General features: G+C 68.8%; 24 protein-coding genes and 2 pseudogenes. 8 read left to right on the forward strand and 18 right to left on the reverse strand.

All coding sequences use genetic code 11. The annotated features are described in order from the left end of the window. Positions 1-467, reverse strand: a 467-nt coding sequence (locus AC07CM_RS43845) for a winged helix-turn-helix domain-containing protein (protein WP_478882154.1), incomplete at its 3' end; no start/stop codon positions are given. Between the two features lie 350 nt (positions 468-817). Between AC07CM_RS43845 and AC07CM_RS43850 the strand changes: the two genes are divergently transcribed. Beyond that, positions 818-1,540, forward strand: a complete 723-nt coding sequence (locus tag AC07CM_RS43850) for a transposase (protein WP_478882155.1) — start codon at positions 818-820, stop codon at positions 1,538-1,540. A gap of 93 nt (positions 1,541-1,633) precedes the next feature. On the opposite strand, the gene AC07CM_RS43855 is transcribed toward AC07CM_RS43850, so the two are convergent. The 10 genes from AC07CM_RS43855 to AC07CM_RS43900 form a co-directional block, all read right to left on the reverse strand. Continuing rightward, on the reverse strand, positions 1,634-3,316 hold the full coding sequence (locus tag AC07CM_RS43855) for an SWIM zinc finger family protein (protein WP_478882156.1): 1,683 nt from the start codon (positions 3,314-3,316) through the stop codon (positions 1,634-1,636). Positions 3,317-3,601: 285 nt separating this feature from the next. Further along, complete coding sequence (locus tag AC07CM_RS43860) at positions 3,602-4,306, reverse strand: transposase family protein (protein ID WP_478882157.1); 705 nt, start codon at positions 4,304-4,306, stop codon at positions 3,602-3,604. Between the two features lie 309 nt (positions 4,307-4,615). Continuing rightward, positions 4,616-5,545: an AAA family ATPase gene (locus tag AC07CM_RS43865; RefSeq protein WP_478882158.1), complete on the reverse strand. Its 930-nt coding sequence runs from the start codon at positions 5,543-5,545 to the stop codon at positions 4,616-4,618. A 544-nt stretch (positions 5,546-6,089) separates the two neighbouring features. Further along, a complete protein-coding gene (locus tag AC07CM_RS43870) occupies positions 6,090-8,231 on the reverse strand; it encodes a UvrD-helicase domain-containing protein (RefSeq protein ID WP_478882159.1) in 2,142 nt (713 codons plus the stop codon). Then, positions 8,231-14,989, reverse strand: a complete 6,759-nt coding sequence (locus tag AC07CM_RS43875; protein ID WP_478882160.1) for a DEAD/DEAH box helicase — start codon at positions 14,987-14,989, stop codon at positions 8,231-8,233. The genes AC07CM_RS43870 and AC07CM_RS43875 overlap by 1 nt, the downstream gene beginning before the upstream one ends. Positions 14,990-14,998: 9 nt before the next feature. Further along, complete coding sequence (locus tag AC07CM_RS43880) at positions 14,999-19,960, reverse strand: type II restriction endonuclease subunit M (protein ID WP_478882161.1); 4,962 nt, start codon at positions 19,958-19,960, stop codon at positions 14,999-15,001. Positions 19,961-19,964: 4 nt separating this feature from the next. Continuing rightward, positions 19,965-22,946: a helicase-related protein gene (locus AC07CM_RS43885; protein WP_478882162.1), complete on the reverse strand. Its 2,982-nt coding sequence runs from the start codon at positions 22,944-22,946 to the stop codon at positions 19,965-19,967. A 91-nt stretch (positions 22,947-23,037) separates the two neighbouring features. Next, positions 23,038-24,141, reverse strand: a complete 1,104-nt coding sequence (locus AC07CM_RS43890) for a protein kinase domain-containing protein (protein ID WP_478882163.1) — start codon at positions 24,139-24,141, stop codon at positions 23,038-23,040. Positions 24,142-24,200: 59 nt separating this feature from the next. Further along, on the reverse strand, positions 24,201-25,931 hold the full coding sequence (locus AC07CM_RS43895) for an N-6 DNA methylase (protein WP_478882164.1): 1,731 nt from the start codon (positions 25,929-25,931) through the stop codon (positions 24,201-24,203). A gap of 148 nt (positions 25,932-26,079) precedes the next feature. Continuing rightward, on the reverse strand, positions 26,080-26,298 hold the full coding sequence (locus AC07CM_RS43900; RefSeq protein WP_478882165.1) for a DUF397 domain-containing protein: 219 nt from the start codon (positions 26,296-26,298) through the stop codon (positions 26,080-26,082). Between the two features lie 14 nt (positions 26,299-26,312). Between AC07CM_RS43900 and AC07CM_RS43905 the strand changes: the two are divergent. The 6 genes and pseudogenes from AC07CM_RS43905 (at position 26,313) to AC07CM_RS43930 (ending at position 33,756) form a co-directional block, all read left to right on the forward strand. Continuing rightward, a pseudogene (locus tag AC07CM_RS43905) lies at positions 26,313-26,776 on the forward strand (ATP-binding protein). Between the two features lie 157 nt (positions 26,777-26,933). Continuing rightward, entirely contained in the window at positions 26,934-28,298 is a 1,365-nt protein-coding gene (locus AC07CM_RS43910) for a hypothetical protein (protein WP_478882166.1), read from the forward strand. A gap of 239 nt (positions 28,299-28,537) precedes the next feature. Further along, positions 28,538-30,226, forward strand: coding sequence for a hypothetical protein (locus tag AC07CM_RS43915; RefSeq protein WP_478882167.1), 1,689 nt, complete (start codon positions 28,538-28,540; stop codon positions 30,224-30,226). A 56-nt stretch (positions 30,227-30,282) separates the two neighbouring features. Further along, on the forward strand, positions 30,283-30,924 hold the full coding sequence (locus tag AC07CM_RS43920) for a hypothetical protein (protein WP_478882168.1): 642 nt from the start codon (positions 30,283-30,285) through the stop codon (positions 30,922-30,924). Next, positions 30,921-33,002: an Hsp70 family protein gene (locus AC07CM_RS43925; RefSeq protein ID WP_478882169.1), complete on the forward strand. Its 2,082-nt coding sequence runs from the start codon at positions 30,921-30,923 to the stop codon at positions 33,000-33,002. The genes AC07CM_RS43920 and AC07CM_RS43925 overlap by 4 nt, the downstream gene beginning before the upstream one ends. A gap of 85 nt (positions 33,003-33,087) precedes the next feature. Continuing rightward, positions 33,088-33,756 carry a DUF429 domain-containing protein gene (locus AC07CM_RS43930; protein ID WP_478882170.1) on the forward strand — a complete coding sequence of 223 codons (669 nt, stop codon included), beginning with the start codon at positions 33,088-33,090 and terminating at the stop codon, positions 33,754-33,756. Between the two features lie 21 nt (positions 33,757-33,777). Here the strand turns inward: AC07CM_RS43930 and AC07CM_RS43935 are convergent, their stop codons facing one another. The 3 genes from AC07CM_RS43935 to AC07CM_RS43945 all read right to left on the reverse strand — a co-directional run bounded on the left by AC07CM_RS43935 (position 33,778) and on the right by AC07CM_RS43945 (position 39,658). Further along, positions 33,778-35,025, reverse strand: coding sequence for an IS110 family RNA-guided transposase (locus AC07CM_RS43935; RefSeq protein WP_478882171.1), 1,248 nt, complete (start codon positions 35,023-35,025; stop codon positions 33,778-33,780). A gap of 491 nt (positions 35,026-35,516) precedes the next feature. Next, positions 35,517-38,171 (reverse strand): phospholipase D-like domain-containing protein, encoded by a 2,655-nt coding sequence (locus AC07CM_RS43940; RefSeq protein ID WP_478882172.1) that lies wholly within the window; start codon positions 38,169-38,171, stop codon positions 35,517-35,519. Further along, on the reverse strand, positions 38,168-39,658 hold the full coding sequence (locus tag AC07CM_RS43945) for a hypothetical protein (protein ID WP_478882173.1): 1,491 nt from the start codon (positions 39,656-39,658) through the stop codon (positions 38,168-38,170). Before AC07CM_RS43945 ends, AC07CM_RS43940 begins: the two co-directional genes overlap by 4 nt. A 480-nt stretch (positions 39,659-40,138) precedes the next feature. Here AC07CM_RS43945 and AC07CM_RS43950 point away from each other — a divergent pair, with 480 nt between their 5' ends. Then, positions 40,139-41,446, forward strand: coding sequence for a hypothetical protein (locus AC07CM_RS43950; RefSeq protein ID WP_478882177.1), 1,308 nt, complete (start codon positions 40,139-40,141; stop codon positions 41,444-41,446). Between the two features lie 253 nt (positions 41,447-41,699). Here AC07CM_RS43950 and AC07CM_RS43955 read toward each other — a convergent pair whose 3' ends face one another. The 4 genes and pseudogenes from AC07CM_RS43955 to AC07CM_RS43970 all read right to left on the reverse strand — a co-directional run. Then, entirely contained in the window at positions 41,700-41,966 is a 267-nt protein-coding gene (locus AC07CM_RS43955; RefSeq protein ID WP_478882174.1) for a hypothetical protein, read from the reverse strand. 354 nt (positions 41,967-42,320) lie between these two features. After that, entirely contained in the window at positions 42,321-42,551 is a 231-nt protein-coding gene (locus tag AC07CM_RS43960; RefSeq protein WP_478882175.1) for a hypothetical protein, read from the reverse strand. A gap of 319 nt (positions 42,552-42,870) precedes the next feature. Then, positions 42,871-43,686 carry a helix-turn-helix domain-containing protein gene (locus AC07CM_RS43965; RefSeq protein ID WP_478882176.1) on the reverse strand — a complete coding sequence of 272 codons (816 nt, stop codon included), beginning with the start codon at positions 43,684-43,686 and terminating at the stop codon, positions 42,871-42,873. After that, positions 43,661-43,804: pseudogene (locus AC07CM_RS43970) on the reverse strand (4-hydroxy-tetrahydrodipicolinate synthase); the annotation flags it as partial. The pseudogene AC07CM_RS43970 and the gene AC07CM_RS43965, both read right to left, overlap by 26 nt.

The raw sequence follows: 43,804 nt of genomic DNA on the forward strand, positions 1-43,804 counted from the left end.
TCCCGCACCCAGGTGACGACCGCCTCGTCGTCGCGCTCGGCTGCCCGGTGCTGCGGCACCTGCACGCTGAACCCCATCTGGTGCAGGATCCGCGAGACCTGCTTGATGCTGAACCGCACGTGGAACCGGCGCGCGATCAGCGTCGCGACCCTCGCCAAGGTCCAGCGCTGGTCCTCCACCCAGCCGTGCGCGGCCGGTCCCTCCTCCAGCGCTTTGGCGAGCCAGTCCCGCCAGGCCGGCTTCATCCTCGAGGGCGGACCGCTGTGTCCCTTCGACCGCAGCACCTCCACCCCGCCCCCGCGCCACACCGCGTGCCATGCGTACGCGCTCTTGCGCGACACCCGCAACCGCTCGGCCACCACCGGCGGCGCCACCCCTTGCTCAAACAGTCCAGCAGCCTCGAACCGCACCCGCTCCCGGGCATCACGCTCCACCGCGGTCAGGCCACCCCCATCGGAGTACCGCATATCCACGGCATAGCACCAAACTGACTACCCGTCACCCCCACGCGACAACCTCAGTTGTTCTTTTTCTTGCCACGAAACCGGTGGGCGGCAGGCGGTGCGTCGTCGGAGGTGGGCACGGGTTCGGACAGCTCTGCGTTCATTGACGGCCCACCCCCTTTTGACGTAGCAACAACCGCAACCTGTCCGTGACTTCGTCAGGGCGGCAACCAACACCAAAGCTACAAGACCCCACTGACAACGCCCCGGCGAAACAACAGCACTTCGGTCTCCACGATGGCCTTCACGCGCCTGCGTCTTGCCCGTTGTCCCGCGGTCGACCTCGTGCCTGGACCGGTCTGACCGGGCCGCACATGCAGCACCTCGTCGGGCGGCTGTGGGAGTCCACGAAGGTGTCGGTGCGGGAACTCGCACCGGACTTGGGCCGGGACCGGCCCTGGGCACTGCCGTACACCGACCGGGTGCTACTCGTCGTCCTCGCCTACCGGACCAACCTCACCATGCAACAACTCGGATCCCTGTTCGGCATATCCCACGCGGCTGCCCACCGAGTCATGATCCGGCTCGCAGGACCGCTCGCCGAACTCCTCGGACCACCGCCCACCGACCGGCGAGAATTGCGGGTCGTCGACGGCACCCTCACCCCCGTCCACGACCAGCAGCACACTGCGAAGAGCAAAAATTACCGGCGGAGTGTGAATGTGCAGATCGTCTGCCGGGCACGGGACCGCCCCATCGTCGCCGTCGGGAAGGCCTGGCCGGGCAACCGCAACGATGTAGTCGCCTTCCGTGAAACCCTCCAAAAGACGCTGCCGAGCGACCATCGCCGCCTGTCCGGTGACAGCGGCTACCGCGGATGCGACCGTGTCCGGACACCTCGCCGCGGGCCCGACGGCCGCATCATCAAAGACCGCAACTACCGCCGATTCCGTAGGCGCCGTGCCGTCGCAGAACACACCATCGCCCGGCTCAAAGACCACCAGATCCTCCGCCAAAGCAGGCGCCGCGGCGAGGCCATCAACCACACCCTCACCGGCGTCCCCGCACTCCACAACCTCAAGCTCGACAACCGGTAAACCAAGTATCCCTCGCGGGAAGCACGTCCCGGTCCGCATTACGTGATAGCTCTTAGGTGCGCGCAGTCGGGCGCCACCGATCTCTCGGCAGGGTCATAGGCCGTGCTGGTCTAGGAGCCGCATCAGGTTCCGTTTGCGCTTCTGACCGGTCCGCAGAGCCGCGAGGTAGGCGGTGAACTCGTCTTCGGTGCCCAGACGGCGATGGCAGTCGCCCATGCTCATCAGCAGACCGACCAGTTGCTCGTAGACGGCGTTGCCTGTCTGTTTCATGAGCGGTTCGGCCAGCCGCAGGTAGATCCCGAGCGCGTCGGCAGGACGGCGGGCGCAGGCCTGGTCGGCGAGGGTGAGCCACTGCCGGTCGTGCGCACGCGTTTCGGCCGCGGCCCGCCAGGCGGCGTCGACGTCCCCGTCGTCGAGCAGGGCATCGACCAGAACGGGGCCGCGATACCAGGACGGCTGCTGCTGCCTGGCATCGGCGCGCAGCAGGCCGAGCGCCAGCTCCCGCTCGGCCGGCCAGCAGCCGGCCGTCTGTGCTGCCGTACGCAAGTGCTGGTACGCGGCCAGGCAGCGTCGTGCGGTGAGCTGGCCGCGACGTAGAGCGACGGCGTCAAAGAGCCTGTCAGCGCGGGTGTAGCGGTCACAGAGGTAGTCTATCAGGGAGATGTCGGGGGTGACGTCGTCGGGCGTTTCCTCAATGCCGCGTTCCGCCCACCGCAGGGCCTCGTCCGGCCGACCCGCGGTGTCCAGTTCGCGGGCGATCGTCAGGTGGGTGCTGCCGTCCGGGGCGAGGTCGGCCGCGTGCACGGTGACCCATCCGTCGACGTCCCCTTCCGCCTTGGCCAGCCGTTCCATCAGGTATTTCTCCGCCCAGCCGGTGCGGTTTCGGCGCCATGCGGTAGCCGCCAACTCCCGCACCCGGCCCATCCCATGCGCACCAAGGACGTTCTCGTAGTCGAGCGGATCTATGCCGGTGAGATCGTCCACGTCACTGAGCAGATGGCCGACCAGCCACAACGCGGTCTCGTCCGAGTCAGGACATGCGGCGCGGCATGCGTCCAGGTGGGCTTCGGCGAGCGCAGCCCCGATTCGGCCCAGGTGACCGTCGGAGTCGTCGATCGCATCCTGCGCCTCACTCAGCAACCGCATCGCCTCCCGGGACAGCAAGATCGCGTCCGCGGCCCGCCCGGTGGCGGTCAGCGCGGTGATCGCGGACACAGCCTGCGAGGCCTGTTCGCCGTATGCGTGGGCATCGGCGTACTCCACGTAGCCGTACCGGGCGAAGGGGGCAGTGTCGAAGAGTTCCCGGATCCGGGCGCGGACCTCGACCAGGTCTCCACGGGCGCTCGCCGCCCGCAGCTCCAGCCGACGCGCCAACTGACGGTCTTCGAGGACATGTTCCCGTACCAGGGCGAGCAGCTCGTCCCTGGAGCGCGCAGCCAGCCAGGCATCCAGCTCCTGGGTACGAGCCCTGGCGCGGCCACGCTGCCGCGGCACCGCCTCCGGCTCGGCGAGCACAGTCAGGCCCAGGGCGACCAGGTGCTTGCAGAAGTTGCCATCCATGCCGTACGGGCAGTCGCACTTCCCGGCAAGGCCGTCAGGTCCGTCGAGGGTCAGTTCCGTCTGGTAGGTGTCCGTCCCGTGGACGACGGCCGTGATCCAGCCGTCGCCGACCTCCACGGCGGTCACCGCGGCCAGATACCCTCTGCCCCGCTCGAAGGAGCGTGGCCCCGCCAGCTCCCGCAGGTCGTCCTCGTCGAAGTCCAAGTCCTGTGCCACGAAGACATTCAACCGGAGGAGCGGCGACGGCCTCAGCAGTACCCGCACCGCTGTGTGGGTTTCGAGCGTACGCCCACATCTGTGCCAGGTGACTGAGGCTCACGACCGGAGGATCAAGCCGCCGATGTGCCAGACCCCGGACCTGCGCATTGAGCTGCGAGACCTGACGGAGACCCCGGCCGGAAGGCGGATCTGAACGCCGTCCGCACCGTCGCGTCTCCTCTCGCACGGCTCGATGGCCATGGTCAGTGACAGGCGGCAGCCCTGGAGGCCTATTCACGGGGTTCACCAGCCCTTCTTGTAGAAGACGAGGGCGGTGACGGCTTTGGCGACGAGGGCGAAGCGGGTGAGGGGGCCGCGGTAGCGGGTGGCGAAGATCTTCCAGTCCTTCAGGTGCGCGATGGCCCGTTCGACCGCGGCGCGGAGCGTGTTGATGGAGCGGTTGGCCACCTTGTCCCCGGTGGATCGTTCCTGGCCGGGTGGCTTGCGCCTCGGTGTGAGCAGTCCGGAGCCGACGTAGCCCAGATCACCTATGCCCTCCCGTTCCGCGAAGACGTCGGGGAAGCCGGACTGGCGCCAGGCGTGCATGTCGTGGCGGGAGCCCGGGACGGGCGCGGAGACCGCGAGGATGTCCCCGGCCAGGGTGGCCGCGACCTGCAGGTTGAAGCCGGTGTCGCGGTGCTTGCCGGAAAACATCGCGGTGCCCTCGCTGGCCCAGTCCCACGTGGTGACCAGGGTGCCGTCGACCAGCACGATCCGCCCGGCCGAGGCCTCGGCCGGGCCGGGAACGTGAGTGGCCAGGACCTTCTCCACCACCGGCAGCAGGACCGTCCACCGCCTGGAGACGGTGGCCTGGGAGATCCCGAACAACTCAGCGGCAGCCTCCTGCACCGGATTCTGCCGCAGCAGGAACAGCACGAGCACGACGGACTTGTACAGGCCCAGAGCCCACATCCGCCCCGGCACCACCGGCGGGTGCGGATCCTCCATGAGCACCCGATGGACCCGCGCCACCAACCCGTCCAGTTGATCCGCCTCAAGCCCTGTCGTAACGTTCCAGCTCAACGGCCCTGCCCCGGTAGCTTTCTGACGTCTTCGCAACCGTCACGCTACCGAGCAGGGCCGCCCTCATGATCACGGCCGGCCAGACCCCAACCCCCGTGAATAGGCCTCCTGCTGCCCGCGCTCCCTCCCGGTGACATCGGGCAGGCCGCTGCACCCAAGAAGCGAGCCAGGCAGTTATGGAAGCAGACGTCCGTCCGCAGGCACATACCGGGAGTGGCACCCTCGTCACTCGGATCATGAATCGTGCCATGGACGACGGGAGTGGAGTCGGGCTGCGATTTCGTCGACGCGGGTTGCCGGTGAACTGGCCAGCTTGCGTTTCAGGTGACGGTACCGGTCCTTTTCCTCTTCGCTGGCGCGGCCTCGCACGACGTCCAGTTCCAAGGCGAGGAGTTCCTCCCGCTGCTGTTCGGCCTGGTCCGAGTATGGGGTGTCGAGCCCGAACAGGTCCGAGAGTACGGCGTCGTCGCCGCTGCCGAAGATGATGCGGTCGTAGAGGTGCTGGGGCACGACCTCCACAGGGCTCTCCTCGTCGGGGCCCGGCAGCCGGATGAGTCCGCCCGGGTCCGCTGCCTGGCAGATGTAGGGGCTGTGTGTGGTGACGATGAACTGGATGTTCGGGAAGTGCGCCTTCAGCCAGCCGCCGATGCGCTTCTGCCGGGAGACATGCAGATGGGCGTCGATCTCGTCGATGATGACGACCCCGGGACTCGGAACGTTCGGCGTGCCGTCCGTCGTGTCCGGGACGAGTTCGCCGTAGGCGTCATGGATCTGCTTGAGGATGTCCACGACCAGGGCCGACACCGTGCGGTAGCCGTCGCTCATCTCCCGCAGCGGGAACCGGTGGTTGCGGTTGACGACCCACGGGCCCTCGGAATCGACGTTGTCGATCCGGTAGTCGTCGGGCAGCAGGTCGTCGCCCAGGATGGCCAGGGCGGCTGCCTTGAGGTCCCGGCGCCGTCGCGGTCCTCGAATGCGCGCAGGTGCTGCTCGATGAGCCAGCTCACGCCTTCCGCCAGCGACGCGTCCTCGTGGAAGAGGCTCGTCAGCCGGGCGACCGCGCCTGAGCTGGACATCAGCCGCTGGATGTCGCTCGAGCCCCCGGCGAGCCTGCGGAAGGGACCGTACCCGGCGCAGAACCAGCCCACCGGATTGTCCGCCCATGGGCCGCGCTGGGCGACGGGGCGTTCCTTCTGGTAGCCGATGGCGTTCAGCGCCGGCTGCCCGGCCCTGCTGGAACCCGGCTTGCCGGAGAGTGACGTCTGCTCCGCCGCCGTCCAGCGGAGTCCTGCTCAGATGGGTCGGACCGGACGCCGCCCCGTGGTGAATTGGTCCTGCTCCGGGTCATGGACCAGGCACACTTCGGCTTTCGCCACCGTCTCGTCCCGCGAGACCCAGGTGTCGAAGCCGGGGACGAGACTGCGGGCCACGGCGGGTCCGCTGATCGTCAGGGCGACCGCGCGCAGCAGGGTCGTCTTCCCCGAGCCGTTGCGGCCCGCCAGGACCGTCCAGCAGGCGTATGAGCCGTCGGGGCCTGGTCAGGTCCAGGTCGACGTCGCGTGCACCGTGGAACGACCTGATGTTCCGTAGGCGAAGGTTTTTCAGGTACATGTCTCGTCCGCCCGGATCCCGTTCTGAGGTCAGAGCCGGACGACGGCCGGCTCCGTGGTGACTCTAACGCGGCGGCGTTGTGTCGCGTCACCGCAGGTCAGTGGCTGCCCTCCAGGAACGGGCTGCGTGCTCCGGCCCAGGTGATGGAGAGCTGTTCGCGGGCCCTGGTGGCCGCGACGAACAGCAGCGAGCGCTCCCGCTGCAGGTCACGGTCGTGCTGGGTACGGTCCTCGGAGGCCGGGGTGACGGCGCCGGGCTGCGGCACGTGATCCGCGCCCACTCCGATGATCGCGACCGCCCGGTACTCCAGGCCCTTGATCCGGTGCATCGTCATCACGTGCACCCCGGAACCGATCGCCGGAGTCTGCCGCGGTTTCACCCTGACGGCCTTGATCCCCGCGTCGTGCAACGCTTCCACCGCCGCGTCCGCGAGCTTGTTGGTCCGGGCGGTGACGACGATCTCGTCCTCCTTCAGCCCTTCGCCCAGCCATTCCCCGACCCGTCCGGCCAGGCCCGCGAGTTCGGCGGCCGTGCTCGGGTACTCGGTCAACTCGGGCTTCGCCCCGCCGAGAACGGACCGGTAGCCCCCCAGGTCCTCGGTCGCGTCGTCGAGGTCGTCGAAGCTCGCGTCGCCCAGCAGGCTCAGCGACGTTCCGAGGATCTGACGGGTCGTGCGGTAGTTCAGGGTCAGCCGCCTGGAGCGTCTCCCCCGCACGTTGATGCCGTGGGCGCTCAGCGCGGTCCGGTTGTCGTAGATCCGCTGGTGGGCGTCGCCGACGATGAAGAGGTCGTCCTCGCCGACCGGGACGAGCGCCCGCAGCAGCTTCCAGTGCGCGGCGTGCAGGTCCTGGGCCTCGTCCACGACGACGTGCCGGTACGGGCGGGTCTCATCGCTCCAGCCCGAGGCAATCCGGGCGGCCTGCGCCGCGAGTTGGGTGACGCCGACCTCACCGGCCGCATCCAGCCGGTGCTCGAAGGCCTCGATCAGTCCCCACACCTGCGCCCGTTCCGGGCGGTTGAGGCGCCGACCGCGACCGGCCCGGCTGGCGACGAGGTACTCGTCGCGGCTGCGCACGTCCTGGGCGAGCACGACCTGCTTCCACTCGGCCTCCAGGAAACGCGCGTCCCAGCGGTGCGGCTGCTGTTCCTCGGCCAGGTCCTCCCAGCGCCTGCGGATCTCGTCGTCCCCGAGGGATTTGGGGGTCTTCGCGCCGAAGACCTCCTTGGCGATGCCGTAGGCGACCTTGTCGATGTTGCGGACGTCCACCTTCGCGGTGAGCTGGGTGCCGCCGAGGTCCTCCAGCAGCGAGCGCAGCAGTTCGGCGAGCGTGGTGGTGTAGGTGGTGAGCAGGATCGCCTGGCCGGGCGGCAGCCGTTCGGCCAGGGCCTTGACCCGGTGCAGGGCGACGACGGTCTTGCCCGTGCCGGGGCCACCGGTGACCCGCACCGAGCCCTTGTTGGGAATCTTGCGCTCGGCCAGGGCGCGCTGGGCCGGGTGCAGGAAGATTCGCCAGGCCGACAGCGGCTCGGACATGATCCGGCCGAACTCGGCGACGTCGCCGGTGACGACGAAGGACTCCTTGGTCGCGGGGCGCTCGTTGGCGGCCTCGTAGTCGTCCGGGTCGATGGTGTCACTGGTCGCGGCGACCGAACTGACGTGCTCCCAGACGTCCTCGACGGTCATGCCGTCGGCGAGGCAGAGGATCACGTCCCTGGCGAGCTTGGGCAGGTGCTCGACGAAGCCGAGTATCGCGTCGATGCTGCGGATCTCACGCAACGCCGGTACGACGGAGGGGTGCACGCCGAGCCGGTCGAAGTCGGCGTCCGAGACGTGGGCGAAGACGGACGGTTGCTCGGTGGCGGGCGCCTGGGCGGGCTGCCCGCTCAGGGTGCCGTGGAGGCTCGCGAGGTTGATCAGCTCGACGCCGCCGGTGACCTTGTTGATGTCGAAGATGATGTGGGAAGCGAGGGTGTAGGCGTCGTCGTGCGGCAGAACCGCGACCAGGTAGTAGATGCGGTCGGCGTAGTGCATCAGCACCGCGCGGAAGTTGTCGTTGATCCTGGCCGTGCGCACCCGCTTGTCCTCGGCGCCCTTCGGCGGCTTGAGGTTGAGGCCGTTGGCGTCCGGGTCGCGCTGCATCTTCATGATGAACTGCAGGACCTGTGCCTGGACCGACCCGTCGAGCTTGTCGTAGTACTTGCCGAAGACGTCCGCCATGACGACCTGGGCCTTGGACATCACACATTCTCCAAACGCTCGGCCAACTCGGCCACATCAACTGTCCCGGCGTGTACGACATGCCAGCCGGCCTCCGCGAACGCTGCGTCGCGGTGTTCGTCCACTTCGAGGAACACCGCCACCCTGGCGTCCGGCCAGGCGAGTTCCGCCTGCTGCGCGACCCGGTCGTCGAGCTCGAAGCCGACCTCCGGGGCGCCGAAGTGACGGGTGCGGGCTTCCCGGCACAGGGCGAACAACAGTTCCTCGGCTTGCGAGGAGGCCCACTCGACCGCCTCCGCCCACGGTTCCGGCAGTTCGTCGGGCAGGCCCGTGGTGGTGGGTAGCGCGCCCGCGAGGAGGGCCACCGTGTGCGGGTCGAGCTGCCCGGCCGTGGACATCGCGATCTGGTGGAACGAACGCGGCAGTGCCGAACCGCGGTCGCCCGTCAGCAGCTGTAGCAGATTGGACCACCGCAGCCAGTCGGCCCACCGTGCCCGGTGGCCCGGCTCGGCGACCGCCTCGTCGCGGTCGTCCAGCACGGTGAAGGCCGACCAGGCGGACATCCCGGGCTGCCCGGTCGCGGGCTCGGCCCGCCGGTCGAGCAGTCCGATGACGCGCAGCCCGCCCAGGGTGCGGACGTCCATCGCGATGGCGTCGGCGGCGGCCGGGTTGCCGGCGACCGGCAGGGGGCCGCCCGCGAGCACGTCCGGCAGCCGCTCGCCCACCGAACGCCGGTCGATCGGCTGCCGCGCCGCTCCGCCCCCGGCGAAACCGCTGATCAGCGCCGCCGCCCTGCGGGACCACTTCTCCGCGTCAGGATCGGCGAGCACGGCGAGGAGCGTCTCGATCGGGTTGCGCAGTGCCGGGTCCAGGGTGTCGTCGGGGCGTGCGCCGCCCGTCAGCATCTGGTGGATCTGCCGGGCGGTCCGCAGCGCGCCCTCGCCGAGGAGCGGTTCGGCGGGGGTGCGCACCTCGCGGTCGTCCGCGGTCCCCTCCACCGCCGCCTTCCAGGCCATGACGTCCGCGTGCGTGAACTGCCACACCTGCATGCCCTCGGCCCGCAGTGCCTCGCGCTTGGCGGCGTCGTCGGCGATCCGGTTGATGCCGGTGCTGGCGTGGAAGGCGTAGCCGTCGAGGAAGACCGCGATGCGCGTCGACGGGCCGTCGATCCGGGTCAGCAGATAGTCGGGTTCGCTGGGCGCGGACGTCAGCTGCCGCACATGGTCCTGGAAGAGCCAGCGGGTGCCGCTGCCGTCCGGTCGGGTGAACCGCAGCTCGTACTCCATGCCGCGTTCCCCGGCGCGGGGCGTCACCGAGCCGGACTCCGGGCGGCGGCTGCCCCAGTCGACGAGGGTGCGGACGAACTGCTTCTCCAGCTCGCTCTCGGCGAGTTGGTCGATGCGCACCCCGGACAGGGTGTCGACCTGTTCCGTGTCCCAGCCCGTGAGGATCTCGTCCAGGAGCTCCCTGGCGACCCGCAGCGACGCGAAGGGGTGTTCGTTGCTGCTGACGTGCGGCAGCAGGCAGCGGTGGCAGGGGGTGCGCAGGTTCTCCTTGCCACAGGGGCAGTCCCGCAGGGCGGTCTGGGCGAGGGTGAGCACCCTGTGCAGCACGGTTGCGTCGGCGAGGTGTTCCAGGTAGCCGGTGCCGCCCGGCATGGAGTCGTGCAGCACCAGGAAGCGGCGGCGCAGTTCCTGGGTGCCGCCCGGCATGGTCGCGGGTACGACGCGCAGGTGGTCGGGAGCGCCGCCGAAGTGCATGGTTATGCCCAGCAGGAGCGCGGCCTTGAACGACACGAGCCGGGTCTGCAGTTCCATCGTGGAGACGGGCAGCAGGATCCGCAGCGCCTGCGTGGTCAGCTCGTGCGCGAGGACGAGCCGCTGCATCGACGCCGTCTCGGCGTCGATCCCGTCGTCCTTGTGGCCGCACCAGTACGCGTGCCGGGTACCGATCCGCTGGGCGGCCCGGTCCCATGCCTGGGGGTGCACGCCGCGTACGGCCCCGCACTCCAGACAGGTCTCGAAGCCGGGCACCTGGACGTCATCACCGGCGATCTGGTGCTCGGGACCCGCGGCGGCGGCCGGGCCGAGGTTGAGGGTGCGGATGGTGGCCACCCGGGCGAACTCCACACCGAACGGCAGCTCCCCGACCCGCTTCCAGGCGCGCAGTCCCTGGGGCTGATCCGGGTCGATGTCCACCAGCGTGACGTCGTTGAACCGGCGCCGCTCCCGCTCGTCGCGCTCGTCGGTGAGCCGTGCGTCCTCGCGCCGCTCGCGAGCGGTGACCCGCTCGGGCACGAGCACGGTGTGGAGCGCGCCGGGATCGGCGATCTGCGGCGTCAGGCAGCGCGGGCAGGCCGTCAGGTCCAGGCCGGCCTCGGCGGTGGCGACGTAGCCGCACTCGGGGCACAGCCGCCACTTGGCGTAGGCGGTGTCGCCCTCACCGGCGCCCAGGTCCAGGCCGTTGACGATGTACCTGTAGCCGTCGGTGTGGAAGGTGTTGCCGGGCGCCAGTTCCAGCAGGCCCATCCGTGAGCCCCGCCCGTACTCGGTCAACTGGTCCTGGAACTCGCCGTCGGCGTCCTTCCACCACAGCGTCGCGTCGAGCAGCGTGGCGTCGTCGTGGAGGGTGTAGTTGGGCAGCAGGCCCAGACGGACCATGGCGTTGACCGAGTTCTCGCCGACCAGGGCGTCCCTGCGCCGGTTGACCGACCTGCGCTCGGCGTAGAGCTGGCGGCGCTGCTCGTCGCGTTCCCGGTCCCCGGATGCGGTGGACAGGGCGTCGAAGGCCCGGCCGATCTGCCGGGACCGGGAGCGCAGTGCCTCCAGGCGTTTGCGCCACGCGGTGGCGGCCTGGCCGACGGTCTGCTCCAGCTCCAGCTGAGCGAACTGCCGCAGGCCCTGCTCGGCCTCGGCCGACATGCCGGGGAAGAGCTGGACGAAGGAGGACGCGAGTTCGGCGTGGCGGGCGTGGGCGACGTCCAGGAAGCGGCGGAACCAGCCGTCCTCGGCCAGCCCTCGGGTGAAGAGCGCGCCGATGCGGTGCGGCATGGGCTCCTCGGGCATCATCGTCCCCCGCCACAGGCTGCGGTCGGCGGCCCGGTCCAGCAGGTACGCCAGGTACTGGCGGCGCAGGATCTCGGAGGCGTCGAGGTAGCAGTCCGGCGGGATGATCCGGCCCGCGAGCATCTGCTCGGGCGCGTGCAGATAGTACTGGTTGCGGGCGCCGCGCGGTACGAAGGTGACGGTGAGCGAGTTGCCGGTGCGGCGGCCGGCACGGCCGATGCGCTGCGCGTAGTTGGCGGGCGCGGGAGGCAGGGAGGCAAGCAGCACGGCGGACAGGTCGCCGATGTCGATGCCGAGTTCGAGAGTGGGCGTGCAGGTCAGCACGTTCGGGTCGAACGGCGAGGGGCGGTTCTTGAACGCCTGCTCGACCTCCTCGCGGCGCGCCCGGCTGAGCGCGCCCGTGTGCTCGGCGGTGAGGACGTCACCAGGCCGGTCGACCGTGTAGAGACGGCGGTAGTAATCGTCGCTGTAGTCACGGTCGTCGGTGGTGAACGTGCCGCCGCACTGGAAGCGCAGGCAGGGCGTGCCGAGCCAGTCCTCGCGCCGGCCGGGCGGGACGGTCTGCCGCCAGGTGCAGCTGTCGCAACGGACGCCGTGGTCGTTGACGCCAGCTCCGTCAGCCCCTGCCCCGTCCGCCCCGTTGCCGTCGTCAGGAGACGACGGGCCGGTGGCGAGGCTGTGCACCATGATGGTGCGCGGCCTGAGAGCGAAGACGGTCGAGCCGCCCTCGGCCGGATAGGTCGCCAGTACCTCACGCTGCGCGAGCAGCTTCATGGCCTGTTCGGCGAGGGCGCGGGCCTCGCGTCGCTCGCAGCCGAGGGTGCGGTGCCCCCAGTCGGCGAACCAGGTGTTGTCGCGGGCCAGCGAGTCGAACTCAGATGTGCCGAGGCGCCCGAGGACCGGGAAGGTCGGTGCGGCCAGGCCGCGCGGGAAGGCGGGCATGCCCGTGGGCCGCCCGCCCCAGATCGGCCAGCGCCGGGCGCCGGCCTGGGCGATGTACTCCTTCAGCCAGGGGTGGAACAGCGCCCCACGCAGGCGCATGCGCTCCAGCAGGCCGCGCAGGTAGACGATGTAGTCGGCGTCGTCGGTGGGAAGGGTGATCTGCCCCGGGATCCGCTGGTGGGCTTCCCGCAGCAGAGCCGCGACGGCGGCGACGTCGGGGAGATGTACCTCGGCGGCGGCGGTCCGGGTCAGTTCGAGGGTACGGCCCAGGCGTGAGCGCAGGCCGAACTCCAGCAGCGTCTGGAAGACCATGCGGTCCTGCAGCATGTACGCGCCCGCGTCGCTGAACCCGTCACCGCTGAGAAGCGTCCGGATCTCCGGGTTGTCGCGCAGGTCGGGCGGCACGATCGAGGCGAGCTTGCTCATCTCGCCCTTCTCCGCCGCCGTCACCACGGCTTCGGCGGCATCGGTGGCCAGATCGTGTACGGCGACGGGGGCACCCGGCTTGAGCTGCTCGGCGAGCAGCCCGCGGAAGGTGAAGCCGAAGCTGCGGTTGGCGATGAACGCGGCCCGGTGGGTGGCGTCCTGGACGGAGTCGGTGAAGACCAGCAGTTTGCGCTCGTCGTCGCTCAGGCCGCGGTCCGAAAACAGCTGGGTGGTGGTGACGGAGGCGAGGGTGGCGGTGCCCGCACCGAGGAAGCGCATGCCGTCGGTCAGGTCGCAGGAGGGGCACTTGTCGCCCGCGTTGGTGGGGATGGGCCCGGCGACGGTGATGACGGGCACGGTGTCGTTGCTCGGCACCGTGCGCAGTTCGGCTTCCTCGGCGTGCAGGAAGACGGGAGTGTGCTCGCCGGGCCTGGCGCGGATCATCCAACGGACGGCCCGGTTGCCCTGCGCGGAGGCCCGGTAGATCTCCAGCGGCTTGGTCTTGAGCTGCTGCCACTCCAGATCCGTGGAGAGCGCCGCCCAGCCGGAGCGTCCGCAGTGACGGCAGTACACGGCGGGGAGATGGGCGCGGTAGGCCGGGCCGACGGGGCGGACGAACGGGACGGGGCTGTCCGGGGTGAGGGCGGAGGCGCTGTCGCCGGAGGCATACGGGTCCGTGTCGGCGTCGGCGGTGCTGTCCACCTCGGCGGAGGGGTAGACGGCGAGGTTGGCCGGGTTGGGGCGGGTGTCCCCGGTGGGGCCGTCGTCGTCGAACCAGCGGAAGTGGGGCGTGGGCGTCGCGGCGCGGATCACGCGGCGCACCTCACGGACCCAGAGCTGGGCCTCGACGCGGAGGAAGGGGATGGTGCGGTCGGCGACCGGGTCGTAGGCGCGAGCGGTCGAGACCAGCGCGAGGAGCCGCGCGAGGCCGGTCGCGACCAGGTCGATGTGGGTCCGGGCCGCCTCGTCCCAGGCCGCGCCGCCGCCGCGCTTCGCGAACTCGCGGGCGATCTCCGGGACGGTGACGGGAGTGTCGCCCGCGACATCGAGGAGGGCACGGATCAGGTTGTGCTGGCGCAGCTTCTCGCCGAGTTGGATCGGGTCCGCGAAGTCCATGCCGACGACGAGCTCGGCGAGTCGGTGGAGGGCGGACGGGTCGTCGAGGGGATCGGGGACGCCGGCGAGGGCGGCCGGGGAGGGCACGGGGAGAAGGAAGTCTGGCTCGGCGACGAACTCGCCGGGCGTCTGGCGGTCCTCGCCGATGAGGGCGGCGTCCGGGAAGGGGGTGCCGAAGACCTTCTCGGCGAATTCGAGGAGGAGTTCGCGGTCGGATTTCTGGGGGCCGTCAGGGGCGGGAGCCGCTTCGGCGGAGGGGGTGCCGCTGTTGGCTGTGGTGCGGCTGACGGCGCTAGTTCCATTGGTTGCGTCCGCTCCGCCTGTTCCGCCGCCGAGGGTGGCGGAGGTGGCGACGGGGGTGATCGTGCCGAGGGGGCGGCCCGGCTCGGCCTTGCCGGTGGCCGCGCCCAGGCGGCGCAGCAGCATCGCCACATCGGTGCCTTGGGCGCCGTCGTAGGTGTGGAACTCGTCCAGGACGACGTACGTCAGCCCGCCGTCCTGCCAGAGCGGGACGTCCGGGATGCGCTGGAGGAGGAGGTCCAGCATCTTGTAGTTGGTGAGCAGCAGGTCCGGCGGGTTGGCGCGGATGGCCTCACGGTCGGTGATCAGGCGGCTGTTGGGGGACAGTTTTGCGGGGGTGATGGTGCTTGCGCCGGACTCTCGGGCGTAGGAGCCGGGGGCGTTCTCGTCCTCGTCGTCCGGGGGGCGGTTGCCGGAGGCGCCGCCGATGTAGATGCCGGCGGTGACGGAGGAGAGGGCGGCGTTCTTGGCGAGAAGGTCGTCGATACGACGGGCCTGGTCGTCGGCCAGCGCGTTCATCGGGTAGAGCAGCAGCGCCTTGACGCCCTTCACCCCGGCGGCGCGGGCGCGGGCACAGTGGTCGAGGATCGGGACGAGGAAGGACTCGGTCTTTCCGGAGCCGGTGCCGGTGGTGACGATCGTCGGCTCGGGGGTGTGGCCTGACTTGCTGGACAGCCGCTGCCAGGCGTTCGCCTGGTGGGTGTAGGGGCGGAGGCTGGGCGACCAGTCCAGGGCCTTCTCCCAGCCGGGGGGCGCGTACCGGAAGGGCGTACGTACGCGGAGGTACGGGCCCCGGAAGAGTCGGCTCTCCGGCCGCTCAAGGAATGCCTCGAGCTCCTCGCGGACGTCATCGTCGGCGAGCGCGAAGCTCGTCGTCAGGTACGCGGCGAGGGCACGGCGCAGATCCTCGGCGGCCAGGGAGGGAAGCATGGCTGTGTGCTACCTGCTTTCCGGGGCGGGGGTGGGCGTGGCGGTGGACTCGGCGGGCGCGGGCGTGGGCGTGGTGAGGGGGTGCTCGGCGAGGTAGGCGGCGTAGTCGCCGTACTCGCCGTACTCGCCGGCGTGGAGACGGGCAGTGAAGTCGGCGTGGGCGCGGGTCATTTCGGCCTCACGGTTCGGCTTGACCCAGCCGTCGGGGATGGCGGGGGTGGGGTCGCCTGCGCGGGCGGCCTTCGCCCAGGCCTTGACGAAGGCGGTCTCTTCGGGGGGCTGGCGGATGCCGACGTTGTGGGTGGCCGCGCCGATCTTGTGCCCGTCGGGCGCGAAGAACATCTCCCACTCGTACTTGCGGAGTACGGCGAACTGAGAGCGGTACATGGCGCAGAGCTGCTCGGCGGTGAGGCCGAGCATTACGGCTACGAGTGCGTCGATCTCGACTAGGGCCATGCGGCGGTCGTACTCCGTACGGAGTGGCGTCGCCATGGACCAGGTGGGTTCGACGGCCTGGATTGGTGGCCGGAGGGATTCGGGGTCGGTCCAGCGGTCGGTGAGCCAGCCTGGCTCGAAGAGTTCGTCCCAGAGGGGGGCGTAGTCGCGGGTCAGGCAGTTCAGGCGAAGGGTGCGGAGGAGAAGAGGGGTAGTGAGGGGGTGCGTCAGCGGGGTGGGGAAGTTGCGGGCAAACTCGATGTTTACCTTTGATGTTCCAGAGACCTTCACCAAATAGTCAAAAGGAAGGGCTGCCCACAAGCCACATACAGTCGCGGTCTCACGATTTCCGTCAAGTATCATCGTGTGAACTGCGTTAACGTGGGTGGGACCAGGGGGGAGAAGTGCAGCATGGAGCCCACGCTCAAGCGGAGGAGCGGTCATATTGCGCCACGCAATTCGAAAATATTCACCTGCACGCTTCTCATTCCAGAACGGTTGGGTCGCCTTGAAGTCAGGTTCGCTGCATGCGCGCCTGTAGTTAGTGCGAGGAATTAGACTTTCTGGAAGTTGCTCCAGGTTCCATGCGGTGTAGTCGCCATTCCCGCGCACAACTTCATTCGCCTGCTTGGCAAATGGGTTGGCGACCGTAAAATGTGGACCTTGGATCACAGCTTCGGGCCATGACTCCGGGACGCCCGTCTTCCACTCAATGATCCCCCCTTCCTTCGCGCCCTTTTCATGGAGCCCCGATGTCCATCGAAAATTGGCTTGGCTGAGCCGCCGAGGGAATCTTGAGAGGGTTTGCAGCGCTTGGTTATCGGCATTGGTTAGCGGGCGAAGCATACGCGCCTGATGCGGAGGCGCTCCTTCGTCGTCAACAAGAGCAGCCCAGTCCGCAAGAACCGACTCTGTCACCACCACGACCCGATCTGGGTGTGGGCGCATATCCCAGCCACCTGACTCATATTGAAGCCCGGGAGGCTCCTCGGAACTGGAAGTTGATAGGGATCCATCAATCATGTCAGGGTGGAACAGTGAGCTAAAATTTATGAAACGCGGAACCCCTGGAAGGCTATAGATGTGAATCCCGTAGACATTGATATGGTCAATCTCGGAGAATAGTTGAGCTTCGTTTCGAAAATGGAAATGGCGACGAAGTCTGCGATATGTGCTCTGGCGAAAAATACCCCCCTTGGGGTCCGTGAAATGTGATTCGGGATGGATCATGCCGACTACGCCGTCGCCTGCAATGTTTCGCCAGGTCCGATCCATAAAGTTCCGATATGTGTTTGTCTGCATTCCTGCGAGGATTGGATGCTCGATTAGTGATCCCAAATATGCGGCGACCCCTGCCTGAGAATCGAGGTCTGCCAAGTAGCCTTGCAGGGCAGTTGTGTCAGCTAGGACTACAGTGCGCCGTGCGGTCTTGACTCTTTCCGGAGCTTTTTCGAGAAGTCCGAACCAAGGATCGTGCTCGGCTAGCGCAAGGTCGTCATCCCAAATTGGCCGATGCCATGGCGGATTCCCTACCTGCAGGTCGAATCCGCCTCGCTCAAAGGCATGCGCAAATTCCAGCTCCCAGTGGAAAAGTCCCTCTCGTCGGGAGATTGTGTCTACCTCACTCAGCCACTGGAAGCGCACCATCACCGCTGGAAGGTCCACGCACTGGCTCATCACCCGGTCGAACTCGTCATCCATCGCGAGCTTCTCGAACTCGCCGGTGTCGGCGAACAGCCCGAACTCGTCATCCAGCCCGGCCGCGCCGCCACCGACCCGGCCGGAGGGCCTCGCCTTCGCCTTGGCGGCCGGGACGCCCAGCACCGCCTCACACAAAGCCAGCCACTCGTCGAAGGTGGGCGGCGCCGGGGTGTCAGGCTGTCCCACCGGCCAGAACCACAGGGCACACCAGACGTCCATGACCAGCTTCAGCCGACCGCGCGGGGAGCCCGGTTCGTTCAGCGCGCTCTCGATCTGCTCGCGGGTCACGTCTCCCGACGCCTTCTCCAGCGGCTGGTCGGGATCGACCGCCCACACGTCGATCTGGCGGCGGACCTCCCGCTCGCTCACGATCAGGCGGCGCCGGGTCAGCTCCCACAGCCGCTCGACTCGGGTCGCCAGCGCCAGCAGCCGCTTACCTTGCGCTACCGACGGCGTCGCCATGACAGCGGTTCGCCACTTCGCCAGTGCGTCGCGCTCGTCCTTTGCCAGCTCCTTGGCCTGCTTGGCATCAGCGACGGCACCCCAGCCCTTAGCCGGGAGCAGGAAGTGGTGGATCTCTTTGCCCGCCTGGAACTGTCCCTCCTCGGCTCCTGCCTGCAGTGGCCGGTCCGTCGGGACCGTCGTCAGCCATGCCTTCCGCTTCAGCGCCTCCGCCGGATACACGGCCCGCCGCGCCCCGATCAGCGAGTTGCCGCGCCGCAGATGCAGGCCGAACCAGGGAGCCTTCAGGCCCTCGTGCATCGAGTTGAGCCACAGTGAAACCTCCGCCAGCTCCACCGCCGTCTGGTTGAGGTCGACGCCGTAGCAGTTGTGCAGGGCGAGGTACGCCTTGACCTTCTGCAACTCCGCCTCGTACCGGTCCGGAGGCAGTTGTTCACCACCCAGCTCCGCCATCCTGCGCTTCAGGTACTCCGCGGCCAGCTGATTGATGGCCTCATTGAGGAACGCGCCCGAGCCCAGAGCGGGCTCACACACCGTCAGGTCCAGGATCGCCCGCGCAGGCGTCGTCTCACCGTCCTGGTCCAGCAGCTCCGCCAGCGCGTGCTTGACCGTGCTCCGTGTCAACACTTCCGGCGTGTAGTACGACGCCGACCGCTGCCGCTCCCGACCGGACAGGCGGTAGACGAAGCTGCCCTTCTTGTGCAGGACACGCTTCTTTACTCCGGTCAGCTCGTCCGTCCGTTTGACGAAGACGTCCTCGTCGTAGTTGTCGGCGTCCTTCAACGGCACGACCCATGTGCCGCTCAGCCCGTCCGAGTCCGGCTTGGCAACCTCGTACAGGTCATCCCAAGCGAAGAAACCGGTGTACGACATCAGGCCCTCGTACACCGCGCCGAGCTGGTTGATGCCGAGCTGCGCGTACGAGATGAAACCTTTTCCGGTGCCACCGCCGGCCTTGCCGCGTCCGCTGCGCCGCCCCTGTGTGAGCATCAGCAGGTTGAGCACGCGCCACAGCACCTTGTTCCGCAGCCGCATGTCGATCCGCTCGCCCTCGACCGACACCGAGCCAATCAGCGGGGTCGCGTCGGCCTTGAACAGGTCGCTGCGCAGGGCCTCGAAGCGCAGGCCGTCCGCGTCGAGGACCGTCACTTCGTCCTCGGTCGGCGCCGCATCCGTGCCCAGAGGGCGGTGGCCTTGGTCGACCAGCCGGAAGAGTAGATTCAGCGAATCGGCGAAGTGGGTGCCGTCCTGGGCCTCCTCCGGAAGGTCGTAGGAGACCAACTCGCCGAGTCGAGCGAGCCCGTAGCCGTCCTGGTAGGCGTCATCCTTGCTGGGCAGGATGCCGAGTTCGGGCCGGGCTTCCGCGTAGAGCAGGAACAGGATCCGGTACAGGTACCGCAGCGACTCGCGGGTGAGCCGACTCGCGAGGTCGGCGGGGTCGCCCAGCTCCGCCGGATCGGCGCCGCCCTCCTTGAGCCGGTCCAGGATCTCCTGGGCGAGGAGCTCGACGGACTGTCGCAGCCCCTCCCGCAGTTCCTTCGAGACGCCCACCGCGTGCTTGCGGCCCTTGTCGACCAGGTTGTCCAGGCACCCGGCGACACCACCTTCCGTCAGCAGCGACTCCGCGCCGAACAGCGCTGCCACCGCCTCCAGTTCCTCGCCGTCCGCGCTGAGATTGCGGTCCAGGGCCTCGTCCACGCTCACCGCGAGGAACCGGCCCTCGTGCCAGGCCGTGCGGTCGGCGAGCAGTACCACTCCGCCCGCGAGGAGCAGGACGTATCGCGGGGCGTAGCCGTCCTCGCAGCCGAAGAGGAAGGTGACGGCGTCGGCGGCGCCGGTGATGAGCTGCTTGCCGTCGAGCTGGATCGGGTCGAGAAGTTGTGCGCCGCCGTCCTCGACGTCCGCGACGACGAGTTCGCCGTCCACCTGCCAGGTGACGTCCAGGGCGACGAGTTCCAGGCCGCCAGGACCCGTGACGGCGAGCGCCACCGGCACCGACCGTTCCTTGTCGCCCTGCATGACACCGAAGTCGCCCCGGCGGAGTCGGGTGTGGGTGGAACCCGCGGGCTCCGGAGCGGTTGTCTCGGCGTCCTTGCCCTCGGCCTCCGGTTCGACATACGCCAGTGCCGCCAACAGGCGGTCGTTGAGCTCCCGTACCTCGGGACCGTCGAAGGCCTTGTTCTCGGTGATGCGGACCTTGGCCTTGAAGTACTCGCGGCGCAGGCCCTTCACGCCCGACCGAGACGACGGAGCGCCTGCCCGGTCGGCGGAGGTCCAGCGCTTGCGCAGCTCGGTGAGGTCCTTGGCGAACAGCTCGGCGAGGTAGTGGGCGGAGATGTACTCACCGCGGTTGGTGATCGCTTCGAATGCCACGGTGTCACGCGCCCCTCTGCTGCTGAATCACGTTGCCGCCGGCGGCCGCGGGTGGCGCCAGGACTCCGATCACCCGGACCATCGCCCCGCCCTGTGTGGCCAACTGCTCGATGAGCTGCTCGACCTCCACCGCGGTCTTCTGCACGCGCGTCTCCTCGTGCTTCCGCCGGATGCCGCTGAAGCTCAGTTGCTCGAACGTCGACAGGCTGGCCTTTCGCCATGCCTCCAACCGCTTTTCGTACTCGACGAGTTGCTCCACCAGCGGGGTCTCCTGCTCGTTGCGCAGCTCGCCGATGTGGTAGCGGCTTGCTCGAACCGCCGCCGGGACCAGTGCCTGGAGGGCAGTCCTGTCGCCGGTGAAGGGCCGGTTGAGCATCCCCGGCTTGACCCCGGCCCGTTCGAGTACGCCCACCAAGTCGTCGTCGAAGACGGGTGTGCCGCTCGCCAAGCCCGTCACGCACGTCCAGGCCAGGACGGTCGGGTGGCCCTTGGCGTTGGAGTACATGCCCTGGGTGAGGAACACCGGTTCGCCGACATCCGCCGTGATGATCGGGGCGGTGTTGCGGGTGAGTCTGACGAGGACCTTGTCGGTGAGCCACTCCACCACCGGGTGCTGGTCCGTGAGGTAGCTGACGTCAGGCCAGCCGGAGGTCTCGGTGCGCTCCTGCTTGGTGATCGCGCCCCTGGCGCGGTTGCCGCTGCGCTCACGGGCGCGGTCCAGCCGGTCCTGGCCGAACTGCTTGTCGAAGGTGACCCGGAGCTGGTCCAGGACATGCCGCTCGTCCAGGTACGACTTGGGGAGGACCAGCAGGCGGCGCTGGAGTTCCCGGTCCGGGGTGAAGACCATCATCCTGGGGTGGTCGGCGTCCCAGTGCTTGCCGATGCGCTGCTCCGGGTTGTCGTACACCTCCTCCAGGGCCTCTTCGACGAACGCGCGCGTGGAGGCGAACAGTTGGGGCACCCGGTAGCCAGGTGAGTCGCCGTCCGGCGTGTGGTCGGCGAGGAACGCCTCGAAAGGGTCCAGCGGGACCGACGGAACGGCAGCGTCGAACGGTTCCTCGTTCGACAGGAGCCGTTCCATGATGGCGTTCGTCTCGGCGTCCTCGTCGCGCAAGCCCAGGATGGAGGCGGCCTCGCCGAGGGTGCGGTGGACCTCGTCCTCACGCCTGAGTAGGCGCTCGGAGACGGCTCGGTCGGCCGAGGGGCGGTCGGGGTCCTCGTCGGCGGTGAGCAGCAGCAGTGCGCGGATCTCCGGGGAGTGCTGTTGGCCGTAGCGGTCGATACGGCCGTTGCGCTGCTCGATGGTGATCAGCGACCAGGGCAGGTCGTAGTGGATCATCTGGTGGCACTGGCGGTGCAGGTTGACGCCCTCGGCGGCGATGTCGCCGGTGAGCAGGACCCGTAGTTCGCTGCTCGCGAGGCCGAAGTCCTTGACGGTGCGCTGCTGTTCGTCGTCGGAGAGGCCGCCGTGGAGCTGGCGGATGGCGCCGCTGGTCTTTCCCCGGCTGGGGGCGAAGCCGAGGGCCGACGGCAGGGTGTCCTGCAGTATCTGCAGGGTGGCGCGGCGTTCGGAGAAGATCACGACGCGGGTGTCGGACCCGGGGCCGACCTTGATCTCCTCCTTGAGGACCTTCACCAACTGCCGGAACTTGGCGGTGTCCTCGATGTCTATGGCCTCGGCGATGGTGCCGAGGTTGACCAGTGCGTCGCGTTCGGCCTGGCGTTCCAGTGGATTGGTGCTCCGGTCGATGCTGTCGATCCGGTTGTCGACCGTTTCGACGAGCGCGGAGTGGGAGGAGAGGAAGGACTTCAGCAGGGTGTAGGGGAAGAGGCGGGCGCCCTTGCCGGAGACAGGGGCCTTGCGGCCGTCCTTCGGGTTGATCCAGACGTCGTACAGTTCGTCGAAGACCTGCTGCTCGGCCGGGGTCGCCGTGCAGTCGATGGCGAGGGGCGGCTTGCGGGTGGCCCACATGTGGCCGATCTCGGCGGAGACGTCGGGGGACATCTTGTGTCGCCGGATGTAGAGGTGCTGGAGCTGCGTCTCGTCGTAGTCGCTGGTGTTGGGGATGGCCGTAGGGTCGAGGAGGCTCAGCAGCTCGCCGAAGGACTCTCGCTGGCCGTTGTGCGGTGTGGCGCTGGCCAGGATCAGGGCGTCGGTCTTCGGCGCGAGGAGCTGCGCGAGGCGGTTGTTCTTCGTCCCGGTGTTGATGAGCTTGTGCGACTCGTCGATGACGACGGCGTCCCAGGCGACCTGCATGAGGTGGCTGCGCCAGCGGTCGGAGCGCAGGGTGTCGATGGAGATGATCGCGCGCTTGTAGTAAGAGAAGGGGTTGCGGCCGGCGGGGATGTCGTTCTTGATCCGCTCGATACCGGCCGAGTCCAGCCGCACCACCGGGATGGCGAACCGCGTCCACAGCTCGTGCTGGAACTGCTCCAGGATGTGCTTCGGCGTCACCACCAGGATGCGCTCACCGCGCCCGCGCCTGATCAGCTCGGACAACAGCAGCCCGACCTCAAGGGTCTTGCCGAGGCCGACCGCGTCCGCGATCAGCAGTCGGGGGCGCAGGGCGCGCAGGGCGGCCTTGGCGGGTTCGCGCTGGTAGGCGAGGTCGTCGACGAGGTGGGTGCCGACGGTGGCGAGGCGCTGCTCGGAGAGGGGCAGCGGGGTCTTGCGGATCAACGCGTCGATGAACAGGCGGGAACGGCGGCACTCGGGGGAGTCGTCGGGGACGAGCTCGGTGTCCTCGGGACGCAGCGGGGTCACCTGGTCGAGGCTTTCGTGCGCGAAGAAGACCGCCCGCTGGTCGCGGACCAGGGGCGAGATGCCCCGTACGTCCAGGCGGGTGCCGTCCTTGGCGGTCTCGGCGGCCTCCACGACCAGCCAGTCCTCGTCGCGGGCGCGGACCTGCATCCCGGCGGCGAACCGGACGCCACCTGACGCTTCGCCCGGGGCGTTGCCTGACGCACTGTCGGCGACGGTGGTCATCGGCGGGTCTCCTTCGATTGTTGCTCTGCTGCTGTGCCGCTGTGTCGTTCAAGCACTGGGCGTTTGTGGCTTGTGTATGGGTTTGACGGGCTCAGCCGCCGTAGTCGCCGCGGCGGTCCTCGATACGGCTGCGCCATCGTGCGGCCCAACGGTCCGGCATGGCGTCCGGCCGGGGCCCGGGATCGAGCGGCTCCGCGGGCCTGGGGAACGGTGCGGCCTCGGGCATCGGCTCGGGGGCGATGTCCCGAACGCCTTCCGGCTCGGCGTCCACCGCGGCATCGGGATCCGGTACGGCATCCGGTGCCTCGACCGGTGTGGCCTGCCGCTCCAGCACCGCCGCGAGGAACGCCTCCGGCAGCGGCGGGTACGCCTGCGCCTCCGTCGGCACGCCGAAGTCGAGCAGGCGTCCCATTGCCTCCTCCAGCACGTTCTGTGCCGTCGGACGGTCCTCGGCGTCGAAGGCGAGCGTGTGGGTGATCAGGTCGAGCAGCGCGGGCGGGAGGCCCATCAGGTCGGGCTGGATGTCCAGCGTCCGCTGTGCCGGCATCTGCGCGTAGAAGGGGACGTGGCCGGTCGCCGCGTGCGCCAGCGTCACGCCGAGGCTGTAGACGTCCGACGCCTCGCTGGTCCTACGGGAGTCCGCCGCCTGTTCCGGTGCCATGTAGGAGAGGGTGCCGAGGGCCGCGCTCGCCGTGGTCAGGCCGGTGCCGCCGCTGACGTGGGAGATTCCGAAATCTATGACCCGGACGCCGTCCGTGGCGACCAGGACGTTGCCGGGCTTGAGGTCCCGGTGCAGTAAACGTACCGAGTGGATGTGCATCAGGGCGTCCGCGAGACCCGCTGCCAGCCACCAGGCACCCAGCTCGCTGACCGGGCCGTGCTGCTCCACCAGCTCCAGCAGCGAGGGCGCGTTGATGTACTGGGTCGCGATCCAAGGCGTCGCCGCTTGCGGGTCGGCGTCCACCAGAGCGGCGGTGTGGAAGCCGCCGACGCGGCGGATCGCCTCCAGCTCCAGGGTGAAGCGCTTGCGGAAGTACTCGTCCTCCGCGAGCTGCGGTCTGACGACCTTCACCGCGACCGGGCGGGTCGAACGGTAGCCCAGGTACACGACACCCATCGCGCCCTGCCCCAGTCGGCCGACCAGTCGGAAGTTCCCGACCGTCGTCGGGTCGCCCGCTCTGAGCGGCTGCAGCACCTTTGCCCCCGTACTGTCCTGACCTGGCTGGACGAGAGCGAGGTTATCAGCGGGTCGGTTCACTGATCCTGCGCCTCCTGGGACTCGCTCTTCCCCGAAGAGGCACTGGTGGCGGCCGACGGCGGCAGCAGGGCACCCTTGGTCAGCCCGTCGTACGCGAGCGCGCCGACCCGGTCGCCGATGGCGGCGGTCTCGCGCAGCAGTTCCCCGAAGGCGGCCAGACGCCGGAAGGCCTCGCCGTACTCCCGCTGGCGCCCGATGTCCATCTGCGGAATCTGCGCACCCGAGGCGTTCAGGCGGAGGGTGCCACTGCCGGTGGTGCTGCGGCGGGTGTTGGCGGCGCTGCGCAGGAAACCGCGCAGGTAGTCGGTGTCGAGCTGGTCGGTCCGGGAGGTCGGCTCGGTGCCGTCCAGGTCGACCAAACCGCCCCGGACGAGATCGCCGAGTCCCATCGGCGCGGCCTCGATGCGGCCGGGGCCGGCAGGGAGCTCGGGGAGCAGGTCGAGCAGGTCCCGGGCGAGGCTCTGGATGCGGTCGCGCAGGGCGGCGTACTCGGCGGGGTAGTCGCCGTGATGGGGGGTGACGTAGCGGCCGGGGCTCAGGTCGACGTCGTCGTCCAGGATGTCGACGGGCGGAACGTCCGCGATCTGCTCCGGCGTCGGTGCGCAGTCCTTCATGCCGATGCCGGTGCCGTCCGGGTCGGCGGTGCTGAGGTCGATCATGCGGATGTGTGTCGGGGCGGGTTCGCCCTGGGCCGGTCGCCGCAGGATCCACAGGTGCACGGGCAGTGAGTGGCTGGACATCAGACCGGGCGGCAGTGCCACCACGGAGGCCAGCAGTCCTCGGCGGACCAGTTCGGCCCGGATACGGCGACCGGCCTTGCGGTAGGCGACGGACGAGGGCAGTACCAGCAGCGCCCGGCCGCCGGGGGCGGTGTGGGCGTAACAGTGCTGGACCCAGGCGAGTTCGCTCTCCGAGCGCGGGGGTACGCCCAGCTCCCAGCGGGGGTCGAGCAGCAGGTCGTCCCGCCCCCAGTCGGCCACGCCCACCGGGGGATCGCAGACGACCAGATCGGCACGGAGGTCGGGGAAGGCGTCCTTGCGCAGCGAGTCCCCACAGGCCAGCGTGGCGGTTCTGCCGCCGAGCCGGGCACGGAACTCGGCGATGGCGGCGGTCGCCGGATTGAGTTCCTGGCCGTACCGGTGGGCACCCGGGACGGCGGTGAGCAGCAGCGTCCCGATGCCGCACGCCGGGTCGTAGACGGTGCCGATGGTGCGGTCCGATGCTCCGGCTGCCTCGTCGGCCGGCCCGGTGAACGCCGCGACGATCCGCTCCAGGGCGAGGGTGGTCATCGGCTCACCGCCGCTGCGGGTGGTGGAGGCGATACAGCGCTCGACAAGGTCGGCGTAGAGGGCGTGTGCGCCACGCTCTGCGGACAAGGCGGTGAGGGCAGCTGCGGCGGGTTCGGCCAGCGGTTGCTCGACGGCGGTTCCGAGCAACCGCGCGCCGACCGCACCGAGTGCGGTGAGCAGGTCGTCGCCGTACTGAGCGCGCAGTTCGTGCCACAGGTCGACCTCAGCGGAGGTTTCCCGGCCCTTCCCCTGCCGGTCCAGCCACTGCTGGACTTCCGTGAGAGCGAAGAGGGGGCTGGTCGCGGTGCCGGCAGCGGGGCGCGGGAAGTCGGGGTGGCGGCGGCGCCAGTTGGAGACGGCGGCACGGGTCACCCCGGCAAGGCGGGCGATCTCGGCAGCCGTGACGACCGCCGCGGGGGCGGATTCGTCGGCGGCCATGACGGGACCGTACACACCTCAAAGGACATAGGCAAGATGCCTGCGTTAACGCTGCTAACAGTGCGGTGACATTCTTGCCCATTTCGGAATCCAAGGAGCGAGGAACCGCACCTCAAGGGGACAAACGGTCAGCCGACGAGTGAGAGGGTCAACCCTCGCTGTCGTGGTGCGCGGCGAAGCCGAGGAAGGCCGCCCACGCGGTGCGGTCCATGGTGAGTGCGGGGCCGGTGACTGCCTTCGAGTCCCGGACGTGGACGGTCCCTTGCGAAGTCGCCACTTCCACGCAGTCGCCGCCCTCCGCGCCGCTGTAACTGCTCTTGAACCACCGCAGATCCTGAGCGACGGCAGTGATCCTTCGGGTGTTCATAGCTCCCCCAGCGGCTGGACCAGTGGGGATACGCCTACGACTCCGCAGCGAACGAGACCCTCACCCTCATCGCGGCCGAACTGGCCGCCAACGCCGTGCGGCACGGCCACGTGCCCGGCCGGGACTTCCACCTCCGGCTACGGCGACCTCCGACGCCCTCCGCGTGGAGGGGACGGACACCCGCACCGAGCGGGTGCCTCCCTCGTCTCCGCAGGCGCCGCCCGGCGAAGCGGAGTCGGGCCGGGGCCTGCTCCTTGTCGCCGGGCTGGCCACCCGCTGGGGTACCGGGACGCGACTCGGTGCACCGGGCAAGACGGTGTGGGCCGAACTCGCCCCCGCAATGCAGAAGGGTGACCTGTGGGGTGCATCAGACTCGATGCCGCGACGCATTGCAAACAACGTCGACGCGGCCCATCCTGAGCGGCAGTCGAGTGTGTCTCAGCCGACTCGACGGCTGAGGCAAGAGGGGGCGACATGACCGGTTTCGGGACTTGGCCCGGGCAGACGCCGGTGATCGGGCGTCGGAGCGTCGGAGGCCCAGGTCACCGCTGATGAGGTTTGTCCCACTGGACCACCGAAGGGTCCAGACCGCGGTCATCGGAGACAGGTACTCCGGCGATCCTGTGATCCTCCCTATGGGTCATCACGAACTGGACCACTGGCGCAAGCTGCACCCCGACTACACCTACTGGTGCGGGATTCAGCTGGGCGGCTGCGGCGGTGAGTTGAGCGATCGGCGCTACACCGACAAGGTGTGCCACTTCGCCCACCACCCCAACGCGGTGTGCCATCGCACCGCCAATGGTGAGTCCAGCGCTGATCACCTCTTCGTCAAGCGCGGTGTGGAGCGACTGCTCGAACGGCAGGGTGTGCCGGGCAAGGTCAGCATCCGGGATCTCGGCGCCGGCCCCGGCGGTGCCGTGGATCTGCTCGCTCCGGGCATACGACTTCGAGTGAGGTTCCAGCTCGGTGCTCTCGACTTTCCGGCCTGGCGTCGCGCTGCCGACGAGTTCGACGAAGACGCCGTCGGCGTGGACTGGATCCTCGCGCAGGACGGACCGGTGACACAGGAACTGCTGGACCGTCAGGGCTTCCTGCTCCGGGTCCGCCTCATCACCCACGGCGGGGAGCGTCGCGTCCACATCGGAGTGCAGGCGCGCGGACATCCGCTTCACTGGGCGCCGTTGGAGGAATGCACGCTGTCGCCGACGGGGCTGCTCACCCCGCACCTGGAGAGGGTTCGCTCGTCCCGGACCCGTCCCGAACCCGCAGGTTTCCCCGTCCAGGGTGCTCTGGTCTTCGCTCCTGTACCAGGCGGCGAGGTCACGGAAAGCGCGCTCGTCGTGGTCGGCGGGGATCGGCATGTGCTTGCTGCTTACGTCAAGCCTGTCGGCAGCGCGGTCACCCGGGCATTTCTCTCCGTCCCCGCGGATACTGAAATCCCGCTCGCGGGGCAGGTCTACCGCGTACCTGACGGAGCGCGTGTTCTTGTGGCGGATGGCGGAACGGGCTGGGTCGTGGCCGCTGAGCGCTACATCCGCCTGAACGCCGACGAGGCTCAACGCACAGGGCTGTGGTCACTTTCCCCTATCCCGGCCGTTGTATGCGAACGGTCTTCTGTGGGTGGGACAGGCCAGGCGAGCGCGACCGCGGAGAGCTCCACCGACGCTTCGAGCTCCACGTCTGCCGGTACTGCGGCTGACGACGAAGGGCCTCCGGGCGGGGCGAATCACTGGCCCGGGAACAGCAAGCGGGCCAGGGACCTGATCAGTCAGCTTCGCCCACTCGAAGGTGCTCTGGGAGAGGCGGCCGGGAGACAGGTCACCCGGGCCATCAATGGCGCCGAGTTGTGGCTGGCCGCCGTCGCGAACGAGCGTGGCGGCGCGGCGAACGAGGGTGGGCGGCATGTACGGCAGTTGGAACTCGCGCTCAGGACCGCGAGACGCGACCTTCAGCTGGAAGATGAGGCGCTTCCTTCGATACGCCCCCTCAGTCCCTGAGGGCGCCATCGGCGAGCTCTCCCGAACCGGGTGTTCCGTGCGACCCGGGCGGCACCGCAAGGGCGGAGGCGTCGAGGAGTCAAGGGTTGCCGTGCGAGCCCAGGGCGGGGGAAGTCACGCCCGGGCCGAAGTTCACCGCGAGGCTGCGGGGCGACGTGGCCAAGAGCTGACTGCTCCGGGAATAGGTGCAGTTCGAGACGCATGTCGGTGGTGCCGGATAACCTGCGGGGGTGTATGAGATGACCGACCCCGTGGCGGCCCGGCAAGCCGCCATAGCGGCTGAGAAACGTCGTCTGGCCGAGCAGAGGCAGCGACGTGAGGCTGGCCCCTCGCACAGCACCAGTGGATTCGTCCTTCGCAAGTGGCGGTGGCTCGGGGTGAACGGCGCCGAATCCGTGAGCGCCGTGCAGGAAGTGCTGGAGGAGCTGCAGCAGGCGACCGGCGGTGAAGGTGCGGATGGCGGCGGTCATCACAAGGAGGAACTGCGCAAGGCGGTCGAGGGTTCTCCCGAGGCGGACGCCCTGCTGCCCGCGGTCGGAGCACTGCTGAGGCAGTGCACGCCCACGGACGTCCTGAGGCACCTTCGGACTCTGCATGCCGCGGGAGTGGAGTGGCTCACCCCTGAGGGGATGGACCGCCTGGCGGTCATCTGCTCCACCGCCCCCAGTCTGCTGCTGGCCCGCTCGTCCCGAAGCCTGACCGGTGGACCCGCGTACTCGCTGTTCACCTCGGTCGCCATGGGCGGAGCCGTGCCCGTGCCCAGGACACTGCTTCCCGAGGTGCTCCGCTGGGCTCCGCTGCCCGTCATCGACGACCTCATCGAGCACGGCGGGATCCTGTCGGAGGACGACCCATGGGCGTATCGGGGCGACGACGAGGCACTCTACCTGCGTGCCCGACTGGTGCCGGAGCAGGTGACACGGGACGAGGCTCGTGCCCTGAACTGGACGTGGTTCCTGCGTCGCGCGGAATTCGTGTCCGGTGAGGAACCGGAAACCGACGGGCCCGCTGCCGACGGCCGGCCGGACGTCTGGGACTTGCTGTTTGAGGCATCCGTGGGAGACGCCACGCGCCTCCAGGAGCTGGACGCCGCACTTCCCCAAGAACAGCGCATCCAGCTGCGCAATCTCAAGGCCGGATCCCAGGAAGGGAACTGGCCCCGGAGCTTCCTTGCCGACCGCGGCCTGTGGGCGCTGATGTCCACGCTGTGGGACCCCCAGTCCACCGTCGATCCGCGGCTCAGCGACTTCCACGCCTGGACGGCCATTCGCAGAGCATACGATCTTGTGATCGAAGGCCGCGTGGAGGAGGCGGGACGGCAGTCCGCGGCCTTCGACCGCCCCCCGAAGCCCGGCAAGAAGCTGCCGCCGAGTATGCAGGGCATTCTTCCCGAAGCTCTCAACATCGCTGCTTACGCTGCTCTCGCACGTGAGGATCTGCAGGACGCCGAAGCGTTGACGGAACGCGCGGCGGCGCTGAGCGACGAAGCGGCGGGCAGCCTGCGACTCATACGCGTATGGCGTACGACGCCCAAGAACAGCCGCGATCCCCTCACCAATCCGTACCTGGATCTCGGCCTGCCACACGGCTCTGCCGACTGGGAGACCCGCTACCGCGAGCTCGTCCGCGAGTCACGCTTCGACACGACGAAGTACGCGCGGCTCAACATGATCCGCGGTCGTCTCGACCAGGCACGCCGGAACGAAGCCGGAGACGCGGTCTTCTTCAGGTTGCCCCTGGCCCACTCGGTCTACGAGGCACCCGACGACGTGCCGCGTTCCATCGTCCCGCCATTGGAGCCGTTGCCGCGGCGTACCCCCGCCACCAATGGGGCGGATATGGAGGCCGTGCGTGCGCGGGCCGCCGTCGAGCTTCTCCAGGACTTCCGTACCACGCCACCACGTCTTGACCGTCACCGATCCAGGTAGTGGTCGCACACACCGTCCGAGACCCCCTTCGCCAAGAAAAGTCAGGCCACTCAGCGATGCCGCACACGCACCGACGTACCACCATCAAGAAGCGCCCCAAGAAGGCCGAAAAGCGTCTCAGGTCGCACAAGGTGTGTCCGCACTGCGGGCAGATCCGTCCTGAGGCCACGCAGAAGCGCCCGAAACCCACCGCAACGGCGATACGCAGGGCGAAGAAGGCCGAGCAGTCGCCGCGGACGGCATGGTCGTCCTCCGAACCACTCGACGCCACTCAGGTGATCAAGGGCATCGTGGCTGCCATACCGGCGGCACTGGCAGAACTCGGCGAGGAGAACCCCGCAGGGGGAACGGGCAGTGGGCTGCTCCAGGCCGTCCGTGCCGCGGTCATCGCAGAGTTCCGCACCCGCGCCCAGTTCGTCGGCAGGCTGTGCGAGATCGACGCGCTGCTCCACGCGCAGGGCGCTGCCCGAGCCGTGGCGGATGCCATGACCGAGCACCTCGGCCAGCTTCAGCTGCGTCGGGTCACGGACCTCGACTCACCGGAGCTGTTCGTGGTGACCGAGGGACAGGGCGAGAGTTTCGAGGTCCTGCGGCCCGCCTACGTGGACGAGGCCACCGGCAAACTCGCCCTCGCCGGCCAGTTGCGCCGCGTGGACGTCACCGGCAACGGAGCTAACGGCACGGAGGGGGGCCGGTGACCGCGACGGGCATTGACTTCGGAACGACCAACTCGGTGGCCGCTCAGTGGAACGGCGCATACGTGGAGGTCCTGGAACTCGGCGGCTACGGACTCGATGCCGACTGGCGACGGCCCGGCTTCGAGTGTCTCTTCCCTTCCGTGGTAGGTACCAGCTCGCTGCGTCCTGGAACGCTGTTCGGCTGGGAGGCCAAGCTCCGTTCGGAGAGCGCCGTGGAAGCGTGCAAGCGCATGCTCCGTGACGAACAGCTGGTCACGATCGGCAACCGGCGCTTCGCGGCGACGACGGCTGCCGCGGGAGTGTTTCGCACCATGGCCAGGGTGGCGGAGGAGGAGGCGGCCACCGACATCGCACCAGCCGTCGTCACTGTCCCGGCCAACGCGACGGGCGCAGCACGCTATCGGACACGCGAGGCGGCCAAGGTCGCGGGCGTAGCCGTGCAGGCCCTGCTCAACGAGCCGACGGCAGCGGCCATCGCGTACGCCCATGCCCTGGAGGAAACCGGGGAGTTCCTGGTCTTCGACTGGGGCGGCGGCACCATGGACTCCACCATCCTGCTCCACGAGGACGGGTTCTTCGACGAGAAGGCATCCCGCGGGGTGAACCGCCTCGGCGGGCTCGAAATCGACGAACGTCTCAAACGGCTGGTTCTCGAACGGGCACCGGCATGCCGTCAGTGGACCCCGTCCGAACAACGCCAGTTCGGGCTCGACATCGAGCGATCGAAGATCCTCCTGTCGCAGCAGAGCAACGTCCACGTCATCACGCCCGACGGCATCGGAGTGGAGATCACCCAGGAGGAGTTCTCCGAGGAGATCCAGGACCTCATCTCCCGAGCCCTGGACCCCGTCGAGGCCTGCTTGGAAGACCTCCGCATGGACCCGGGTGAGCTCACCGCCGTCCTGATGATCGGGGGGAGCAGCCAGATCCCGGCCGTACGAGCCGCGGTCGCCGAGGCCCTCGGATGCGTGCCGGTCGGCGCGGACCTGTGCAACCCGATGACTGCCGTGGCGGAGGGTGCCGCGATCGCGGCCGCTTCCCTGAACGGCGAACTCGACAGCATCGTCCAGGTGGTCAACTCCCATGCGCTGGGCACGGTGACGACCGAGCGTGGTGGTCGGCGCAGCTTCAGCACCATCATCCCGCGGAACCAGCCGCTCCCACAGATCCGCAAGAAGTCGTACACGCCGACGAAGGACAACCTGGCGTCTCTCCAGGTCGAGGTATGGGAGGGCGACCCGGACAAGCCGGTCGACCACCCGGACAATGTCCGGCTTACCGTACTCACCCTCGAGTACAAGAGACGGTGCTCGGCGCAGGACGGAACGTTCGAACTCGACTACACCTACACCAAGGAAGGGCTGCTCGAAGTCAAGGCGACGCTCGTCAAAACAGGCGAGGTCGTTCTCAACGAACCGGTGTCGAGCTTCGGCACGATCGGGGCATCGCCCGAGGTCGAGAAAGAGCTGGCTCAGCTGATGTCCCTGCGCGGGACACCCCATCGCAGCGCCCCGCTGCCCACGCATCCTCACCGGGCCAAGCCCGACGTCCCCCCGGCTCAGGCAGGCTCGAAGCGCGGCAAGGCCTCCCCAGAGGTCCTGGCGCGCCTCGCCGCCACGGCGGACAACCGTCCGCTGGTGGTCGACGGCTCGAACCTCGCCTGGATCTCCAGCGCCAGCCGGGCCGCCGGCGGCCGACCGCGTTTCGCCATCCTGGAACAGGGCGTCGCCGCCCTGCAGCGCCGCTATCCCAACCGGGACATTCACGTCGTCGTCGACGCGACGCTCCGCCACGACGTGGCCGAGGAGGAGCGAGCGGCCGTGCAGGCAGCGATCGACGCACGCCAGGTGGTGCAGCCGCCGGCGGGCACCGAGGGGCGTGGAGACGCACTCGTCGTCGACATCGCCAACGCCGTGGACGGGGTGATCGTCTCGAACGACAACTTCGCGCCGCTCCAAGCCTCCAACCCCTGGCTGCGAACCTCCGGTCGCATCCTCGGCGCGACGCTCTCCCAAGGGGTCTGGGTGTTCAGCTCACGGATCCCGCCGCTCAACAACGGTGCGCGTTACAAGAGATGATCGCCTCGGCTGCCGCGGTCCCGGCTGATCGGCAGGGAAGCGGCCCGCTTCACATCAGGGGCCGGTTCTCTGGTACCACGGCTGCATGGGAATCGATCGGTTCATAGGCATCGACCTCGCCTGGGCGCAGAGCGGAGCCCGCACCAAGCCCAATGAAACAGGCGTGGCCGCCATCGACGCGCACGGCGTCGTGATCGAATGCGGCTGGACCCGTGAACTCGAGGAGACGATGTCATGGCTGGCCAGGACAGCCGTCGACGGATCGACCCTGGCATTCGTTGACGCACCGCTGGTCGTCGACAATCCGGCCGGCCAGCGGCCCTGCGAGCGGGAGGTCGGCCGACGGTACGGCCGTTGGAAGGTGAGCGCGAACAGTACCAACCAGAGCTCTCCCCGACAGGCCGGAGTGCTGCTGCGGGAACGGCTGGAGGAGTCGGGCTGGTCCTACGACGACGGCAGGGGCGGGCCGCCGAACAGCGGTCTGGTCTTCTCCGAGTGCTATCCGTACACGACCCTGGTCGGAGCCGCCGAGCTGGGCTACGACCAGGAACGCCCCACGTACAAGCGCCGACCGGCACGAGTTCCGACGGCACAGTGGCGAGCGGCACGGGCGGCGGAGTGTGACAGGCTGATCGGGCACATGGCGGGCCTGGCCACCGCCGATCCGCCCCTCCTGCTCTCCTCCCACCCGGTCTCCCGTCAACTGCTCTCCGAGCCCTCACCTCAGAAAGCGGCTCTCTTGAAAATGGCCTGAGCTGATGCGCGTCGGTGCAGGTCAAGCGGCTCCCTCGCGCGGGGTGACGGTGACGTCGAGGCCAAGGGCGGCGAGTTGGGCGATGAGACGGCGGGTGTGGCGTTCCTTGCCGAGTCGGTTGGTGAAGTGGTCGGGGCCGAGGTCCCGGTAGGGGACCTGGTCGCGCAGGATGTGCCAGGCAGCGACCAGGATCGAGTGGCCGACCGCGACGGTGGCGCGCTTGGCTCCGCGGTGGGGTACGAGTCTTCGGTACTGGGCGCCGAGGTAGGTTCCCTTGCTGCGGGCGGCGGTGGCTCCGGCCATGAACAGGGCGGTCTTGAGCCATGTGTCACCGTGGCGGGTGCGGCCGGACAGCCGCTTGCCGGCCGACTCCTTGTTGCCCGGGCACATCCCGGCCCAGGAGGCGAGGTGCCCGGCGGTGGCGAAGCGGCTCATGTCGACGCCGACCTCGGCGATCAGGATCTGGGCCATGACCAGGCTGATCCCGGGGACGGTGATCAGCAGTTCGACCTGCTGACGCAGGGGCAGCAGCTGCCGGTTGATCTCCTCGCTGAGCCGGGTGATCCGCGCGTCGGCCTCGTCGATCGCCCTCAGCATCGAGGCGACCATGAACGCGTGGTGCTCGCTGAAGCTGCCGGTCAGCGCCCGGGTCAGCAGGGGCACCTTGCCCTGCAGGCTGCCAAGCGCCAGGTCTGCCAGCACCTGTGGGTCGCGCTCGCCCGCGACCAGGGCGTCGAGCATGGCCCTGGCAGAGCGGCCGGTGATGTCGCTGACCACCGAGCTGAGCTTGATCCCGGCGTCCTCCAGGAACATCGCGAGCCGGTTGACGTCCCGGACCCGGTCGCGGGTGGTCTCGGTGCGGTACCGGGTCAGGTCCCGCAGCTGCCGGATGTCACGCGGCGGCACGAAACTGGGACGCACCAGGCCGTACTCGACCAGCCGGCAGATCCACTCGCAGTCCTTCACATCGGTTTTGCGTCCTGGAACGGTCTTGATGTGCTGGGCGTTCAGCAGCCACGGCTCGATCCCCTCCGTCGCCTCCAGCAGGTAGAACAGCGGCTTCCAATACGACGCGGTCGCCTCCATGCCCACCCGGACGATCTGGTTCTCCACCAGCCAGTCCCGCAGTTCCAGCAGACCCTCACTCATCGTGGAGAACGTCCGCACCTCACGACGCGCCCGCTTCCCCGAGCCCGGCAGCCGGATGCACACCTTCGCGTCCGCCTTGCTCAAGTCGATCCCCGCGCACCGCTCTTCCACCACGTCCACGAACCCTGCCCCTCCCACCGAGACGATCGCGACGGGCACCCGCCCATCCGGGGCCACAGGATTCAAAGACGCTCTCTTGCGTGCTCATGGCAACAACACTGGATTCCTGCACACGGCCCCCGCATCCGACTGACTATCGAGCTCACTCGCACCAAGCAGAAACGACGTCGTCCGGACGGGCACCCCGCCCCATTTTCCCGGCCCCGGGGTGAGGCCGACAGGCCTCGGGATGACTGACTACAAGCATCGGGAGGACCTCATCGACGCGCTGCTCTGTGCGTGGACGGCCGCACTGTGGTACCGGCACGGACTGGCGCGCTGCCAAGTACTCGGAGCGGACAGCTCCCTGCCTCCGGGACAGGCTCCCACCATCATCGCGCCTGCCCGCCTTGAGCAGCGGCGTGACGGTGAGACGAGGTCAATCGAGGGAAATCAGCCGCTCGACGGTCCGTCGCCGGTGGCGTCACGGCACTGATCGCCTTCTGCCCCCGTCACGTGTCGAGTGTGAACAGGCGACTGACCAACTCCTGGTAGGTGAGGCCTGCTTCGGCGAGAATCTTTCTGAGAGCTTCCGGCGGGCCCTTCTGCAGCGGGGCCGAACCGACGCGGCCGGGCACTGCGGAAAGGTCGCCGCCGCTGAACCGTGATTCCGGTGTGGCAGGGAGTCGTACCTGGTAGGTGCGCCAGACGCGTGCCGGGGGATTGAGCAGGACCAGGTAGGGGTCCGCCCACGCCATGAAGGCCCAGCGGTTCTTGCTGCGGGCTCGTACAAGCACGCCGTCGGCGTGGTGCCGCCCGAGTCGTTCGGCGGCCTTGGCCACGACGGGAAGCGGATTGCCGAAGGAGCCCGTGATCTCCCAGAGCCCGTCCTCGCACACGCCCGACCAGCCGGCCGCGGTGAGCCCCTCGATCGCCTCCGCGTAGGGGTCGTCTTCCTGCGCCAGAGCGATGAGTCTGTCCACCTCACTCCAAGGCGCGACGCAGGCGAGCGCCCGCTCCGGCGGGATCATCAGGTCCTCCGCCTCGGCGGGCTCGGCGCGCGCGATCACCGCCTTGCTGCCGTGCCAGGCATGGGCCGCCAGTACGTCGTGCTCGCCGCCGCCGGAGAACGTGGCGTCCTGGACGAGCAGTGTCATCACCACGGCCGCCACCGCGTCCAGCCGTCGCCGGGTCTCGGGCGGAGCATCGTGGTCCGCCTCACCCGCCAGGTCTTCGGAACGGAGTGCTTCGAGGAGGCGGCTGAGCCCGTCGCGCCAGCTCTGGTCCTGCTCGTCCCAGACTCCGGCGGCCAGGAGCTGGACGAACAGGTTGGCCACGAGCAGCCGGACCGGAACCGGTGCTGCGGCTGAACCGTCAGGGCCTGTGAGTGTCGCGACCCAGCGCTGGGCCCAGGCGCGACAACGGGCACGCTGCTCTGGCGCGACGTACGGGGCGAGCGGCTCGCTCGTGGTGGGGAGGTCCACCTCCTCCGTCTCGTCCTCGTGCTCTTCGTCGTCCTCCTCCCGCACGCCAAGGGTGACCGCCGACACGATCCACCGCGACGAGGGTGCCTGCGGCAGGTCGAGCGGCGAGGTGCCGAACGCCAGATCCGTCAACGGCGCCCCGATCATCCGGCGGCAGTCGGCGAGGTAGGCGTCCCAGCGGTCGACGCCGCTCGATGTCACCGAGCCCGTTGTCGTGTCTCCCGCCGGGCTCACCCGGGGAGCGGACGTTCCGGCGGTGAGCTCGCGCAGGCGCAGCAGATCGGTTTCGAAACGGCGTGCGGCACGCTCGTCGGCGAACAGGGTCTGCGCCGTGTAGTCGTATCTCAGCCGGGGACCGCTGTCGGCGCTGTGGCGCCGTGCGCAGTGCACGGGGCTGTACACGAAGACGACGGCGGATTGGGCGGTGGTGCCGTCAGGACGGGCGCACGTGGCGCGAACCGCGGCACCAGGAACCTCGGGCAGCGGGAAGGAGCAGGCCGCCGCCCCCGCCGGAATGGTTCCGGTCCGTGTCCAGGAACCCGGTGAACCGTCCGGAGACGTGCTGATCACCACGGGCAGGGGCTGGGGGTGCGCCAGAGAGACGTGCAGGCCTTCGCTGTCCGTCTTCGCGCCCAGCAGGACGAGCGTGTGACCGGTGGACTGGAAGGGCCGGATGGTGCGGCCCGTCAGGCTCGCGAGTGAGGTGATGCGCCCCTGTTCGGGAAGCAGCGGCGCGGTATCGGCGGCGAGTACGGCGAGCTCGCAGTTGCCGCCGTCCCGGGTGCTGGTGCACAGCGCGGCGCGGGTGAGATTCGGGCTCCCGGTGAGAGCGTATCGGCGGCCGCCGGCCTGCCATTCGACGAATTTGCCGTGCCGCATCCGAGTCTCCTCGAGGAAACGGATCTGCGCGTCGAAGCCGCCGAGTGCCCTCTTGATCGCTCCGGCGTCGTAGCTGGACCAGCGAGGCTGGAGCCCGAGGATGGTGCGGCGGGGTGTCAGACGGCCGAGCAGCCCGCTGAGGGCATGACCGGTCTCGTCGACGAACGGGGCGTACGCGTGTAGTTCGTCGACAGGACCGAGCGGCAGTTGGTCCAGCAGACTCTCCTGGAGGTTATGCAGAAGCCGGGCACCTGATTCCCGTACGGCCGGGGCGTTGACATGCCGTTCGGTCAGAAGGGCAGCCAGTTCCGTCAGATGACTCGTCGACCATGGGGCCAGTTCCATGGCGGAGGGCAGTGCCTCCAGCCAGTCGGCGAGGTCGGCCAAGAGCGCGTGGGAGTGGTCGTCCTCGGTTTCCACCACCGTCCACAGTTCGTCGTTGGCACCCCAGCCGGACAGCGTCGGGTTCCCCGAACCCACTGCGAGCCGGCAGGCGTGTTCTCCGAACAGAAGGACGACCTTGGGGTGGAACGCACGCTGGCAGGAGGCCAGGCCGTGCAGATAACTGCGGCCGGCCATGCGCACATCGACCGGGTCGTACAGCCCTTGGGCCGCGTCACCGATCACCGCGATGCGGGCACCCAGGCCACGGGCGACGGGTATGGCGACCTTCTCCAGAAAGGGAAGATCAACTGTGAATCCCAGGAAGAGTGCTTCGTGCAGCGCCTGCTGATCGCTGCGTTCGCTCCACTCCCTCAGCAGCGTGACGGGGGATGCGAACCGGGTGTGTTGTGCGGCGGTCATGGGTTTGTCTCCAGGATGCGCCGTCCCTCCGCAGTGACGGTGTGGCAGCCGTCGCGGACGGCGAAAAGCCCTAGCTGCGCTGCCAAGGAGCCCAGTTGGGGGACGCGGGTGCCGATGTCGGAGTCTCCTTCGTCACCGGTCTTGAAATAACGCTCGTTGCGAAGGTGCAGACGGGAGAAGATCTTCAGCCCGCCGGTCGCGGGGTCGGTGCGCAGCTTTGCGAGGGCGACTCTGCGGGACTGGGCGAGCATGTCGTCCACCAGTCGGGCGGCCAGGTCGCGGACCGGCCGGTCGGCGTAGTCGTCGATGAGGCCGTCGACCCACGTCGGGTCGAGGAACTCGGCCCAGCGTTGCTGACGGCCCAGGAAGACGGCCCGTACGTCGCCGGGCAGATGCTCCTCTCGGGAGCGCAGCGCACCCACCATCAGGAGCAGCACATTGGTCATCGGGGCATCGGCACCCTGCGTCAGGAGTTGCCGTTCGACAGGCAACAACTGACCTGCCGCGTTCTTGAGCGGAGGCAGGTCGTCCAGGACCCGCCGCACATTCGCATCCGGGGCCTGTTGCGCTAGCCAGTCCCGTAGCTCCTCGGGCGACCGGTCGGCCTCGCCGTCCTTGGAGCCGACACCGGCCACCAGTGCCGCCCACAGCCGACGCCAGGCGCCGACGGAGTAATGGCGCAGCAGCACTCCCCGCCAACCGGCCGTTTCGGGAATCGCCGCCAGAACGGGATCCGTTGTCGCCTCGCCACCGAAGGCCACCGCAGAGCGCAGCGTCTCCTGATACCCGTCGCCTTCATGACCGTGGAGATCGATCGCCCGGCCGAGGATACGGAGGGTTGCACGCCGAGTGCGGTCGGACGCCTCCCAGTCCCCCTTCGCGTGGGTTCCTCCACCGCGAGTTGCGGTCAGCACGTCCGTCAACCATTCCCGCTCGGCCGGACACGGGACACCAAGAGCCGCCTGCCCCGCTGTCTCCAGGGCGGCGACGGGCACGACGTCCCGCTCCGCGAGAGACAGCAGAGGTGCGAAGAGCTCCTTGACCGCGGGAGGGCACGGGTGCCGGCCGGGCTTGAGCACTCCATCCCGGACGTCCACGGTGCCGAGCACCGTCGCGGGTCCGCCGTACTGGTCCCAAAAGCCCCAGCGGCGGGGTGAGTACGAGTGGCTCAGCTGCTCCTCATCGGCGGCGCGCGCGAGTTCCAGTTCCTCTGCGCAGAAACGCCGCACCCGATCGACCCCGTGGGCAAGCCACGCCCGATCTGTCTCCGTGTGGTGCTGAAGCGCCGCCAGCAGGACCTCGCTGCGGCGGACCGCCCGGCGGCAGGCGGTGATGTCCCAAGCGTTCCGTTCCGCGTGCGCTGCGATCGCCGCATACAACGAGTGGTAGCGGATGTAGCGGGTCACCGTGGACACTCCGGGAACCAACCGGTCCACCGCCCGCATCACCGGGCCCTCCACCGCCAGGGGATAGCGCCCGGACCGCACGCCCAATCCCTCGAGTGCCCATGCCGGCCCACGGACATCCGCTGTCACTTGCCACCCCTTGTCGGCTGCCGGAGCGTTGCATCGGCAGGAGCTGCCTGACTCTGCCTCAGGGTAGATGCTGACTTCGGGCGAGAGGCCAACGGAGTCCGCGAATTGGGTATTTGCAACGCTCGAGTTGAGTTCGATGCTGACGCAGGCGATCGATTGGGAGCGCTGGGGTCAGGGCGACTCTGAGGCTGCTACGCGGTCGTCGGCGGTCCGCGATCTTTCGCAGCGTGCGATTCCCGCGTGCTCAATGGGTCTCGTCGGCCCGCACCACGAGCCGCCGGTCCCGGCCAGATCATTGCAGGTGGGCGCCGGGCCTCCGTTGTGAGATCGTCAATTCACCGGGAGACAGAGCCCGTAGCTGCATACACGAGGTTCATGCCGTTCTTGTCGGACGTCAGCCGTACGCTGTTGCTGGAAAACAAGGGGGAGACGATGACTGACCATCGCAAGGCAGCGGTTCCGGTGTGGACGCTGGCGACTGATGACGTCCGGGTGCCGGCTTTGGCCGGAGACGGGCTGATGACGGCTGAGCGCCTGGCTGAACTGCGCGGCGTGCTGGCCGCCCTGGCCGACGCGCCGATCGCCACACTTGAGGTGCATCCGCTGCCCGACAAGCTCGACCGCAGCCGAGGTATCCCGCTCGATGCCGCGAGTCCCCTGGCGCAGCACCTGTCACAGTTCATCACTCAATCGACGCGAAGTTCCCTTACGGCGGCCAGGGCGACCGCTGCAGGCGAAAACCTGTATCGCATGGTGGTTCCGGCGAAGGTTGCCGCCCAGTTCGGCCAGGGCATCGTTCGCCCGATGGCGTCGAAGGCGGCGGCCGGCGGCATCCACAGTGCACTCATGAACTCGACGGGCATCGCCGCCAATGCGACGTTCGTGCCAGTCGGTAAAGCGGCGGCAGCAGGCGCGGTCGGCGGAGCCGGTGCGACAGCTGGCGTCGCGGCCGCCGGCGGCGCGGCGCTCACCGTGGCCGCGCCGCTCGTGCTCATGGCCATAGCGGTGGGCGTGAGCGCGCATGCCGACTACAAGCGCCAGCAGGCTGTCGAGCACATCACAGAACTGCTGGAGCAGCTGCACGAACAGAAGCTCGAAGAGGAGCACAGCGAACTCGACGGCTGCCGCGATGCCATCGACAAAGCCACCGCCATTCTGCTCGACCAGGGCAAGCTCGGAGCCTCCCTGGGACTGGACTCGGCAGTGCACGCCATCAACACGGCGCTGGGCGCCGCTGACCGCCGCCTTGCCCGGTGGCGGAGCGCACTCGACAAGCTGCCCGAGGGCAAGTCCGTCGAGATCAGCACGCTGGCCAAGTCATTCCCCGGCGTCGACGAGCATGGCGGCATGTTCCGCGCCCACCTCGAACTCGCTGCCCTGGCCATTGCGCTGAAGCGGCGGGTGGTCGTCCTGCAGGCTGTCGAGCATGCCCAGGACCACCCTGACAACTTGTTCGAGAACTTCACCCGCGAGCTCAAGCGCGACCAGCAGCGCCTCGACGAACTGGAGTCGAGCATTGCCGGTGTCCTGGAACGCTTGTCGGCGCTGGAGCTGGCAGGTCCGCAAGGTCTGCGACCCGTCTTCACGACCGGTGAAGTCGATCGCCTGATGCGCGCGGCAAACCGGATTCGCAAGCTGGGCGACGGCGTCATGGTCGACAGCCGCACGACAGACGTGGCGATTGAGATTGCCCGCAACAAGGACGGCTCGGTGGTCGTGTTCCCTGCGCTGTCCGCGTAGGCGTAGGCGCGCTCGCACTCACGTGGTGCGTGGTGCGGGGTTGCCCGAAACCTCGAACGCGATGGTGGCCCTACGGCCACGCGGTCGACGTAACTGAGGGTGATGCTGGCCTTTGCGACCGGCCTAGCTTGGTCCAAGGTGCAATCGGGCATGGGACCCTCCAGCTCATGCAGCCTGTGCGAGCTGTGAGACGCAGAGCGTGCCTGCATGGAAGCTGCGTGGACGAGCCACCTCAGGGGCACAGCGCATCCCATCAAAACAATTGCGTGTGCATATTCCCGGGGGATGATCTTGCGACGCGCGGGAACCTCAACATCAATAAGCCCTGTTGCGGCTGGTCAAAGGATCTCGTGAACGTCCCGCCCTTCACGTCCGTGATGGACGTGCCGCCGGTGTAGTGGTCGACATGCTTGCCGCTGGTGTGCGGCGGTCTGGTGCAGCGGACGCGCCCGCCCTTGTATGAGGCCCAGCAGTAGCCCGCTGCCTGGACTGCCGCGTGGCTCTTGGTCTCGTCGCTCATCGGCGCTGCTCCAGGGCTAGGGCGCGCACGACGCGGCGGGTCCCGCACATGGTGGGGTCGTCGACGCACTGCTCGGTCGTCGACGCACTGCTCGCACGATCCCGGGTGCTCCCTCGCCGCTTGCAGGACGTGGGCGAGGGAGCACCGGCGGCAGCCGCGGAGGAACAGCGTCGTGCCGCTGGTCGGGCTGATCCGCTCGCCGAGGTCGATGGCGGTCTCCGCGGTCAGCGACTCGCCGCCCCACAAGCACTCCGCGCCGCGGGCCCGATCATCGCTGAGGACGTCGAGGGACGGGAGGGGGAGGGCTGCGAGGAACGTCCTGCTGGTTGGCGGCCACCATCGCTTGGATGGTCGTCATGCTGGGATCTCCGCTTCGGACCGGTACCCGCCGGGGCCGAACGCGGCGGCTAGGAGCGTCGGGTCGGTGAGCTGTCCGGTGCCGTCCGGTAGTCCGAGCCACCACCGTCCGCCGAGGGAGTGCACGACGGGCGGGCAGTCCAGTACCCAGCCGGCGGGATGGACGGTGATGCCAGCAATGTCGTCGAGTTCGTCGGCAAAGGTCGGCGGGGAGCAGCCACCAGGCACGGCTGGTGCTGATGTCGGTAAGCACCGGGCCGTGCTGGCGTGCGCCGAACCGGCGGATCGCGTCCAGAGACCGGGACAGCCGGGTCTCGGCGACCCGCCAGTGCGGGCCGGTCGGGATCGCGGCGAGTTGCTGGGCGTCCCATGCCCGCTGTGCCGCTGCCGGGTCGGGGGTGCAGGACAGCAGCCACGTTTGTCCCTCGCGTACGGGGGCGAGGGGGAGGTGTTTCGCCATGACCAGCACGTTAGGGAGAGCCGAGAATCAGCGGCGGCTGTGATTCTCGAATATTCGCCGAGTGGTCTGGGTGATTCGCCGTGATGCTCAGGCGAGGTCGGCCGCCTGGGCGCGGGCCCGCGCGAGGAGCCGACGGGCATGCGTGCCGTACACCGCCGACGCCTCGAGGGTGTCCCATACCCGGCGGTACAGGGCGACGGTGTCGGCGTCGTCCAGCCACAGCTCGGCGTGCCAGTCCTCGACGATGGCGAGGCGGTCGTCATACAGCCAGAACGCGTTGGCCGGCGGGACAGCGAGCTGCGCCCCAAAGAGCACAATGCCCAGTCGAACGGTGTCCAGGCCGATGACAGAGGCGAGCCGGTCCATCAGCCCGGCGAGGACATCGCGGGGCGCTACAGAGGCGTACAGGGCTGCTCCCCACAGCAGGATGTGGAAGACCCGGCCCGGCTCCCACAGCAGCGACTGACGGCCGATGCCGGCCCGTACGGCGTCCTCTATGTCGCGGGGTGACTGCTGGAGCTCGGCGTAGCGGGTGAAGACGTGACGGGCGTACTCCGCGGTCTGGAGCATGCCGACGACCATCGAGCCCTGCCATGCCCACAGCTCGGTGGAGCGTTCGTATTCGATGGTGAGGGTGTCCTGCACGGTCCTATGCCTGGCACGCAGCTGGCGGCGCCACGACCGGGTGTCGGTCTCCAGGCCCTGCAGGCGGGCGGTCAGTTCCCCCGCCGTCTCGGGGCGGCCTACGGCCGTCGCCCATGCGGTGAAGTCTTCCGCCGTAGCGGTCTGCCGGCCAGTCTCCAGCTTCGAGACCTTGGCCTGCGGCCAGCCCAGCAGGCCTGCGAGGTCACGTTGCGTGCGCTGGCCGCGCTGTTGTTCAGAGTTGTACCCCGCTGGCAGCAAGATCGATCTTGAGCTGTGCGATGTCCTCGGGCGAGCACTCGACCATGGGGGCGCGCAGGGGGCCGGCGGGCAGGCCCTGGAGGGCGAGCGCGGCCTTGGTGGTCATGACGCCCTGGGT

Source organism: Streptomyces sp. NPDC044061 (genome assembly GCF_056434305.1).

Excerpts from the sequence above, each read along its gene's own strand:
- AC07CM_RS43850 (WP_478882155.1), top strand. The coding sequence starts at position 818 with ATGCAGCACCTCGTCGGGCGGCTGTGGGAGTCCACGAAGGTGTCGGTG.
- AC07CM_RS43860 (WP_478882157.1), bottom strand. The coding sequence starts at position 4,306 with ATGGAGGATCCGCACCCGCCGGTGGTGCCGGGGCGGATGTGGGCTCTG.
- AC07CM_RS43865 (WP_478882158.1), bottom strand. The coding sequence starts at position 5,545 with ATGGGCGGACAATCCGGTGGGCTGGTTCTGCGCCGGGTACGGTCCCTT.
- AC07CM_RS43870 (WP_478882159.1), bottom strand. The coding sequence starts at position 8,231 with ATGTCCAAGGCCCAGGTCGTCATGGCGGACGTCTTCGGCAAGTACTAC.
- AC07CM_RS43875 (WP_478882160.1), bottom strand. The coding sequence starts at position 14,989 with ATGCTTCCCTCCCTGGCCGCCGAGGATCTGCGCCGTGCCCTCGCCGCG.
- AC07CM_RS43885 (WP_478882162.1), bottom strand. The coding sequence starts at position 22,946 with ATGACCACCGTCGCCGACAGTGCGTCAGGCAACGCCCCGGGCGAAGCG.
- AC07CM_RS43895 (WP_478882164.1), bottom strand. The coding sequence starts at position 25,931 with ATGGCCGCCGACGAATCCGCCCCCGCGGCGGTCGTCACGGCTGCCGAG.
- AC07CM_RS43900 (WP_478882165.1), bottom strand. The coding sequence starts at position 26,298 with ATGAACACCCGAAGGATCACTGCCGTCGCTCAGGATCTGCGGTGGTTC.
- AC07CM_RS43910 (WP_478882166.1), top strand. The coding sequence starts at position 26,934 with ATGGGTCATCACGAACTGGACCACTGGCGCAAGCTGCACCCCGACTAC.
- AC07CM_RS43915 (WP_478882167.1), top strand. The coding sequence starts at position 28,538 with ATGACCGACCCCGTGGCGGCCCGGCAAGCCGCCATAGCGGCTGAGAAA.
- AC07CM_RS43920 (WP_478882168.1), top strand. The coding sequence starts at position 30,283 with ATGCCGCACACGCACCGACGTACCACCATCAAGAAGCGCCCCAAGAAG.
- AC07CM_RS43930 (WP_478882170.1), top strand. The coding sequence starts at position 33,088 with ATGGGAATCGATCGGTTCATAGGCATCGACCTCGCCTGGGCGCAGAGC.
- AC07CM_RS43940 (WP_478882172.1), bottom strand. The coding sequence starts at position 38,171 with ATGACCGCCGCACAACACACCCGGTTCGCATCCCCCGTCACGCTGCTG.
- AC07CM_RS43950 (WP_478882177.1), top strand. The coding sequence starts at position 40,139 with ATGACTGACCATCGCAAGGCAGCGGTTCCGGTGTGGACGCTGGCGACT.
- AC07CM_RS43955 (WP_478882174.1), bottom strand. The coding sequence starts at position 41,966 with ATGAGCGACGAGACCAAGAGCCACGCGGCAGTCCAGGCAGCGGGCTAC.